Origin of the sequence: Corynebacterium sp. HMSC072A04 (genome assembly GCF_001809235.1) — a bacterium.
GTDB lineage: Bacteria > Actinomycetota > Actinomycetes > Mycobacteriales > Mycobacteriaceae > Corynebacterium > Corynebacterium hiratae.
The window spans coordinates 1-43,437 of record NZ_KV796812.1; the positions used below are offsets into that span (position 1 = coordinate 1).

Consider the following 43,437-nt stretch of genomic DNA (forward strand, 5'->3'; position numbering starts at 1 on the left):
TTACTCACCCACCCATGACCTAAGTCAGGTTTTAAGCGCCAGCGGGACCACGCAGCTGACGCGCGTCACTCAGCCAGGTCAGAACACACCCCGCCCTTCGCGCTCACCATAGACATCAAACAACCACCGCGGGCGCTGCCAGTGAGCGCGAAGGGAGATTGAGGCGGAGGTCGATGCAGATGCCTTCGAGCGCCGACAAGACCACGCAACCTCAGAGCCACAATGAGCCAGGCCGGGACTCACCCCGCCCTTCGCACTCACCATAGACATCAAACAACCGTCGCGTGCACTGCCGGTGAGCGCGAAGGGAAGTTTTGGTAGCCGCGCGGCGTCAAGGCCGGACCGGGGATGTAGCCATGAAATGCTGAGGATGGACCGGGGATGCAGCCATGAAATGCTGAGGATGGACCGGGGATGCAGCCATGAAATGCTGAGGATGGGCCACAGCTGCAGCTTTGAAGCGTTTAGGCCAGAAATGCAACCAGCATGCGGCCGAGAATAAAGCCGCCTATTAAGCAGAGCGCAGACGGTCCAGACGAGCGTGCGCCGTCACGGTCAGGGTTTGCGGCAGAGAGGCCATACGCTCGGCCAGCTCTTCCGGGCTGATGTGGCGCGCAGAAGGGCTCATTCCCACCTGCGCAGCGATGGATGCCTTGTCGAGGACGATGGGGAAGGAAATATCGACCGGGTCGGCCGCCTGCTCAAGGAAACCTTCCGCCTGCGCGTAAAGGCGTTCCACCTTTCCTTCCTCGACGCCGAGGATGCCCAAAGGCTCCCGCAGCTCATCGAGGTGGCCAGCCTGCGGAGTCAGCACAATAACCTCCCCGCCGGGGGCGAGCACGCGCTGGAATTCCGCCGGGTTGCGCGGGGCGAAGACGACCGAGATGGCGTGAATCGAATCATCCTTCAGCGGCAGACGCTCCCACACATCCGCGACCACAGCACCGACGCGCTCGTGCGACTTGGCCAGGTGCTTGGCCGCATGCGTAGAGATATCCAGGCCCACGCCACGAGCGCCCTCAATCGAATCGAGAGTGTGGGCAAGGTAGTAACCCGTGCCCGCGCCCACCTCAAGGAGCGCGGGGGCGGTGTCCACATCCAGGCCAGCCGCGTGCTCAGCCGCATCCTGGGTTTCCAAAGAGTCCTGGACCGCGCCGGTCACTGCCTCCACGAAGGGCGCGAAGTGCCCCATGGCCAGGTAGGTCTCGCGGGCGGTAACCATCGCGGCATCGTCGCCCTGATGTTTCAGGCCCGCGCCGGCTGCCAGCGTGACGTAGCCCTGCTTGGCCACGTCATAAGAGTGGCCGGTCTCCGACACGAGGCGAGAAAAATCATCCGCGCCCTGCAGGGCGCTGCCATCGGCAGGATCGGCCAGAATATCGACGATATGTGAAAGCATGCTCCTAGACTAGCTAGAAACTGCTACGAGGAGTGAACCCAGCTCCGCTGCTTCTTCTTTACTGAGCTCAATGACAATGCGCCCACCCCCGTCAGAAGGAATGCGCATCACGATCTTGCGGGACTCCTCTACCGCTTCCATCTCTCCACCAGTGGTACGGGGCTTCATCGCTGCCATATTGAGTCTCCTTCGACTATTTTTAGAACGTCCTTCTAGTCTAGCTCTTTTTCGGCTGACAGCGGCAGGCTCGTTGCCGCACCCGCGGGGGATGGTTCCGCAGAATCATCTGCAGAACCATCAGAAGCCACCGGCGCAGCGCCCATGCGGCGCTCGACGGCAGCCAGCAGCGCATCGACTTGGTCCTGGCGGTAGCCGCGTGTCACGACGTCGAAACGCAGATCATCGAAGCGCCCCTCCTCAAGGGCGCGCAGATTCTCCTCGTTGGTATCCACGGCCGTATCGGGAGCCTCCATCACGGTCCCCCGACCCACGATGCTTCCCCACGCCCATGTGCCAATGATGACGAGGGCGATGAGGACAACGATAAGAAGAATCCAGGACATCATGCGCTAAATCTTACCCAGCAGCGGCGGACGTTGGGCAACGGGCCCAACCACATCCGCGCGGGACAGGATGGTGCGCGCGACGACATCGGCCATCGGGGACAGCTCCTCGAGCGGGCGGTTGCGGTGGGCGCGGGTGCCTAACTCCACCTCGGCGATAGCATGGGGCCCATAGCGCTTGGCGACGTCTATCAGTAGCCCCGCTTCCACCCCATAGCCCGCCACAAAAGGCAGATCCAGGGCTGCCTCGCGGCGAATCGCATACTCCCCTCCCAGTGGTTGATCGATGTGCGCGAGCTCGGGGAAGAACACCCGCAGCAGCGGCTTGGCGCTCAGCTCCGTGACCCGCCCGCCGCCCGTGGGCTGACCGTTCAGGCTGCGTGCATAGCGCGCCTTGACCATCTGCACGTGGGGATCCACGAAAGGCTCGGTCAGCGCGGTAACCATGCCGGGCGCAGCAGACTCTAAATCCGCGTCGATGAACACGACCACCTCACCACGGGCCGCGGCCACCCCGCGCCACAGGGACTCACCCTTTCCCGGACGCGGTTCCTCGTCCAGCACCTCGCGCCAGTTGCACACCCGGGCACCCGCCGCGGCGGCCCGGGCGGCGGTCTCATCGGTGGAGTCGGCGTCGATGACGATGACCTCTAAAGGCTCATCCGCCAGGCAGGCGCGCACGACGTGCGCGACGGTGCGCTCCTCATTGAGCGCAGGGATGACAACGGAAACGCTCGGAAACATGGCTTAGGCTAGCCCCCGGGTCGTCGCCAAGGGCGCCATCTGCCCCTGGATGGCGGCGGTCATACGGATGACATCCAACGTCGGGCCCACCTCATGTACCCGAAACGCCGCCACGCCGCGCGCTGCCGACCATGCCGTTGCCGCCAGCGTGCCCGCGACGCGCTGGTCCACGGCGCGGTCGAGGGTCTCACCCACAAAGTCCTTGTTCGACAAGGCCATGAGCACTGGCCACCCCGTCGCCACGATCTCATCGATGCGCCGCAACAGTTCCAGGCCGTGAAAGGTGTTCTTGCCAAAATCGTGCGTGGGGTCGATGAACGTCAGCTCCTCCGGACAGCCGAGGTCGGCGGCGCGCTCAGCTAGCCGCGTGGTTTCCGCGATGACGTTGGCAACCACATCGTCGAAGTGCACGCGGTGCGGGCGGGTGCGCGGTGTGACACCACCGGTGTGCGAACACACGTAGCCGACCTTGTGGTGGCCAGCCACCTCGATGAGCTCAGGATCCCACCCAGCCCACGTGTCATTGACCAAGCTGGCACCAGCGGCGATAGCTTCCTCTGCGACCTCGGCGCGCCACGTGTCCACGGAGATCAGCGCCTCCGGGCGGCGACGGTGCAGCTCCGCGATAGTCGGCACGACGCGCTCGATTTCCTCGGCCGCGTCGACGTGCTCACCCGGGCCGGCCTTGACGCCGCCGATATCGATGATGGAGGCGCCGTCGTCAAGCGACTGCTCAGCACGCTGGATTGCGGGGTCGAGCTCGAAGGTGGCGCCCTTGTCGTAGAAGGAGTCCGGCGTGCGGTTCACAATCGCCATGACCCGTGCGAGGTGAGGAGCGGAGGTCACTTGTCTTCTTGCTCCCGCAGGCGCTTGTCCGACATGACCTTGTGCGCGGCCAGGATGTGAGCGACGGCTTCATCGATATCGTCGGTGACGAGGAAGAGATCGAGGTCCTCGGGGTTGATGAACCCACCCTCGGCCAGGGTCTTCTTCATCCATTCCACCAGGCCTGCCCAGTACTCGGTACCCATGAGGACGATGGGATAGTTGGTCACCTTGCCGGTTTGGACCATGCACATGACCTCGAAGAACTCATCCATGGTGCCCATGCCGCCGGGCAGACAGATGAAGGCCTGGGAGTATTTGAGGAACATGGTCTTGCGGGCGAAGAAGTAGCGGAAGTTCAAGCCCAGATCCACGTAGGGGTTCAGGCCCTGTTCGTGGGGCAGCTCGATGCCGAGGCCCACAGACAGCCCGCCGGCCTCGTGCGCGCCGCGGTTGGCAGCCTCCATGATGCCGGGGCCGCCGCCGGTGATGACGGCATATTTGGCTTCTACGAGGCGGCGGCCCAAGGCCACGCCCAGCTGGTAATTCGGGTCATCCTCCGGGGTGCGGGCAGAGCCGAAGACGGTCACGGCCTTGGGCAGCTTGGCCAGGGCGTCGAAGCCGTCCACGAACTCGCCCTGGATGCGCAAGACGCGCCAGGGATCGGCGTGCTGCCACTCGTGATCCGCACCAGACTGCAGCAGGCGCTGATCAAAGGTGGAGGACTGCTCTCCGGCGGTGCGCACGAGAAGAGGTCCGCGCAGGGTGCGCAGTTGCTCAGGAGTCATGGTGGTGTTATCCCTTCAGGTAATTCAAGAGTGCGGTCGAGACTTCGGTGATCTGGGCGATGGGCACCTGCTCGTCCTTCTTGTGAGCAAAGCCCGGATCGCCGGGGCCGAAGTTAACGGCTGGGGTACCCATCTCGGAGAAACGGGCCACGTCGGTCCACCCGTACTTGGCGCGGACGTTGCCGCCGACGGCGTCGACAAGCGCGCGCGCCGCTGGCTGCCCCAAACCGGGCAGGGCGGCCCCAGCGATGTCATCGACCTCCACGGTGATGTTCTCATGCTCGCCGAGGACCTCCAACAGGTGCGCCAGCGCCTCTTCGGAATGGCGGTCGGGAGCGAAGCGGAAGTTGACGAACATCCAGGCCTCATCCGGAATGGTGTTGGTGGCCACGCCGGATTCGAGGTGAACGATGTTGAGGCCTTCCTTGTAGGTGCAGCCGTCAATCTCGACGTCGCGCGGCTGGTAGTTGGCCACGTTGAGCATCACCGGCGCCAAGGTGTGCGCTGCGTTGGAGCCCAGCCAGGCGCGGGCCGAGTGCGCGCGAGTGCCGTGGGCGGTAACGCGCACGCGGATGGTGCCTTGGCAACCGGCCTCGATCATGGCGCCGGAGGGCTCGCCCAGCAGCGCCAGATCCCCCTGCAGCCACTCCGGGTGATCCTTCTGCAAGTGGCCCAGGCCGTTGAATTCGGTAGCGACCTCCTCGCCCTCATAGGCGATGACCGTGAGATCGTGCTTGAGCTCATCGGAGTTATACAGCTGCGCAAAGGCGTTGAGGTAAACGGCCATGCCGGATTTCATGTCCACGGTGCCGCAGCCATACATGGTGGCGCCGTCCTCCGACATGGTGTGGGGGACGTTATCGGCCAAGGGCACGGTATCGATGTGGCCGGCGAGGACCACGCGGCTTTCGAAGCCCCGATTCGTCCGGGCGCAGACGGTGTTGCCGTAGCGTTCCACCTCTACTGTGCTCTGGTCCAGACCGCGCAGGGCTTCCTCGACGGCATCAGCGATCGCTTGCTCGTGGTGCGAAGGGCTAGGGATATCCACCAGCGCCTTGGTCAGCTCGATGGGATCGGAGAAGAGATTTAAAGTCACAACCCGCCATGCTAGCGCCCCCGGTTGCTTAGTGCATTGCGTAAAGTACTTGCCGTTGCAAACAATCAACAGCGTTGAAGGTGATTTCCCTATGGCTGCGGCCACTCAACTCAAAACCCGCCACCTCACCATGATGGGTCTCGGCTCCGCGGTGGGCGCGGGCCTCTTCCTGGGCGTCGGCCTGGGCATCCAGGTCTCCGGCACCTCCGTCCTTATTTCCTATGCGGTGGCTGGTGCGCTCATCGCCTTGGTGATGTGGATGCTCGGCGAGATGGCCGCCGCGCGTCCTTCGTTGGGCGCTTTCTCTACCTATGCGGGCCAGGCCTTCGGGCCCTGGGCCAGGTTTACCTTGGGCTGGATTTACTGGTTCATGCTGGTCATGGTGATGGGCGCGGAGATTACCGGTGCCGCGGGGATTGTCTCCAACTGGTTCGGGGTGGACCCCTGGATTCCGGCATTGGTGGCCGTGGTCTTCTTCGCCATCGTTAACTTTGCCGCCGTGGGTGGCTTCGGCGAATTCGAGTTCTGGTTCGCCATCATCAAGGTGGCCACGATCGTGGCCTTCCTGGGCGTCGGTGTGCTCATGGCACTGGGTATCCTGCCGGGTATGGACCTGTCCATGGCGGGACATAACTTCACGGAGAACTTCCTCCCCAACGGCGGCCCCGGTTTTGCCGCCGGCTTGCTCGCCGTGGCTTTCGCTTTCGGTGGCATCGAACTGGTCACCATTGCCGCGGCGGAATCTGAGGACCCGGCCCACAACGTCGCTACTGCCGTGCGCGCCATCATCGTGCGCATCATGGTCTTCTACATCGGCTCCATCCTGGTCATCACCATGGCCTTGCCTTTCAGCTCCATCCAGGACGCCGACGTTGCCGCGGACTCGCCCTTCACGCTGGTCCTCGCCGCCGCGAAAATCCCCTTCGCGGCCGGATTCATGGAGGCGATCATTGCCCTGGCGCTGCTGTCCGCCTTCAACGCGCAGATCTACGCCACCTCCCGCTTGGTCTACGACATGGCCAAGGACCACAGCGCGCACCACGTCTTCCTTCGGACGAACACCTCCGGTTCGCCCATTTTTGCGGTGGTGCTCTCCATCATCTTCGCCTTCGCGTCGGTGGTTCTGCAGTACTGGAACCCGCCGGGGCTTCTGGCCTTCCTCTTCAACGCGGTGGGCGGATGCCTGCTGGTCATCTGGTGTTTCATCGTCGCTTCCTACATCAAGCTGCACCCTGTCCTCAAGACCAATGGCGAGCTCACGACGCTGCGCGTGCCGGGCTTCCCCTGGCTGCCGTGGCTGACTGCCCTAGCACTGGTGGGTCTTACGATTCTCATGCTTTTCGACGCCTCCGCCCGCAACCAAGTCCTCGCCGTCCTCATCCTGACCGTTTCCCTGGTTGTGATCTTCCACCTACTCCCGGGTAACAAAAGGCGCGGAGCGGACGCGTAGCTGCTAGGGTGTGAGCCTATGACTTCAGCATCCGCACGCGGCCTGGCAACCATTACCCATGACGGCACCGTCCTGGACGTCTGGTTCCCCGCAGTTCACACCGATATCTCTGTAGAAGCCAGCGGCACCGAGCGCCTGGAGGAGGTTCCGCAGCAGTTCGCTGACCTGGTGGGCCCCGACGAGGAGCGCGGCGTTGCCCGCATCGCGGTGGAGACCTCCATCAAGGATCTGGACGAGGCTCCCGCCGACACCTACGACGCTTACCTGCGCCTGCACCTGCTCTCCCACCGCGCAGTCAAGCCTCACGGCCTGAACGTAGACGGGATCTTCGGCAAGCTGGCCAACGTGGTGTGGACTAACTACGGCCCCTGCGCGGTTGCCGATTTCCAAATGGTCCGCGGCCGCCTCGCCTCCCGCGGCCCGGTCGTGGTCTACTCCGTCGATAAGTTCCCGCGCATGGTGGACTACGTTGTCCCGTCCGGCGTGCGCATCGGTGACGCCGACCGCGTTCGCCTGGGCGCCCACCTCGCTGAGGGCACGACCGTGATGCACGAGGGCTTCGTTAACTTCAACGCCGGCACCCTGGGCGCCTCCATGGTCGAGGGCCGTATTTCCGCGGGTGTTGTCGTGGGCGATGGCTCCGATATCGGCGGCGGCGCCTCCATCATGGGCACCCTCTCCGGCGGCGGCAAGGAGGTCATCTCCATCGGTGAGCGCTGCCTGCTCGGCGCGAACTCCGGCGTGGGCATTTCGCTTGGCGACGACTCCGTCGTCGAAGCCGGCCTCTACGTCACCGCCGGCACCAAGATTGCCGTCTTTGGCAAGATCGCGGAGGCCCTGGGCCTGTCTGAGGGCGACACCATCAAGGGCTCCAAGCTCTCTGGTGTTTCCGGCGTGCTGCTGCGCCGCAACTCCGTGACCGGCGCCGTCGAGGCCGTGGAGTGGAAGTCTGAGGCCGTGGCCCTCAACGAGGACCTGCACAAGAACTAAACGCTGTTGCTTGAGGCCCCCGTTCTTGCGGGGGCTTTTCTTGATCCCGGGCCCTTTATGCCCACTTACCGCGAGCGGCTGCCTAGAATGCTAAAGATGACTGCTCAAAACGATTCCTCTCCTCGCTCACTCGGCAGCGGCTTGAAGGTCCGCCACCTGACCATGATGGGGCTGGGTTCCACCATTGGCGCTGGCCTTTTCTTAGGCACCGGCGTTGGCATTTCTGCTGCCGGCCCCGCGGTCCTCTTGGCTTACCTCATCGCTGGATTCCTTGCCATCCTGGTCATGCAGATGCTCGGTGAGATGGGCACGGTTATCCCTGCTTCAGGCTCTTTTTCCGAATACGCGGAGCACGGTATCGGCCGCTGGGCAGGATTTACACAGGGCTGGATTTATTGGCTCGCCACCGTCGCGGTTCTGGGCGCGGAAATCACCGGCGCGGCCGGATTCATCGGCGCGTGGTTTAACTGCCCGCCCTGGATCCCCGCAGCCATCTGCGTGGCTCTCTTCGGCACCATCAACCTGCTGCGAGTGCGCTTGTTTGGTGAGTTTGAGTACTGGTTCGCCTTCATCAAGGTCGCCGTCATTATTGCTTTCCTCGTTATCGGCGCGCTGCTCATCTTCGGCCTTCTCCCCGGCCACACCTTCATCGGCACGTCTGTCTTCCTCGAAGACGGCTTCATGCCCAACGGCCTCGGAGGCGTCGCCGCCGGCTTGCTTGCCGTGGCCTTCGCCTTCGGCGGCATCGAGGTCGTCGCCATCGCCGCGGCGGAATCCGAGGACCCCGAGAAGTCCCTCGTCAACGCAGTGCGCACCACCATTACGCGCATTTCGGTGTTCTACCTGGGTTCTGTCCTCGTCATCACCTTCCTCCTGCCCTATTCCTCGCTCGGCTCCGCGAAGTCTGCTGCCGAGTCGCCCTTCACCATGGTCTTGGACCGCGCGGGAATTCCAGGTGCTGCTGCCATCATGGAAGTGGTCATCGTTCTCGCACTGCTCTCTGCTTTTAACGCGCAGATCTACGCTTCCTCCCGCATGATGCACTCGCTGGCTAGCCGCGGTGAAGCCCCCAAGCTCTTCGCCGACACCGACCATCGCGGCGTCCCGACGGCGGCCATCGCGCTGTCTGTCATTCTTTCCGCGGTGATGGTTGTTCTCAACTATGCAGATAACGGGTGGCTGCTGTCCTTCATGCTCAACGCCGCTGGCGCCTCGCTGCTCATCGTGTGGGTCTTCATCGCGGTGAGCCAGTTGCGACTGCGCCCACAGCTCGAGGCCATCCACCCGCTGCCGGTGCGCATGTGGACCTACCCCTACCTCACGTGGTTAGCCCTGGCGCTCTTTGCAGCCATTGCGGTGCTCATGCTTACCGACGCCTCCGCCCGCATCCAACTCTTCTCCGCCGCCGCCATGTTCGCTGTGCTAGCCATCGCCGGCGTCATCAACGCGAAGGCCCGCGGCATCGCCCCGACCTCGCGCCTGCCCCTACCGACAGCTGACGAGCTCGAGGCCCGCTAGCCGCCCCTCGCCATCTCGCCGCCCAACCCCCTCGTTTCCATCGCCGCCCAACCCCCTCGTTTCCATCGCCGCCCCACCTTTCGCGCTCACCGGCCGACCAGCGTTGTACCGTTTGTCCGCTCTTGGTGGCCGCCAAGGGTCAGGCGCAGGAGCTTACCCACTCAATCACTCCCTTCGCGCTCACCATCGATGAGCTGAAGAGCACCAGGCACGTGCTCCGTGAGCGCAAAGGGGAAGGCGGAACCAAACGGGCCGCTTTCCCGCCACGCCTATCACTGACCACCCTTCGCGCTCACCGGCGACCGGGGTGTCGCCTTTTCAAGGCTGCCCGTGGGCGCGAAGGGAGTTTCGGGGCGGGCAAGAGGTGCAAAAATTGCGGACGCGACAGCTTTTTAGCGCAAAATCGACGCCGCAGGGCCAAGTTATCCACAGGCGGGGAATTGACCATCGACGCGTCGTGAAGCACTGCATACCTTGAGCTTCATGAAGGCATGGACGACCGCAGAGCTTCGCGAGCAAGGCTTGAGCAAGGAGGCAATCAGGCGGAAGCTTCGCGCGGGGACGCTCTTTCGCGTGCACCGCGGGATTTATAGCGACGAGTGGTCGCCGCTTGCCGTGGCGCGGGCTCTGGCACACGGGCTCAGTCGAATACATTTCACGGGCAAGACCGCGCAGGAGATTCACCTGGGGAGGAAGCTGACGTTTCCGCTGGAAGCCGAGGGCCCGCGCACGCTTAAGGGCAAAAATTTTCGCGTGACGCATTCACGCCTGTCGGCTACTGCCAAGGTGAACGGCCTGCCTGTTGTTCAGGTGCTGTGGGCAGCCCGTCGTATAGCCGCGGCGTGCGGGCAGCTGCTGGAAGAGTACTACCGCGGCAAAACAGGGCCCGCCCGCCTCGAAGATGACCGGCGAAGGATGCGTCGGGTTCCCCGGCGTTTGAAAGAGACTATCCGCCGCACACCGATTGGGGCCGATAGCGTACCGGAGCGCCAGCTCAGCCGAAGGCTTAGCGCGGACGGGATCTTTCCTGAGCACAACGCGCTCATTGCGGGGTACCGCTTTGACCTGAAGATTGGCAAGCTCATCATCGAGGTCGACGGCTGGGAGTACCACAAAAATGATCGGGCGTTTCAAGCGGACCGCTCGAAGCAGAACGCGGCCGTAGCCCATGGGTATACGGTTTTGCGCTTTACTGCCGACGATATCCGCTACCACCTCAACGACGCCTTCTTGCTTATCAAAGCGACTCTTGAGCTGCTCAAAGGGCGAAATCCCAAGCTCCCTTCTGCGGCGACCCAGCCTTATTGGACTTGGCACTTATGCATGCAAACATTGCCATCGTGACAAGTTTTCTTTACACTTAGTCATGTAAGAGTTACACACCGTAAAGGAGGCCAGATGGCCGAGCATCAGAACATGGTTCGCAAATGGCGACGCTGGCTCGAGATGTCTCAAGCCGACCTTGCTGAACGGGCCGGCGTTTCCCGCCAGACAATCGCCAATATCGAACGCGGCAACTACTCCCCCTCCGTCTACCTAGCGCTAGACATCTGCCGCGAACTAGGAAAAACCATCGAAGAAGTCTTTGGAGATGAACAACATGATTAACGCCCTGGCCAACTACACGCTCCGCGAGATCGACCGCGCCTCTCGCGACGAATTCGAGCGCGAGACTTTCTACAAGGCCAACACCATCAGCGCTACCCCGACCCGCTTCCTCGAGCTCGTCGCCGCAGCCATCCTCGCCTGGGTCCTTCCTGGTCAGATGAGCATGCTGTGCTTCCTCGCCATCGCACCGTCTATCATCGGCAATCTCTTCGGCACGGCGTGGCTGCGCAAGCGCGTCGCCACCCCGCCTGTTGGCCGCATTTGGCCTGCGATGACCGTCTACCTCATCCCGCTCATTGTGATGTTCGTTGGAATTGCCCACAACGCTTACGCACCGGACTCCACCTCCTACTTGCTTGGCGCTGGGGCTGGCGTGACCGCCGCCATCATCTTCACGCCATTCCTTCGCCGCCGCCAGCATCAACGCGACCAGGCCCGCCTCGACTCCGAGCTCGACGACTAGACCGCACTGCCCGGCCAATCCCCATCCATCCCGCCCTTCGCGCTCACCGCGGACGGCGGGTTCCTCTATTTTGCAGGCGCCGGTGAGCGCCAAGGGTAGTTCAAGCCGATACTGCCGGCCCCCGCAAAGAATGCAGCCTTGCCCTGCCCCGCTAAACCGCTGCCGCCGCCCCTTCCCGCTCACTGTAAACGGGAACTAGCGAATCTATTAGATGCCGGTGAGCGCAAAGGGCGGGTTTCCGATTTTCGTCCCTAAGCGCTCACCAGCACGATGGAGCGCTTCCACGCCGTGTCTCCAGTGAGCGCGAAGGAAGCGGTGCGTGCCGACGCCTCCCTTCCCGCTCACCGCCGCGACACAAAGGCCCCGCAGCCTTACGCTGGTGAGCGCGAAGGGTGCGGGGCGAGGCGGGGCGAGGCGGGGCAAAGGGCTGGTATTAAGCCGGTTCGGTCTCGTGAACCAAGATCGGCGTCTTTGGCTTCGAGCGGAACGTCCACAGCTTATTGAAGATGAAGTTAATCGGCATCGCCACCACGATGGAAATGGCGTTGGCCCAGTAATACATCGTGCGGAAACCGGTGGAGTCATCGAAGATATGGGGAGGCAGCTGCAGCGGCGAGGTCGGATTCATCAGCAGGTACTGCACCGCGAGGGTCACCAAGTATGCACCGATGCCCGTAATGAGGAATGGGAAAAAGCCGCGTAGCCAGGACACTTTGTTGACGGACTTGAACGTCCACATGCGGTTGAGCTGGTAGTTCCAGGTGTTAGCCACAAGGAAGGCAATGGTGGAAAAGAGCATGAACCAACGCACGTGGAACTGCGTGCCGAACAGGTTGAACATCGCGTCATGCGGCGTGGCACCAAACCACGCCAAACCGCACTTTGCAGCCACAATCGAAGTCGCAATGTTGACCAACGTGCCCGAACCACCGACCAAACCGAACTTAATGAACTGGCCAAGATTCGAGGCAAAGCGAGCAAAGCTCAGATCCGCCATGGACACGCCCTTCGTACAAAATGCTCAATTATGATGAATAAAACTTCGTTTGAGTTTAGTCCCTCATTCAGCGCAAACTAAAACGCGCGCCGCAAGAGCGCCGAATCTCACAGCTGAAACTCACGCTTCTCACCAGAAAGCGGATCCTTAAAGCTCAAAGCTACGTGAGTAAGCCGCAGGGGCGTGGAAAAATCGTAGAGGGACAACCCGCGATCCACCGGATAAGTATCGTCCCCCACAATCGGATGCCCCAGGTGGTTAAGCACCACGCGAATCTGGTGGGTATGGCCGGTCAGTGGCCAGACATCGGCCACCGCTCCCCGAGCGCGCACCCGAGTCACCGTAGGCGTGCCGATAGGATCCACGCGGACCTGGCGCTCACCCCGCACTCGCCGCATGCCCAGCCGCACCGTGCCGTCGAAGGAGAAGGGCGCGGCCACCCGAGCACGGTAGCGCTTCACCACCGCACGCTCCTGAAAAAGCTGCTGGTACGCAGCGCGCGTGCGCGGATTACGCGAGCACAGCACCAACCCCGACGTCAACCGGTCCAGCCGGTGCAGCGGCACAATAGAGTCCTCCCCGTAGTCCACGCGCAGGCGGGTTTGGAGGGTCTCGCGCACGATGCGCCCGTTCGACGTCGTGGGCAGAAAGTGCGGCTTGTCCGCGACTATCAGGTCCCCGTCCTCAAACACCACGCGGTAATCAAACGGAATAGGCTCTTCGGAAGGCACCGAAGGGTGATACCAGGCCAGCGTTGGGCCGGGAAGCACAGTGCCGGGCTCTAAGCGAGTACCGGGCGAAAACGCGGAATCGCCCGCCTCACCTGCCCAATAGGTAGGAGTGGCGGGCACGATGCCCGTGAGCATCACCTTACGCGGGCTAATCCCCTCCCGCGCTGGTGGGCGAAAGGCCATTTACGCAGCCAAGCGGGCCACGGCTGCGGCGATGCGCTCATCAGTGCCGTTGAGGCCAATGCGCACGAATTGCTCGCCCGCTGGGCCATAGAAGTCACCCGGTGCAACGAGGATGCCGCGCTCGGCCAGCCAGTCGACGGTCGCCCGGCAGTTCTCACCGCGCGTTGCCCACAGGTAGAGCCCAGCCTCGGAGTGCTCGATCCGAAAGCCCGCGCCGGTCAGTGCCCGCATGAGATCCACACGGCGCGCGGCGTAGCGTTGGCGCTGGAGGGCTTCGGAGGGGTCGTCGTCAAGCGCGGCGACCATGGCCGCCTGGATGGGGCCTGGAACGATGAGCCCTGCGTGCTTGCGCAGCTCCAGCAGCTCCGCGATGAGCTGGGCATCGCCCGCGAAGAAACCGGCACGGTAAGAAGCCATGTTCGCGCTCTTGGACAGCGAATGCATCGCAATGAGCCCGGTGTTGTCGCCATCGGTCACGCGCGGATCCAGGATGGACACCGGCGGGTTCTCATCATCCCAGCCCAGGCCCATGTAGCACTCGTCCGAGGCCACGATGGCGTTGTTCGCGCGCGCCCAGGCAACGATCTCACGCAGCTTCTCGACGCCCAACACCCGGCCCGTCGGATTCGACGGCGAGTTGATGAACACGAGCGACGCATCCTGGAAATCCTCATCGGCGCGCAGAGGCTTGGCACCGGCCAGAAGTGCACCGACTTCATAGGTGGGATAAGCCACCGTCGGGAAAGCCACGGTCTCGCCGCGCATGCCCAGCAAGGTAGGCAGCCAGGCGATAGCTTCCTTAGTGCCGATGACCGGCAGCACCGCGTCCACGTTCATGTTGTAGCGGCGCTGCAGCGCCTTCGCAATGGCCTCGCGCAGCTCCGGGGTGCCCTGTGTCTGCGGGTAGCCGGGGGCCTCGGCCGCTGCGGACAGCGCTAACTGCACGCCTGGGGCCACCGGATCGACGGGATTGCCCACCGATAGGTCAACGATCCCGTCCGGGTGCGCCTGTGCTTTCTTCTTGGCGTCAGCAAGCGAGTTCCACGGAAAATCCGGGAGCGTGTCTCCCAGCGGCGTGCGGCTCATCTATTACTCCTGGTTCTGAGGCGGGAGTGCAGCGATCATCGGGACATCAAAGTCCTGCGGGCCGAGCGCAGCTGCGCCGCCCGGGGAGCCGAGATCATCAAAGAAGGCGGCGTTAGCATCGTTGTAGTCCAGCCACTCATCCGGGACATCATCCTCGTAGAAGATGGCCTCCACCGGGCAAGCCGGCTCACAGGCGCCGCAGTCCACGCACTCGTCCGGGTGGATGTAGAGCATGCGCTTGCCCTCGTAGATGCAGTCGACCGGGCACTCTTCAACGCAGCCGCGGTCCATCACGTCGACGCAAGGCTGCGCGATGGTGTAAGTCATAAGGTGTTTAAACTCCTGTGTGTCACGGGTTTTCTACGACTAACAGTATGCTACTCCGAGGCGAAAAATGGCCAAACGCTACCCGCGATTCCCGCGGCGAACAGCAGCAGGCTGAGAATATTATTGGCTAGCAAGCTACCGTCCCCGATGGCGGCACCCAGCATGAACGCGAGGAAACCCGCCACCCAAGCTAAACCGGGCAAGCCCGCGATGTAGGGATTCTCACTCCACAGCCGCGCTGTGCGGGTCAGCACCCCGTTGAACCAGAAGGCGATGAGGATGGTGATCGGAAAGGCCACGCTGGCCCCGTCGAACCATGGCACGCGGGCGGTGAGATAGACCACCTCTAAGGTCAGCGAGCAGAGTGCGCCTAAGACGAGCCACACTAGGCCCCCTACTTGCTCGCCGCGGGAGAAGTCGGTGCGGATTGCGCGCTCGCTCATTTCTCCCCCAGCAATGAATCCTGCAGCTCACCTTGGCCCAGCTGGTAGAACTCGTGGCGCAGCAGCGGCATGGTGAGCAGGTTGGACAAGGCATAGGCAGCGGGAACCTCCGCGGGATCCTTCAAGCCCGCCTGGGCGGCGTGAGGGTTGACGGTGGTGAGGGAGCCGTCGGCAAGCCAGATCTGCGTGGCGTGGGCCAGCATCGCTGCGCGCTTGGCGCTGAGAGCCGCGTCAGTGAGCTCGTATGCCACATCGCAGCCAGCATTGGTGAAGTTATCCAGGTACTCCTTATCGGGCAGGCTCCAGCCCTCCGGAGGGGTAACAGCATCGAGGCCGCGGTAGTGCGCGGCGCGCTCAAAGACGGCCCACCAGATGCGCTGCTCAGGCGCGGCAGCCGCGTGCACGGCCTTGTGCACAGCGATATGGTCGGGGTGCCCGTAACCGCCGTCCGGGCCATAGGTCAGCACTGCATGTGGACGCAGCGCGACAAGGTGGCCCCGCATCAGGTCGGCGGCCTCTTCCACGCGGTTGACCAGGGCCCGCGGATTCTCGTGAGCGGGCGAGCCTTCCATGCCGGAATCGCGGAAGTGCCCGAAACCACCCAGCTGAATACCGTCGACGCCTAAAGCGTCGAGCGCGTGCTTAAGCTCCCAGGCGCGGAACCCTCCCAGCTGGTCGGTCTCCGCGAGGCCCTGGTAGGGCTCGCCGATGATCTCGCCTTCCTCACCCAGCGTCGCGGTAATCACGGTGACCTGCGCGCCGCGCGCGGACAGGTCCACCAACGTTCCGCCGGTAAAAAGCACCTCGTCATCTGGGTGGGCATGAACGGCCACGACACGGTAGCCGGTGAGCTCCTTAGTCATCATCTTTCCTCCACTGCGGTGCGCTGATGAGGCCGGAGTCCCAGTCCTCAATGCTTTGTCCGGGGCCAACAATACCCTTGCCCAAAGCATGGATACGCACCTCGTTGAGCAGCGGGACGAAGAGCGCTTCCTCCCTGTTGAGATGCTCTACGCGCTCCTGCGCGGTCGCGGAATCCACGTCGCCAGAGAGAATACCCAGGGCAGTGTCGGCGGAGTTTTCCGGGCAGTACCCGGACAACGTTGCCGCCGGGCGCGTGGGTGTCGCGCACACGAAATAGCTGGCCAGGCTGAGTGCGTCCTCGCCGTTCTCATCCCACGCCACCACAGCATCCACCTTGCCCGTTGGGAGCAGGTCGGAGGTAATCGTGGTCAAGCGTTCGGTGACGACCTCCGCGTCGATGGCTTTGGCTTGGAGCACGTCCACGATGGTGGTGGCCGCCGCCAAGGCGGTGGGGTACTGGGGATCCACGGCAATCCGCACCGGCTTGCGGCCCGCACGCTCGCGCAATGGGGCGAGCTCCGCGTGGCTATCGAAGGGATTGTTCCCAGACTTGAGCTCCGAGGCGCGGCCGGTGGCGAGGCGGGCTAGTTGGTCGGTGTCGAGAAGCGAGGCTAACGCACGGCGTTGCGCCTGTTCATCGAGCGCTCCCTCGACGGCCGACATGTTCAGCCGCAGCTGGCGTTGCCGGGTCACCACACCGGTATTGACGTTGCTGAGCAGGCTCAAATTCTCCAGGGTGGTCTGCTGCGGGGTGATATCAGCAAAACCGATCTGGTGCGAGCGCAACATGTTCACCGCCTGCGCGGTATCGCGCACAGCGCGCAGCTGAATGACGTCGATATTCGCGGGATCTTCTCCCCAGAACCGGTCGTTGCGGTTGAGGGTAATGATTCCCCGGCCGCGATCCATTCCGGCGACGAGGTAGCGCCCGGCCGAGGCGGGGATCCCGTCAGCCAGGGCCGAGGCGAAATCGCGGTCTTCCAGGAGGTGGGAGGGCACGAGGTTGGCAAAGAGCTTCTGCCAATCCTCCACGCGATGGGCAAAGTCAACGGTGACCACGCGCCCATTCCCGGAGGTCCGCACGGCTGTAATTGCCCGGTAGCCAGCCACGTCCTTCGCGCCCGGCGTGCGCGTTATCTGGGACCACAGGTAGTTAAAATCGGAGCCGCTGATCGGCGTGCCATCCGACCATTGCGCCGGCCCGGCGATGGTATAGCGCACCCGCATGGCAATGCTGCCGGGGGCTTCGATCTCCTCTGCAGATTCCAGGACATCCGTATCCATCTCAGAGCCGTGGAAAGCTGAAGGAAGGACCAGCTCCGCAATCTGGTTGACCAGCTCGGAGTTGTTCGCCACTAGGTGTGGGTTGAGCCCACCGCGCAGCGGGTCCACCCCAATCGCCACGGTGCTGCGCTCCGGCAGAAGGTCCTCTTCGGGTGCTGCCTCAGGTGGCGGGGCCGTGGTGGTTGAGTTCGTTGGCGTGGTACTGCGATCGTTCTCATCTACCACCGGCGGCGGACCGGGGTTGGCCTGGCAGGCGGTAAGCAGAGCGGCTGCGAGGATAACGCCAAGCCGAGGCAGGAAACGGTCCACTCCACACAACCTTTACATTCCGAAAACTTTCCCTACCACTGTAGTTGCCCGGGGCGGCGCTGAGCGAACTACTTGTTGAGCTGCTTGGCGCGGGCGGCCGCACGCTTGCGGTCGGTGGCGGACAGCTCGACCTTGCGCACGCGCAGAACGTTCGGGCCGACCTCGACGCACTCGTCGGTGCCACAGAACTCCAGCGCCTCTTCCAGGGACAGGGTCCGGGCCTTGGCGAGGGTGACGGTGGCATCCGCGGTGGCGGAGCGCATGTTGGTCAGCTTCTTTTCCTTGGTGATGTTGATATCCATATCCTCATCACGGTTATTGGCGCCGACAACCATGCCCTCGTAGGCCTCCATGCCCGGCTCCACGAAGAAGTCACCGCGGTCCGCCAGCTGCTGGAGGGCGTAGGCGGTGATCTGTCCGGAACGGTCGGCCACCAGCGAGCCGGTCGGACGGGCCTTGATGTCGCCGGCCCAGACGTCGAGGCCATCGGAGATGGAGTTGGCGATGCCAGCGCCGCGGGTCTCCGTCATGAACTGGGTGCGGAAACCGATGAGACCGCGGGCGGGAACGCGGAAGACCATGCGGACCCAGTCGCCCTCGCGCACGTCCATGGACTGCATCTGCCCCTTGCGGGTGGCCAGCAGCTGGGTAATAGCGCCCTGGTGCTCGGAGGGGGAATCGATGGTGAGCATCTCATAGGGCTCCATCGTCTTTCCGTCGATGACCTGGGTGACTACCTGCGGCTTACCGACGGTCAACTCGAAGCCCTCGCGGCGCATGTTCTCGATGAGTACGGAAAGCGCCATCTCGCCGCGGCCCTGGACTTCCCAAGCGTCGGGACGCTCGGTCGGCAGCACCTTGATGGAGACGTTACCGATGAGCTCCTGGTCCAGGCGGGCCTTGACCAAGCGGGCGGTGAGCTTATCGCCGCCGCCCTGGCCTGCCATCGGGGAGGTGTTCACGCCAATGGTCATGGAGATGGCCGGCTCGTCGACCTTGATGCGCGGCAGCGGCTGCGGGTTCTCCACGTCCGCGATGGTGTCACCGATCATGATGTCGGAGATACCGGAGATCGCCACGATGTCACCGGCGATGGCCTCGGTATCCGGCTGGCGCTGGAAACCGACGGTGCGCAGGAGCTCCGCCACCTTGACGGTCTTGGTGTGCATCTCCCCTTCCTCGTCGTAGTGCATCCAGGCCACCTGCTGGCCCTTCTTGAGGGTGCCCGAGTAGATACGAAGCAGGGCGATACGACCAAGGAAGTCATCGGAGTCCAGGTTGGTCACGTGTGCCTGCAGAGGGGCGTCGACCTTGGCGGAGGGCTCGGGGAGGACGTCATAAATAACGTCGAAAAGCGCCTGCAGATCATCGGCGTTCGGAACGTTGCCATTGCCTGGGTTCTCAGTGGAAGCCTTGCCCTCGCGGCCGGAGGTGTAGAGGACCGGCAGGCCCAGCAGCTCCTCGGCGGCAGCGGCTGCTTCCTCGTCCTCGAGGCCAGCGGCGATTTCCAGCAGCAGGTCCTGGGCCTCGGTGACGACCTCGTCGATGCGGGCGTCCGGGCGGTCGGTCTTATTCACGCAAATGATGACCGGCAGCTTCGCCTCCAGCGCCTTGGTGAGCACGAAGCGGGTCTGCGGGAGGGGACCTTCGGAGGCGTCGACAAGCAAGACGACGCCGTCCACCATGGAGATGCCGCGCTCGACCTCGCCGCCGAAGTCGGCGTGGCCTGGGGTATCGATGACGTTGATGATGAGATCCCCGCCGTCCTTGCCCAGGCCCTTGCGGTGGATGGCGGTGTTCTTCGCCAGAATGGTGATGCCGCGCTCGCGCTCCTGATCGTTGGAGTCCATGACGCGATCCGAGTGTTCGCCATGGTCGCCGAAAGCGCCGGACTGCTCCAGCATGCCGTTGACAAGGGTGGTTTTACCGTGGTCAACGTGCGCGACGATGGCTACGTTACGGAATTCAGTATTACTCACGTGTGGGGTGCTCCTTCAAAGCATGGTGCGTTAGCGATGTGAACGGCCCTTAAATATACTCTCTAGCCCTTTGATGTGCAGCATCGCGCGCATCATCCCGCAGAGCGCTGCGGGATGTAACAGATTGGTATCAAGCACCGACATACCGCACAGTAGGGCTCTAAAAAGAGTTGACTACGCCGAAAAAGTGAATATTGTGACAGCAGATACTATTGTGACTGATGTGATCACTGTGTAGTTTCTGTGACGTCACTTCCCCCACCCACACACAAGGATTCTCCATGGCCTTTTCTGAACAGCACTCCACCGGTTCCGCCCGTCGCGGCGTAGCCGGACTCACTGCTGCCCTGATGATGGGCCTGCTCAGCATCACGCCCGCGCATGCCGGCGCCCCTGATCTCTCCTCGCTGGTGAACGTCTCCCAGAGCAGCAACCCGCTGGACAGCCTCGGCCGTCCCACCCCGGAGACGCAGGAGCGCGTTCGTGCTTTCGCGGCACAGCCATGGATCCCGCAGGAGGCCCGCAGCGCCATCCTCACCGCACTCAACTTCACCGCTGGTGAAGGCGGCGAGGGCGGCGTCGCGATGCCGGAGGGAAATAACCCTGGCTTCCGCCAGTTCTACTGGCCCACGGTCTCCGCGCAGTGCATCGGCGGGCAGGGCGATTCGGTGGGTTCCGCCATCGCCGTACCTGGCCCGACCGATATGCCGGCCCCAGGCGCCGGTGAAGGCGAAGCCGTCTTCCTCTTCACCGCCCTGGGTACCCCGACCGCCGCTGAAGAACAGGGCGCCATGCGCGTCCAGTGGTTCAACCTGGACACCTTCCAGTTCGGCACCACTCCCCTCTTCAACAACGGCATCAACACCGACGGGCCAACCACGGTCTCGGGCCGCGCAACGACCGGCAAGGGCACCATCGTGGCGGTCCTCTCCGGTGCGGTCAACACTGCTGAATCCTCGTGTTCCTTCCCACCTACCGCGGCTTTCCTCGAGGTGAACTAATGAGCACAGATCTGCACCCAGTCAAGCAAGAGACTTTCAATACGGCCGACAACATCAATGTCGACCCGAAAGGTTTCCAGCGCGAGGTAGACACCTACCGGGTCACCGATTTTGGCCTGTACATGGCCCGCGGCGCCAACCACCCGCGCTTCGGCTACCTCGAGTCTTGGCTGCTGCCAGAGCTCGGCCTGCGCGCCAATATCTTCCACTTCCGTGAAGGTGTGGACGTGCACCAAGACTTCTACATCGACGTTGCCGATATCGACATTGACGGGGACGTGTGGACCACCCGCGATCTCTACGTCGACTTGGTCTCCACCTCCGGCGAGCCGGTTGACGTGCTCGACATCGACGAGCTAGCCGCCGCCACCTCCAACGGCCTTATCAGCGCGGAGGAAGCCGAGCGCGCCATGGAGCGCACGCTGGCCGCCGTCGAGGGCATCACGCGCTACGGCGATGACGCCATGAATTGGTTGCGCACGCTGGGAATGGACCTTACTTGGGCAGAAAATGTGGAGCTCGTTCCTGCCGAGTAACCTAGGGTGAGTACTTCTCCCCTACCTTAAAGGATGTGAGTCATGGCCGGTGGCCTCTTTGCCCTGCTTGACGACGTCGCCCTGATCGCCCGCTCCGCTGCCTCCAGCGTCGACGACGTGGCAGCGTTGGCCGGCAAAACCTCGGCGAAAGCAGCGGGAGTCGTCGTCGATGACGCCGCTGTCACGCCTCAATATGTCCAGGGCGTCAAGCCGCAGCGTGAGCTGCCCATGATTTGGCGCATCACCAAGGGCTCGCTCATCAACAAGCTGGTCATCATCCTTCCCATCGCGCTCATCCTGTCCTGGATCGCGCCGTGGGCGCTCACCCCTATCCTCATGTGCGGAGGTACGTACCTGTGCTTCGAGGGGGCGGAGAAGATCTTCCATGCTGTCCTTCACCGCGGTGAGAAGGACGAAAAGACCGTGGAAGAAAAGGGCCCCGATGCCGAGGACTCCCTGGTGAAATCCGCTATCACCACCGACCTCATCCTGTCGGCCGAAATCATGGTGATCTCCCTCAACGAGGTCATTGATCAGCCCTTCTGGCTGCGCCTCGGTGCCCTGGTCACCGTCGGCGTGCTTCTCACTTTGGGTGTCTATGGCGCCGTCGGGCTGCTAGTCAAGATGGATGACATCGGCGTCGCCCTGCTCAAGCGTCACGATGGTGACTCTGCCCTGGGTACCGCATTGGTCAAGGGAATGCCCATCGTGCTCAAGATCATCGGCATTATCGGCACCGCCGCCATGCTGTGGGTCGGCGGCCACATCGTGGTCAAGGGTCTGAGCGAGTTCGGCGCCGAGCAACCCTATGGCTTCATCCACCACGTCACCGAAAGCATCGGCAACGGCGCACTCGCCTGGACGGCAGATACTGCCTTGTCCATGCTGTGTGGTTTTATTCTGGGCGCAGTCATCGTCTCCATTGTCATGGCGGTCAAGGCCACCGCGGAGCGCGTGAAATAACCTCTAAATAAACAGCGCGAGTGAAACCGCCATCACCGCCATACCGGCTATCAGCCCGTAGATGGCGCAGTGGTGTTCGCCGGTCTCCTCTGCCGTGGGCAGAAGCTCATCCAAGGAGATGAACACCATGATGCCGGCGATGACGGCAAAGCTGATGCCGAACGTCATCGGGCCGATAAATGGCATCAGCAGCGCGAAGCCAATGAGAGCGCCGAGGGCTCGGCCAAGCCAGATAGCGTGGCCCACCAGAAGGCCCTCTTCCGCGAGCCCGTCGCGCTGCGCAGGGGCACTGCGACCGCAATGCCCTCGGGGATGTTGTGGATGGCGATAGCCACGGCGACGGGGATGGCGATCTCCGGGGCTTCGAGGCCTGAGAGAAACGTGGCAAGCCTTCCGGGAAGTTGTGGATAGCCAGCGCGAAGGCGGTGAACATGCCGGTCTTCATCAGCCGTTTGCGCCGCGCGTCCTCCTCGGTGGTGGCCGGCTCGTGCGGGTTAATCTCCTCGGGCACAAGGCGGTCAATGATGGCAATGATCGCAATACCCGCGAAGAATGCCGCCATCATCGTCCAGGTGGCGCGCGCTTCGTCCCCGAGGGTGCTTTCTAGCTTCTTCAGGGCCTCCGGCAGGATTTCCATGAAGGAGACGTAGAGCATCACACCTGCGGACAGGCCCAGGGCAGCGGCCATGAACTTCGGGCCAGGTTCTCTCTTGCCTACGGCGAGGGCGCCTCCGATGGACGTCGACAAGCCCGACAGCAGCACAAGGCTGAAAGCGAACGCGATGGTGGCTAAGTCCATAGTGGGAAACTATAGCGTGTCTAACCCGGCCTCTGCGTAAGCTTGGAAGGAGTCCATCGTATCCCATCTGACTCTTGAGGTGACTGTCGCAACCATGGTGCTGTATCCGCTGGCTCCGTCTTATTTTGGTGTCGAGCACGTCGCGATTCTTGAGCACGTCAACTTTTCCACCGCACTGAGCATCCCGGGGTTGGCGCAGCAGCCTGCGCTCGTCGACGTGTCCTTGCTCCCCGACCCCACCACGGGAGGCTGGCGTGTGCGCTCGGATTTCGGTTTTCTGGGCGCGCTCGATGGCGAGGAGTCCTCCGGGTATCAGGCGCTCAATCGTCTGCGCACTGCGGCGATGACTCCAACGACGCAAGCCACCGTCGAGATTGTTGATGGCGAGGTGGAGGTCGCCGTTGCCCTGGGACTCGACCCGTGGATGATTCCCGCAAACAATCAGCCGGCGGGTACTGCCCTGCTCAGCGGTGGGGACGGCGTCCTCGTTCGTGTCGCGGAAGGTGAGCTCACCGCGCACCAGGTGCGCGAGATGGGAACCGAGCAGCTTATCGTGACGCTTGCGCTTCTCGACGACACCATCCTCGCCACCCACGACAACCTCGTCCTCGGACCGTGCGCGGAGCTCTCCGATTCCCCGGCGCTGGCCGCCGCATTCGCGGCCGCCACCCAGTCCGGTGCTTCCCTGGCCGCCCGCGCCTATGCCGCCGGGGGCCGCATCGCAGTGGACCTTCCCCTCGCCCCCGCAGACCCCACTGACCCTGCCGAGCTCTTCGCCCCCGCGGTCCCACCGCTGCCGCTCGACCCGGACAAGCCCGCCATCCCGCCAGCGCTCGACCCCGACGCCGACTGGGAGTTCACCACACCTGCGGATCCCCTCGCTTCGCCGCTGCCTCGTGGCTCCCGCGCCTTCACGTCCCCCAAAGGCACCTTTTAACTGGCACCTTATGCACTTACGCTAATTCATTGGCCTGGGGTTTCTCCGAAATCCGGCCGCAAATGGTGCCTTTACTTTGGTTCCTTTGCCCCCGGCCCAAATGCGAAGCGCTTACCGTCGACTAGGCGGGTCGCGCCGGTGGCATCGAGGTGCTCCAACAACGGGATGGCAACCCGGCGCGTCGTTCCCAGGGCTTGGCGCGCCTCCGAGAGGGTGAAAGGCTGTTCCAACGTAGAGACAACTTCGAGTGCCTCGCGAGGAGCGGAAGGCAAAAGCACAACGCCTTTGTCTAACCGGAGCACACGCCCGGCGCGCTCGGCAGCGGCGAGCTCTTTGGGGCCCAGTCCCAGTTCCTTGAGTTCTTCTGCCTCCGGGGCAGCGAAAGGCTCGGCATGCAGGCGTTGCTCGAGCTCAGCTACTCCCCTCTCCGCGGGGCCCAGGTCGACGGACTGACCGGGCACGCGCAGCACGCCATCGACCGATTCGAGCTTGGCTGCCGCTACTGCCAGGCCCAGCAGGGCCGGCTCCGACAGGTTCAGCGCGTCCATGGCCGCTGCTTTCGTCAGTCCTGGGGATAGCGGGTTGGCTGCCCTGTGTTCGTCGACCGCACGCAGAAGTGCGTCCTTCCACGCGGTCACCTGTCGTGCGGCAATCCACCACTGAGCGAACTCGATGACTCCGGCAGGCTTTTCCTCCACCGAGAAGCCATCGCGCACGAGCTCTTCGTGTGCAGCGTAGCCGCAGCGCTTGAGCCACTCGGACGGGTTGGTCGGCTCTAGAACTTCTAGCTCAGCTGCGCGCTTCTTCGCATCACCACGCCTGCTCAGCTCAGCCGGGTGCACGTCCACGACTTCGAAGCCCGCCGCTACGTGCCGCCCGCCGGGGCTGCGCACCACGAACCGATCGAGCAACGTGAGAGGTAGCGGGCTTTCCAGTGTCAACCGCGCGAACTCACCGCCTAAAGGCCGCAAACGCGCGCCCACCCCCACCGTGCCAATGTGCACCACGAGGTTCTGGGGAAGCTCAGCCATCTCAGTACCAAAGGTTCGGCGAATATCCACGGTATCGAGCACCCGCCAACGCCCTGGGCTCAGCAGTGCATCCCCACGATGAACCTGGTCGGCGGCCACCCCGCGGAGGTTAAGCGCCACGCGTGTCACCGGGCCAGCGCTGTCCACCGACGTGTTTTCACTGTGCACTCCGCGCACCGTCACGAGTTGCCCGCCAAGCTGCAGCTCATCCCCCACCGAGACAGTCCCCGCCGCCAGCGTTCCCGTCACCACGGTGCCAGCACCCTTCACGCTGAAGGCACGATCGACCCACAACCGCACGCGTGCTTGGCAATCCGGCGCGGGCATAGCGGCGAGCACCTGGTCTAACTCGGCGCGAAGCTTTTCGACGCCCTCGCCGGTCTTTGCGGAGACTTCGACTACGGGAGCGTCGGCAAGCGCTGTTCCCGCCAGCTCTGCCTTGACCTGCGCGGTGACCTCAGCGCGGCGGGCAGCGTCTGCCCTATCCGCACGGGTCAGCGCCACCACGCCGTGTTCGATTCCCAGAGCGCGCAATGCATCGCGGTGGTCAGCGGACTGCGCTTGCCAGCCTTCATCGGCCGCCACGACGAAGAGCACCACCGGCGCGGGCCCCACCCCGGCCAGCATGTTGCCCAGGAACTTCTCGTGTCCCGGCACATCGACAAAAGCCACGTCGGCGCCGGAGTCGAGCTTCGTCCACACGAACCCCAAGTCGATGGTCAAACCGCGCCGCTTCTCTTCCTCCCAGCGGTCCGGTTCCATTCCCGTCAGGGCTTTGACCAGGCTCGACTTGCCGTGGTCGACATGGCCGGCGGTCGCCACAACGTACACCTACATCACCGCCTGAATCGCAGCAATAAGCTCCGCATCCTGCGCCTCCGGCACGCAGCGCACATCCACCAGGCAGCGTCCCTGATTCACGCGCGCCACCACGGGAGGCTCGCCCAACCGCAACGGCCGTGCCAGCTCTTCTGGTAGTGCCACGGCCCACCCCGGAAGCGGCACCTCGGGAGCCCCGCCACCACCGACCCGTCCGGCGTGTTCGACGACCTCACCTCCCACCGCCGCGGCGACCTTCTCGGTACGCTCGCGATGACGTTTAGCGTCAGTGTGCAGCGCATCCTGCACGGCGTTGGAGGGAGTGGCAAGGGAGGCCTCGAGCGCGTTAAGCCGCAGCTTGTCGATGCGCACCGCCCTCGCCAGCGGATGTTTCTTACACGCGGCGATCGCTTCCTTCTTTCCCACAAGCACGCCGGCTTGCGGTCCGCCGAGGAGCTTATCCCCCGAGAAGAGCACTACGTCCGCGCCATCCCGAAGAGCCTCGCTGGCGGAGGGTTCCTGAGGCAGCACCTCATCGGGCGCGAGCAACCCTGAGCCGATATCCACGATGAGCGGCAGCTCTGTAAGTCTGCGCAGGGCTGCAACCGACACAGAAGACGTAAACCCACTGATCAAGAAGTTCGAAGGATGCACCTTGAGAATCGCCCCGGTGTTCTCCCCGAGCGCCCGCTCGTAGTCCGCCACGTGGGTGCGGTTCGTCGCGCCCACCTCCCGCAGCCGTGTGGCCGTGGACTCGATGAGCTCCGGCAGACGGAAGCCCGCACCAATCTCAATAAGTTCGCCGCGGGAAATGATGACCTCCTTGCCCGGGGCCAAGGCAGCGGTCGCCAGCAACAGCGCGGAGGCCCCGTTGTTAACCACCAGCGCATCCTCCGCGCCGGGGCAGGCAGCCAAGACAGCGTCGACTGCCGCGCGCCCTCTATCCCGTGAGCGCAGGCCGCTGTCTAAATCCATCTCAACGTCCGTATAGCCAGCTGCTGCCACGAGCGCATCCACCGCTGCCGGCGGCAAAGGGGCGCGGCCCAGGTTCGTGTGGATGATCACGCCCGTGGCGTTAATGACGCGGCGCAAGGAATAGGGCTGTGCTACTTCCAGCCTGTCGGCCAGCTCCTCTTGAATGCGGGTGGGGTCGAGGGAGCCGGAGCGGGCGTCGGCAAGCACGGCATCGATGGTCGCCCGGACCGAGTGCGGGGCCAAGCGCTGGTGGGCGTCCTGCACCGCTGGGTACTGGAGGATTTCATCCATCTTCGGGATGAAGCGGCGGGGGTCAGTCATCAAAGTTCCTCCTAGCTGCGCTAATGGCGGAGACGGACAGGAATCGAACCTGCCAGACCGAGATACTCGGCCTCACCGGTTTTGAAGACCGGGGCGCCCACCAGGACACGTACGCCTCCGTCTGCTCACCATACACGCGGCTAGAATGGCCCCCATGTCTGACATCACACTTACCTCCTTTGCCGCCGGTGGCGGCTGCGCCTGCAAGATTCCTCCGGGAGAGCTCGAATCGGCCGTCGCGGGCCTCGTGGGCACCGCGGACCCCAACGTGCTGGTCGGGCTTGACGACGGCGACGATGCCGCCGCCGTGCGCATCCCAAACGGCCTCGCGGTCATCTCCACCGCGGACTTCTTCACCCCGATGCTCAACGACCCCTATGACTGGGGCCGGGTGGCGGCAGCCAATGCGCTTTCCGACGTCTACGCCATGGGCGGCACTCCCATCACCGCCATCAACCTCGTGGGCTGGCCGCGCGAGAAGCTCGGTCTTGATGTATTGCGCGAGGTCCTGCGCGGTGGCATGGATGTGGCCAGCGAGGCAGGGATCTCCATTACTGGTGGACACTCCATCACTGCCCCGGAGCCCACGTATGGTTTGGCTGCCACGGGCATCGTCCACCCCGACAAGATTATGCGCAACGACGCCGCCGAGGCGGGCCTGCCCATCACGCTGACCAAACCAATCGGTGTGGGCATCCTCAATAACAAGCACAAGGCCACCGGTGAAGTCTCCCAGGCCGCGGTGGATTCCATGACCACGCTCAACCGCGACGCTGCCGCGGCCGCCGTAGCCGCGGGCGTGCGCGCGGCCACGGACGTCACCGGCTTCGGGCTTCTGGGCCACCTCTACAAGATGTGCCGCGCCTCCGGTATTGGTGCGGAGCTGGATTTTTCCGCTGTTCCTGCGGTGGACGGCGCCATGGAGGCCCTGGCGGAGGGCTTCATCCCGGGCGGCTCGCGCCGCAACCTGGATTGGGTCCGCCCCCACCTCGACTCAGACTTGAGCGAAGAGGACTTGATCTTCCTCGCCGATGCCCAAACCTCGGGTGGCCTGCTGGTCATCGGCGAGGTTCCTGGCTATCCGGTCATCGGCCGCACCGTGCCGGGCGAGGCGCGCATTACTATCCGCTAGTCACCGTCGAGTGCGTGAGGCCTTCTGCCTGGCGGCGGGCCTCAGCACGGCGCTTCTGCGGGCCGATGCTTGTCGACGGATCTTTCACCGCCTCCAACCCCGCATTGAGCACGCCGAAACGAGTGCAGGCAGAACCCGCCAGAAGCGCCAGGCCGGAGACCACCGACACCGCGCGCGACTTTGTGACCGACGCGATTGCGGTTCCCACCCCGCCCGCGGCGATGAGCGCCTCGGAGGCTCTCATGAGTTTCCCGGGCGTGCCTTCGTGCAGCGGGCGAAGAGGCTCAGGCTCCATGTTCGCTTCCATGACACGGGTCGCGGCCAGATCGGCCGCTGCGGCAGTAATACCGAGCGCTCGTGCCGCACCCGCGTTCTCCACCGGGGTAAAGACCATGGCAGCACCCGACGCCGCCGCCGAAGCCGAGGATACGAACACATAGGGCAGGTGCTTCTTCGCGTCATTCCACGTCGGGTTTGATGTGTTGGCCAACAGCACCGCGGTGTAACCCGCCAGCGGTCCGCCAAGCACGCCGGCGACAGCGCCTGCTGGGCCCGCGGCCTTATTGAGGAGGCGGCGAAGCGGCTTCGGCAGCGTACCACCGACCAGCTCGTCCGCTTCCACGACCGCGGGCAGGGCCGCGGCGGAAGCGAAGCTGCCCAGGATCCACGAGCCGATGGACATCGGCGAGGTCACCTTGAAGACGCGGAACATGTTGAGCAGGCGCTCTGGGCGGCCGAGGTCGAGCACCAAAAAGACCGAACCTACCGATGCCGCGGAGAAAGCCGTCATCCGCGTCGAGCGCTTCAGCGGTGCGTTCCCAGTGGCCTGGGCACCGGCGGCCAACATCGCAGAACCGCCGGCCACGCCGCCGAGGAAGAGATAGCCGCCGATGGGCCACTCCCACGGCGGGGCCTTGACTACGGGCTTGCCGTAATACGAGGAGAACTCGAAGTCCTCGGCCATGCGCTCTTCTTTGGAACCATCCTGTGCGCCGGCTCCGACTCGTCCACGCCGGCGCTTCTTGCCGCCGCCACGCCTGCGCCTAGGCTCCTGCGGCGGGCGGTACTCATCAAACTCGCTCACTTGCGGCCTCCCAACATGAATGCCCCGGCCACAGCCAGCGCCATTCCTCCGATAGCTTTCGCTGCGGTCTTGTACATCTGCGGCAAATCCGCCGTGGGCACGCGCGGATCCGGCGGCAGCCCGTAGACCTCTGGGGAATCGAGCAACAGGAAGATGGACCCGGTTCCGCCGACCCCATCCTGGGAATTAGCGCCATAGAGACGAGCCTCCGTCAGGCCCTGCTCGTGGAGGACGCGGACGCGCTCCTTCGCGGCAGCGAGCATCTCCTCGTAAGGGCCAAACTGGATGGAATCCGTCGGACACGTCTTGGCGCACGCGGGCTGCTCGCCGATCTTGAGGCGGTCATAACACATGGTGCACTTCTGAGCCACGCCCAAATTCTTGATCGGCATCGCCTGCCCCGGAATATGGTCAGGCCCTTGGGGTTTCAGCTGCTTCAGCTTTGCCAGCACGTTCACACCCGCGTGGTCAGGGACCTCATAATCCACGGTGGCGGTCTTGTCCGCCTTCAGCGTCACGCCGCCGTCATCGCGGCGCTCAATGACGCCGAAGGGGCAACCGGCCACGCACGTACCACAGCCATTGCACACGTCGTCCTGCACCACGACGGTGCCGAACTCGGAGCGAAAGAGCGCGCCCGTCGGGCACACGTCCAAGCATCCAGCATTGGTGCAGTGCTTGCACACGTCGGAGGACATGAGCCAGCGAAAATCATCGGTATCTGGGGTGACGCTCGGTGCGGACACCGTGGGCAGGCCCAGCGAGACAAGTTTGCGCCCGTCCTCGCGTGCCTGCTCAATACGCTCGTTGTTTTGCTCGATGAAAGCCACGTGGCGCCACGTATTCGCGCCCAGCCCGCCAGTGTTGTCATAGGAGTTTCCGGTAACCGCGTAGCCTTCCACTGGGTTGCGGTTCCATTCCTTGCACGCCACCTCGCAGGCTTTGCAGCCAATGCACACCGAGGTATCGGTAAAGAACGCCATTCGCTGATAGGACTCATAGCCGTGCCGGTCAGCCTTCTCGGTCAAAATATTAGCCACGCGTCCTCCTTAGCTTTCTTTACCTTCATAGTCTGCCTCGTTGCCCGCCGTTGAATCATCACCAGTGTTCTCTGCGGAGGCGGTGCTCTCAGTGGTGAAGGCGTCTGAAACATCCAGGATCCTGTTTCCGGATTCCACGGTGAGGTGCGCCCGCTCCTGGTACTCACGCAAGAGCTTGACGCGGGCCTCGCCCCGCGGGCGGCGGCCCGGCTGAATATCGCACGCACCCACCTTGGAGTTCTGGATGAACACGTTCGGCTCCAAGGTCAGACCCAACAGGTCGTTGGCGCCATCGCCGGCCACCTCGGTGGTCTCCGATTCTCCGTAGTGATACGGCAGGCCGATCTGGTGGAAGTCCTCACCATTGATGGTGAGCATCTCCATGCGGTCCGTCACCAAAACCTGAGCCTCGATGACGCCGCGCGGGGACACGATGGTGGCCCACTCGCCGTTGACCAATCCACGCTTGGCGGCCAGTTCCTTGTCCACCTCGCAGAAGAGTCCCGGCTGCAGCTCCGCCAAGTAAGGCAAGCGGCGCGACATCGCGCCCGAGGTGTACATCTCCGTCAGGCGGTAGGTGGAGAAGACAAACGGGAACACGTCCTCGCCACGCTCCCCCGGCTCGGGGCGGGAAAGGTTGTCCGCGCGTTTGATAGTCAGGCGCGTCGGCGACTGCTGCTGCTTGTACAGCGCGTTGTGCACCGGCGATTCTTGCGGCTCGTAGTGAGTCGGCAGCGGTCCGTCGGACAGCCCCTTCGGCGCGAACAGCCAACCCAAGCCATCCGGCTGCATAATGAAGGGATCATCACCGTCGAGGGCGTCGGGGCCGACGGCGTCGACAGGCGCGACGTAGTCCGGGCGCTTGGTCACCGGGAAGTCTGGGACATCATCGCCGACCCACTTGCCCTGGTCCTCGTCCCACCAGATGTACTTCTTGCGCTCCGACCACGGAATGCCATCCGGCTTAGCGGAGGCCCGGTTGTACAGGATGCGTCGGTTAGCCGGCCATACCCAGCCCCACTCGAGTGCTACCTCGTTCTGTTCCGACCCAGGAACCTTCTTCGCGGCGTGGTTGATGCCGTCCTTATACACGCCGGTGTAAATCCAGCAGCCGCCGGAGGTAGAACCATCGGCGCGCATCTCCGTAAAACTCGGCAGCAATTGGCCCTTCTTCGGCCCGTCGAGGTAGTAGCCGTTAATCTCGCGCAAGATCTCGTCCGAGCTGGGATCCCCGTGCTCATCCTCGGTGTAGTCCCACGTCACGGACTTAATCGGCAGATCGCGCGGGTCGGTCGAATCCGCCAGGCGCTCCCTAATCTTCTTGCCCAGGTGATAGAAGAACCACGCCTCGCTGCGGGCCTGGCCCGGCGGCGGGGTTGCCTGGAAGCGCCACTGCACCATGCGCTGAGTCTGGGTAAAGGTTCCGGACTTCTCCACGTGCGTTGCCGCCGGCATGAGGAAGACCTCGGTGGCAATCTCCTCGGTCTTGAGCTCGCCGTTCTTGACTTCCGGCGAGTCCTTCCAGAAGCTTGCCGTTTCAATCTCTTGGAAATCGCGGACAACCAACCACTTCAGCGAGGCCAGTCCGCGGCGCTGCATGCCGCCGTTGGACTGCGCCACCGCTGGGTTCTGGCCGAAGACAAAGTAGCCCTCCACTTCCTTGCGCAGCATGGCCAGCAAGGTCTCATAGGTCGAGTGCGCGCCGGACAGGCGCGGCATAAGGTCAAAGCCCCAATTGTTTTCCTCGGTGGCGGCGTCGCCCCAATAGGACTTCATGAGTGAGACCGCGTAGTTCTCACCCAACTGCCAGAAGCCCTTCTGGTCTTCCTGACGGAAGGAATCCAGATAGTCCGCCCAGGTCTCCTGTTCCGCGTGCGGCATGGGCAGGTAGCCCGGAAGCGAGTTGAAGAGAGTCGGAATATCAGTCGATCCCTGAATCGAGGCGTGCCCGCGCAAGGCCATGATTCCCGAGCCAGGTCGGCCCACATTACCCATGAGTAGCTGCAGGATTGCGGCGGTGCGGATGAACTGTGCGCCCAGGGTGTGCTGGGTAAAGCCCAGCGCGTAGGCGAAGCACGTGGTGCGCTCCGGGGTGGAGTTCTGCGCAATCGAATCCGCCAAGTAATAGAAGTCCTCCGGTGAAATGCCACAGGTCTCCTCCACCATCTCCGGGGTGTAGCGCGAGTAGTGGCGCTTGAGAATCTGGAAGACCGTATTCGGATCCTCCAGCGTCATGTCCTTCTCCACGTTCCACGAGGAGCCCTCAGGCTTTCGCACGTACTGCCACGAGTCCGTGACGTACTTGCCCTTCTCCGCGTCATACCCGGAGAACAAGCCCTCCAAATCCTCGGTGTCCTGGAAATCCGGCGAGATGATCGACGCCGCGTTCGTGTAATTCACCACGTAATCGTGGAAATACAGGTCATTATCCAACACGTACTTGATAATCGCGCCGAGCAGCACCACGTCGGTACCACCACGAATGCCGATGTGACGGTTCGCAAAGGCAGACGTGCGCGTGTAGCGCGGGTCCACGTGAATAATGCGTGCACCACGCTTCTTGGCTTCAACGACCCATTGGAATCCCACGGGGTGACATTCCGCCATGTTGGAGCCCTCGATGACAATGCAGTCCGCATTCGCCATATCCTGCAGCGGTTGGGTTGCGCCGCCGCGGCCAAACGAAGTTCCTAGACTAGGAACGGTGGCAGAGTGTCATATGCGCGCCTGGTTCTCCACCTGAATGGCACCGGTGGCTGTAAACAGTTTCTTAATGAGGTAGTTCTCCTCATTATCTAGCGTCGCGCCACCCAAACCGGCGATGCCCATGGTGCGGTTGAGACGACGCCCTTGCTTATCGCCGTCCTCCCAATGCCTCGCGCGTGCCTCCACAAAACGGTCCGCGATCATATCCATCGCGGTTTCTTCGTCGAGCTCCTGCCACTCGGTGGCATAGGGCGCACGGTATTTGATAGTGGTGATGCGGGTCGAGGAATTAATGAGTTGCTCAGACGCAGAACCCTTGGGGCACAGGCGGCCGCGGGAGATCGGGGAATCCGGATCGCCCTCGATTTGGATGACCTTGTCATCCTTGACATAAACGCGCTGAGAACAACCCACCGCGCAGTAGGGGCACACCGACTGGACAACGCGGTCCGCGTCAACGGTGCGTCCGCGCAAATCCTCACTCTTAGCCGACTGCGTGGACACGTCGCGGCCGAAGGCATCCTTGTTGCGGATTTGGCGCACAACGGGCCAATTCAGTGGGCTAAAACGTGACATGCCTTAAACCTACTGGCTTGGCCTTGCGTTTTCCACCCTGTTCAAGACCAAAAAATACTGAGCAAACCCAAAACGCGAAAAGCTGGAGCTTTGCAGCTCCAGCCTCTTAGCCCTTAACCGAGATTACTTGCGGGTCTCGGTGATGCCGTCGGTATCGATCTGCTCCTTGCGCAGATCCTCGGTGTGTGTCTCGGTGTCCTTGATGGTCTCCTTGGAGAGGTTGACCTTTTCTACCGGGACGGTCTTCTTCTCTACGTTCACGCGCTCCTCATGGAGGGTGACAGATGCTTCTTCAGTGTCGTTGTCACCGATGGTGCCTGTGTAGTTGGCAGCGTCGGCCTCGGAAATCGGGGTGCGCTCGACGCGGACCTCTTCGCGCTCTACCGGAACCTCGACGGTCTCGGTATCGGTCACTACGTACTTGCGCAGGCGCGCCTCGCCGGTGGCCACGCGCTCCTTGTTGACGTCCAGGCGCTCCTCGGAGCGGATAACCTCGCCATCGTTGTTGGTGAGGTCGTTGCTAGTAGCAGCGGTCTCATCCTTAGCGTGTGCACCTGCTCCAGCACCCGCAACACCAGCGCGCTCATCACGCTCGTCACGGTAGGTGGTCACGTCCTGCGCGTTCTCGAGGTTGTAGTGCTTGAAGATGTCCGCCTGCGCCTCAGGAGTCAGCGGCTTATCGGAGTCAAAGTCCGGCGCGTTCTCGATGCGGTCCTTGGAGAAGGCCAGCTTGAGCTCATCACCGGTGAAATCGTGACCGCGGAGCGGAACCAAGCTGGAGCTCATACCGAACAGACCATGGTTGACCTCAACGAAAGTTGGCTGACCGGACTGCTCGTCGACGAATACTTCCTTGACGGAGCCCAGCTTCTCGCCGGCCTTATCGTATGCGGTTGCGTTAAACAGATCCTTGATGTTCTTACCCATTGTTTCTCTAAACCTTTCTACATTTGGTCTATATTGAGATGGCAAACCATAGCTTTAACTTCTACCCCCATAAGTCAAAGGAAATTGGGGGACGATTTGCTATTTCGTTTGCGTCGCCACCCACCATACGGACGAAACAAGAATGCGCCACCGCAGCAACCCCTTCTTGTGCCAAAATCGCGCTTAGCCGCAGGTCATATTAGCTATAACGATTGGATTACAGACTAATTGAGCATTTCAAACGCCCGTTAGCCCGCCATCTCGCTCCCCGCCCCCACACCCGAGCCGAGACTCAAAGCCATTAACTTGCGCTCACAACATAGCACTCAACAACAGCCCTCTACGCAACCCTTTACTACCCCCACAGGCAAATCCAATAAATGTTAGCTACCCCCACCCCAGTTTTCAGATTCGTTAAATGGTCTACTTTCCCAATCATCACACCGCCATATCTGAGTACCCTGAACACCATGAACCAAACTAAACACTTCGAACTCAAAGTCCCCGGCGGCAAGCTACTCGTTGTCGATCTCGATATTGACGCCGACAGCACCGTTACCGCAGCCAAGGTCTCTGGCGATTTCTTCCTCGAACCGGAAGAGGCCTACGAGGCACTAGCCCCAGCGCTGGTCGGCATCACTACTGCCACAAGCACCGAGGACATCCAATCCCGCCTCGATGCCGCCCTGGCGCGAATCGATTCACCCGTAGCTCTCCACGGATTCGACACCCACCACCTAGCTGTCACGGTCAAGCGCGCGCTGTCAGGCGGCACCGATTTCACCGACCACAGCTGGGAGATCCTGCGTCCTGGGGTTCTACCTACCCCAGTAAACGTTGCCCTCGATGAAGTCCTCCTCAACGAAGTCGCGGAAGGAAAGCGCGGGCCCACGCTCCGCTTCTGGGAATGGGAGGACCGCGCCGTCGTCTTCGGTTCCTACCAGTCCTATGCCAACGAGTTGGACCAGGAGGGCGTCGACAAGCACGGCATCATTCCAGTACGCCGAATCTCCGGTGGCGGTGCGATGTTCATGGAGGGCGGCAACTGCGTGACCTATTCCCTGTACGCCCCGGACTCGCTCGTGGCCGGCTATTCCTACGAGGCCAGCTACGAGTACCTAGACCAATGGGTACTCGCGGCGCTGAGCAAGCTTGGCGTCAACGCCTGGTACGTGCCGATTAATGACATCACCTCGGACGGCGGAAAGATTGGCGGTGCCGCGCAAAAGCGCCGCAAAGGTGCGGTGCTCCACCACACCACGATGAGCTATGACATCGATGCGGACAAGATGATGGAAGTCTTGCGCATCGGCAAGGTCAAGGTCTCCTCCAAGGGCCTGGCCAGCGCAAAGAAACGTGTGGACCCGCTGCGCCGCCAGACCGGCGTGCCCCGCGAGGAAATCATCGACACCATGGCACGCGAGTTCGCCACCCGCTACGGCGCCGTCGACGCTGAGCTTTCCGACGACTCCCTAGCAGCCGCCCGGCGCCTCGTCGACACCAAATTCCTCAACGAAGAGTGGACCAAGCGCATCCCATAATTTGCAGGGGAATTTCTGGGCAGCGTACGGTGTTATAAGTTCTAGTGAACCGATCGGTATAAATCTACCGAACCATTTGGTCCATTTCTATACAACACTGTCTAGAAGGAAAATCTCGTGTCCGACACTTCCTCCCGCGCATCCTCGCGCACGCTGCCCTCTTGGGCCACCGGCTTTGGTGCCCAGGTCATCGCCGGCCTCATCATCGGCCTGATCCTCGGCTTCATCGCCTCCGGCATGGAGTCCGAGTGGCTCTCCGATACCCTGTCCGGCGTCGGCGGCGCGTACGTCCAATTGCTCAAGGTGATGGTCCCGCCACTCATCTTCGCGGCCGTCGTCACCTCGGTTGCCAACCTGCGCAAGGTGGCTAACGCCGCCTCGCTGGCGATCTCCACCCTTGTATGGTTCGCCATCACGGCCTTCTTCTCCGTCTTGGCTGGCATTCTCGTCGCCCTCGTGATGAAGCCAGGCGTAGGCACGACTGTCGACGCCTCCACCGCCGCCGATCCCTCCAACGTTGGCTCCTGGACCGCATTCCTCCAGCAACTCGTCCCCGCCAACTTCTTTGGACTCAAAGCTTCGCTTAGCGACGGCGAAGTCTCCCTCAGCTTCGGCGCCCTTCAGCTCCTTGTCATTTCCTTGGCCTTGGGCATCGCTGCGGTCAAGGCTGGCAAAGCAGCCGATCCCTTCCTGCGCTTTACCGAGTCCTTCCTCAAGGTTATCCAGGTGGTCCTCTGGTGGATCATTCGCCTCGCCCCGATTGGCACCGCCGCCCTCATCGGCAAAGCCGTGTCCACCTATGGCTGGGATGCGCTGAGCTCCTTAGGCAAGTTCGTCCTCGCGATGTATGTCGGACTCGCCCTTGTCATTGTTGTGGTCTACCCTGCCGTCCTTGCTTTCAACCGCATTCCAATCATCGGCTTCTACAAGCGCGTATGGCCAGTATTCTCCCTCGGCTTCGTCACCCGTTCCTCCATGGGAGTCATGCCGGTTACCCAGCGCTTTACGGAGAGGGCCATGGGTGTGCCTCGCGAATACGCCTCCTTCGCCATCCCGCTCGGCGCTACCACGAAGATGGACGGCTGCGCCTCCGTTTACCCGGCTATCGCCGCCATCTTCATCGCTCAGTTCTACGGAATTGACCTTTCTCCGACCCAATACCTTCTCATCATCTTCGTTTCCGTCATTGGCTCCGCAGCTACTGCCGGCACGACAGGCGCCACCGTCATGTTGACACTGACGCTCTCCACGCTGGGCCTCCCGCTGGCAGGCGTCGGCCTCTTGCTCGCCATCGAGCCCATCATTGATATGGGCCGCACCGCCGTCAATGTCACCGGTCAGGCACTGTGTGCCACGATCGTAGCCAAGCGCGCCGGCATCCAAGACCAAGCAACCTGGGATGCTGCCGAGGGTGGCGTCAATGACATCATGAACGCTGATGAGAACGAACGGGACAGCGTGAACGTTTAGGAACATAAGTGACGTGGAACACACATAGTTTCTGTACGGTGGAAGCTATGTCCACGTCAACCCAAGCACCACCAGACCCCGATTCCACACAACACCGCAGCGCCATCAAGGCCTCCTTCATAGGAACCTTCATCGAATGGTTCGACTATGCGGCCTACATTTATATGTCGGCCATTATCTCCCGAGTCTTCTTTCCGGAGATGGAAGGGCGCCGCGCGCTCATCATGACATTCGCACTCTTTGCGCTTTCCTTCCTCGTCCGCCCGCTCGGCGGAATTGTGTGGGGACACTTTGGTGACAAACACGGACGAATTCAAACCCTGACGGTATCGATCACGATGATGTCGCTGGCGACAGCCGTGATCGGCTTCCTCCCCAGCTACGAAACAATCGGATTCGCCGCCACCCTGCTACTTCTGCTTTCGCGCATGGTCCAAGGTTTCTCCGCGGCTGGCGAATATGCCGGGGCAGCCACGCACCTCGCAGAAATCGCTCCGACGCATAAGCGGGGTATCTACGCCGCAATCGTGCCTTCCGCCACAGCATCCGGCCTGCTACTGGGCTCCCTCATCGCAGCACTACTCACCGGCGTGCTTGACGACGATGCCCTCATCTCCTGGGGTTGGCGCGTCCCCTTCCTCATCGCACTACCTCTAGGCCTTTACGGCCTGTGGATTCGCCGCAACGCCGATGAGTCTTCCCGCTTTGAGAATCAAGATGACACGGAGGAATCCCCTCTTCGCGAGGTCATCAAATACCCCAAGGCCCTGGCAATCGCCTTCTCGGGCGCAGTTCTCAACGCCATCGGTTTCTATGTCATCCTGACTTACCTGCCGACCTATCTCTCCCAGGAGCTGGGCATGGCGGAAACACCTGCCTTCATTGCGTCATCGGTCGCTTCCGCTTTCTATGTCGGCTTCGCACTTCTCACCGGCCTGCTATCAGACCGCCTGGGTCGCCGCACGACCATGCTGTGTGCTGCACTTTTCATGGGACTCTTCATTGTTCCTGCCTTCATGCTCCTGGACGGCGCTGGGATCCTCCTGGTCATCATCATCCAGGTGTGCCTCGGCGGCGTACTTGCGCTTAACGACGGCGTCCTCCCCTCCTTCCTCTCCGAACAGTTCCCCACCCATGTTCGCCTTTCCGGCTTTGCTCTCACCTTCAACACGGCAAACGCTGTCTTCGGCGGCACAGCGCCCATGATCGCCACTTGGCTCATTGACAAAACCGACAACCAACTCGCCCCGGCGTATTACCTTGTTGCCGCCGCAATCATCACCGGCGGAGGCGTTCTCTTCGCCTCCAAGCGGAATCGCCTAAAAGAGATCTAGCCCACCGCCTCACTCTCCCCCTCCTGGTAGTAACTTCCATCAACGACCCACACTTGAGCTTCAGCGGCAGCGTCAATCGCCCGACCGCTGGCGATCCGAATTGTCGTTTCAGACGACGAGCAGGGCCGCACGAATTGACTTCCGGCCTGATGCCGCTGTACCAACCTGTCCTGATAGGCGGGCGCCTCGTTTGCCAGAAGATGGGCAAGGTTCCCTCTCCCCCTTGCTTTTTGGGAGTCCTCGGCCAGCCACGGGATCGTGCCTGGCCGGTCCTCGGTCGAGTTGTTGTCCGGAGTTGGTGTGCAGCAGTCGGGTTCCCCGCTTTGCCCGGGGCCCTCGCCTGTGGGCGGCGTTCCCTGTCTGATGCGCAGTCTCCTGCGCCGGTTGAGGGCGGCCAATGCCGATGCGAGCACCACGGCTGCGGCGAGGGCTGCGATCAGGGTGCTGTTGTCGCTGATCCAGGCGCTGGCGGCGGCTGACCATACGGCGAGGCTGTTGGCCTGTGCGGTTCCGCCGGTGGCGGCGGGATACCAATACCAGCTGAGGTAGGCGCCGGTTATGGTGAGGATGAAGGCGGCGATGCGGTTGCTGTGCTTGGCCAGGCCGGTGATTCTTCGCCCGAGGGCGGCCCCGGCGATGGACGTGCCTGCCGAAACGAGCACCAGGACAGTGGCCGAGCCTGCGGCGTAGGCGGCGAAGACCGCGAGCAGCCCGGCGTAGCTGGCGACGGCCTGGGCTTGGGCGATCACGGCCAGGAGCACCCCGAGGGTGCAGCCGAGGGATGCTGCGGCGTATCCGACCCCGAAGGCCACCATGCGCCCGGTTTTGTGCCCTGCCCCTGCGGCTTCTTGTGTGCGGGGTTTCGTGGCCCAGGCCGGCAGACGGAGCCGTGGTGTGAGTCCGGTGAGCATGGCCAGGCCCAGCAGGAGAAGGATCACCCCGGTGGCCATTCCCAGCCAGGGCGCTGCGCTGATCAGGGTCCTGGCGCCCGCGCTGACGATCAGCCCGAAGGCTGCCAGGGTCCCGGCGAAGCCGAGGCTGAGCGCGAGCCCGGCCCGGAGCCCGTGGGCCAGACGCAGCGCGAGCGGGCGCGTCCGGGCGTCCCCGATGGTCTGGGCTATCCAGGCGGGCAGGAGGGCGAAACCGCAGGGATTGACCGGGGCAATCATTCCAGCGGCGAAGGCCAGGGCAAGCAGGGCTGTCATTGGGCACCGGCCTTGGTGAGTTCTTCTTGGATCTTTTCCGCAGACGGGTCGGTGGCCCGGAAGGTAACGTCACCCTTCGCGTCGACCACCACCAGGGTGCTCATGGAGGTGACCTTGTACCGGGTGGTCAGTGTGGCCCCGGTGTCGATGACGGCAGGGAGCTCAGGGGCCTTGATGTAATCGCGGAATCCGTTGATGGTCTCCTTCGGTTCTCGGGGGTCCACGTCCACCAGGAGGTAGTCGGCCGAGCTTCCCAGGGCCGTGGAGGCCTTGTTCAGGGAATCGGCCCCTTCCACACACTCACCGCATCCGACAGAGAAGAAGAACAGTGCTGCGGGCTTACCGTCCGGGATGGTCCGGGTAGTGCCGTCAATGTCGGAGACCGTAACAGCAACGGCACCGGCCGCGTCGGGCGACGAACCGCCTGGCGCGGCCGACGGGCCGCTCGGTGAGCTGGCGCAGGCGGTTGTCAGTGCCATGACCGCTGCCAGAAACAGGGCGGAGGCGAGGTGCCTGGGCCGGGGAATGGACAGAGAACGGCGGGATCTCGGGTATGTCATGGTGTCTGGTGGTTCCTTCCAGGAATGGGGATGGAGACTCAGGCGGTGCCGTGGTCGGTGCGGTGGTGCTCGGGGGACAACAGATAGGTGAGGGCCTGGTCGGTGGCGGTCATGGCATTCCTTTGCTTCGGTAGTGGGGGCTGCAGCTCAGGCGCAGCAGGAGAGCTTGGAGACGTCGGTGGTGAAGGCCTTGGCGGCGCTCCTGATGCCCTCGGCCATCGTCAGGTAGGGGCTCCAGGCGGCGGCGACCTGCGCGGTGGTCATGCCCGCTTCGAGGATGTAGACGCCGGCGGCGGCGATTTCCCCGGCGTCCTTGGCCACCGCGGAGAGGCCCAGGATCCGTCCGGTGTCGCGGTCCGCGACAACCTTGATGAAGCCGCGGGTGTCGCGGTTGACCACGGCTCGCGGCACGTACTCCAGGGGGAGGACCCGGCACTCGCAGCTGATCCCGGCGGCGACAGCTTCCTTTTCCGTCATCCCGACCGCCCCGATGGCGGGACTGGTGAAGGTGACCCGGGGCAGGTGCCGGTAGTCGACCTCGGTCAGGGCATCGGTGAACGCATTGTCCACGGCCAGGGCGCCGTGGGCCGCTGCGACGTAAACGAACTCCCGATGACCGGTCGCGTCCCCGGCGGCCCAAACCCGCGGGTTGGACGTGGCCAGGCGGGAATCGACCACGATCTCGCCGGATGCGCCGGTCTTCACCCCGACGGCGTCAAGGTCCAGTCCCTCGGTCACCGGGCGGCGGCCCAGTGCCACGAGGATGCGGGAAGCGCGGAACACCTCCTCGCCCCCGGCCACGTTTGCCGTCACCGAGACCCCGTCCGGGCCGGAGGCCACGGAGTCGGCCATGGCCCGCCGGACCACCCGGATCCCCTCGTCGGCGAACACCCCCGCCAACGCCTTGGATGCCTCCGGTTCCTCCTGCGAGGCCAACCGGGAACGGACCAGCATGGTCACCCGGGAGCCCAGCCGGGAGAAAAGCTGTGCCATCTCCAGGGCAACATAGCCTCCGCCCAGGATCAGCATTGATTCGGGCACCTCGTCCAGTTCCATCGCCGTCGTCGAGGTCAGGTACCCGGCCTCGGCCAGTCCGGGAACGGGCGGCACGTAGGGTGCGGAGCCAGTGGCCACGAGGTAGTGCCCGGCCTCGATCGTTCTCACTGCACCATCCGGGGAGATCACCCGGAGCAGCGGTGCGTCCTGGGTTCCGGTGAACGACGCGTCCCCCGAGATCATCGTCCACCCGTAGTCCGCGGCCAGATCGACGTACTTCTCCGTGCGCATACTTTCAACCAGCGCGGCCTTGCCCTGAATCAGGGCCGGCATGTCCACCGGGCCCGCCGAGGCCGCCACCCCAGGGAAGCGGGCCGAATCCAACGCCACGTGGCGGGCCTCCGCGGCAGCCAGGAGCGCCTTCGACGGGACGCAGCCCGTGTTCACGCATGTCCCGCCCACGGTGCCGCGCTCCACCATCACGACGCGCTTGCCCAGTCCGGTGGCCCGGATCGCGGCCGCAAACGCTCCGCCGCCGGAACCAATAATCGCCAGATCGAACTTTTCGTTTGTCATTCCAGATGTCTCTTCCCTGTGGTTCAAAAGTTCCTATGGAACCATTGTGAACCTTCCAGTACAATGGAAGGTCAAGTGTGGTGGCCATTGGAAGGGGAATCGGCGAACATGAGGATCGGACAGCTTGCGGAAGCAACCGGAACCACGACCAAGACCCTGCGGTTCTACGAGGAGTCGGGGCTGCTCCCTCCGGCCGAGCGATTGGCCTCCGGCTATCGGGACTACGCCGAGGATGCCGTGGGTCGGGTCGGGTTCATCCACCGGGGCCAGGCCGCCGGGCTGACCCTCGCCCAGATCCGCCAGATCCTCGACATCCGCGACGGCGGCCAGGCGCCCTGCGAGCACGTGCGCGACCTGCTTGACGTGCGCCTCGCTGAGATCGAGCAGCAGATCGCGCAGCTCTCCGTGCTGCGCGACACTATCGCGGACCTCAGACAGGACGCCGCACACCCGGACCCTGAAACGTGCAGCACCGATCAAGTGTGTAGGTACTTGTAATCCAATTGGGCACACCTCCTTAGCAACCACGCTATGCGAGAGTTGCAGCTCGACGAGAGCCAGGATGACAGGATTAACCGCCAGGAGCTATCTATAAATAGGGACTATTTCTTACCTGGAAGTAACATTTTGGCGGTTGAGGATAATACCTTTGGTGCATTTTGAGCCAAAGTAAAAATAGTCCCCTACGGGAAGACGGAAATAAGACAGTTCCCGGTGGACAAGAACAGTCTTCGCGAGCAGGTAGTTGGTGGGCCCTTGCGTTCATAATTCTGTGCACCATCACCACCATGATCGACAGGCGAAAACCAGGTTCTTCGGGTGGGTTGGCCCGCCTTCGGCCCAGTTGTGTCGGTGATCCAACTGGCTGAGAAAAGCAGGCTCGCCACAGCCGCCGACCCGGCAGGTACCGTCGCGGCCTTCGACAAGTTTGCGCATGATGATTCCTGGCTGGTAGCCATCGGCCTCTTTTATCTCTTCGGTTAAATCCCGCATCTTGTCATGTGGCATGGGCTCAGCTCGCCAGCCGAAGCCTTCAATAAAGGTCGGTGCATCCTCAATATCGCAGGCCTGGTAGGTGTGGAGCACCACCTCAGCTGGTGGCTTTATCTCACCGGAAAGCAGTTTGATGACTGCCTCAGGGACAGTGATGTCTTCCTTGGCGGCGGTCTGGTGGATGAAGGCATCGAGTTTCATGCCGGTGTCTTCTTCAACCTGCAGTTCCAGCCAGGCAGAGGTGCCGTTAGAAGAAAACCGGTACGTA

Annotated in this window: 39 protein-coding genes, 1 tRNA gene and 2 pseudogenes; 15 read left to right on the forward strand and 27 right to left on the reverse strand. The window is 62.9% G+C overall.

The features are described from left to right. Window positions 1–511: 511 nt before the first annotated feature. From HMPREF2565_RS12550 to dapE, 7 genes are read right to left on the reverse strand one after another with little or no spacing between them, the layout of a single operon-like run. On the reverse strand, window positions 512–1,399 hold the full coding sequence (locus HMPREF2565_RS12550; RefSeq protein WP_046648297.1) for a methyltransferase domain-containing protein: 888 nt from the start codon (window positions 1,397–1,399) through the stop codon (window positions 512–514). A 9-nt stretch (window positions 1,400–1,408) separates the two neighbouring features. Continuing rightward, complete coding sequence (locus HMPREF2565_RS12555; protein WP_010187237.1) at window positions 1,409–1,576, reverse strand: DUF3117 domain-containing protein; 168 nt, start codon at window positions 1,574–1,576, stop codon at window positions 1,409–1,411. Window positions 1,577–1,611: 35 nt separating this feature from the next. Beyond that, window positions 1,612–1,965: a DivIVA domain-containing protein gene (locus HMPREF2565_RS12560; protein ID WP_070516820.1), complete on the reverse strand. Its 354-nt coding sequence runs from the start codon at window positions 1,963–1,965 to the stop codon at window positions 1,612–1,614. A 3-nt stretch (window positions 1,966–1,968) separates the two neighbouring features. Further along, window positions 1,969–2,706 (reverse strand): glucosyl-3-phosphoglycerate synthase, encoded by a 738-nt coding sequence (locus tag HMPREF2565_RS12565; RefSeq protein ID WP_071407502.1) that lies wholly within the window; start codon window positions 2,704–2,706, stop codon window positions 1,969–1,971. Window positions 2,707–2,709: 3 nt separating this feature from the next. Then, entirely contained in the window at window positions 2,710–3,522 is an 813-nt protein-coding gene (gene folP / locus HMPREF2565_RS12570) for a dihydropteroate synthase (protein WP_210385911.1), read from the reverse strand. Window positions 3,523–3,548: 26 nt separating this feature from the next. Beyond that, on the reverse strand, window positions 3,549–4,319 hold the full coding sequence (locus HMPREF2565_RS12575) for an LOG family protein (protein ID WP_046648293.1): 771 nt from the start codon (window positions 4,317–4,319) through the stop codon (window positions 3,549–3,551). 7 nt (window positions 4,320–4,326) lie between these two features. Then, complete coding sequence (gene dapE, locus HMPREF2565_RS12580) at window positions 4,327–5,415, reverse strand: succinyl-diaminopimelate desuccinylase (RefSeq protein WP_071407503.1); 1,089 nt, start codon at window positions 5,413–5,415, stop codon at window positions 4,327–4,329. 91 nt (window positions 5,416–5,506) lie between these two features. On the opposite strand from dapE, the gene HMPREF2565_RS12585 reads away from it, so the two are divergent. The 6 genes from HMPREF2565_RS12585 to HMPREF2565_RS12610 all read left to right on the forward strand — a co-directional run bounded on the left by HMPREF2565_RS12585 (window position 5,507) and on the right by HMPREF2565_RS12610 (window position 11,444). Beyond that, the gene (locus HMPREF2565_RS12585) at window positions 5,507–6,865 is read left to right on the forward strand and encodes an amino acid permease (RefSeq protein WP_071407504.1); all 1,359 of its coding nucleotides are present in this window, start codon (window positions 5,507–5,509) and stop codon (window positions 6,863–6,865) included. A gap of 18 nt (window positions 6,866–6,883) precedes the next feature. Then, window positions 6,884–7,855 carry a 2,3,4,5-tetrahydropyridine-2,6-dicarboxylate N-succinyltransferase gene (gene dapD / locus HMPREF2565_RS12590; RefSeq protein WP_070821612.1) on the forward strand — a complete coding sequence of 324 codons (972 nt, stop codon included), beginning with the start codon at window positions 6,884–6,886 and terminating at the stop codon, window positions 7,853–7,855. A 96-nt stretch (window positions 7,856–7,951) separates the two neighbouring features. Then, window positions 7,952–9,373, forward strand: coding sequence for an amino acid permease (locus HMPREF2565_RS12595; RefSeq protein WP_210385910.1), 1,422 nt, complete (start codon window positions 7,952–7,954; stop codon window positions 9,371–9,373). A 483-nt stretch (window positions 9,374–9,856) separates the two neighbouring features. Beyond that, the gene (locus HMPREF2565_RS12600; protein WP_070516808.1) at window positions 9,857–10,717 is read left to right on the forward strand and encodes a DUF559 domain-containing protein; all 861 of its coding nucleotides are present in this window, start codon (window positions 9,857–9,859) and stop codon (window positions 10,715–10,717) included. A 54-nt stretch (window positions 10,718–10,771) separates the two neighbouring features. Next, a complete protein-coding gene (locus HMPREF2565_RS14105; protein ID WP_046648286.1) occupies window positions 10,772–10,981 on the forward strand; it encodes a helix-turn-helix transcriptional regulator in 210 nt (69 codons plus the stop codon). Next, a complete protein-coding gene (locus HMPREF2565_RS12610; RefSeq protein WP_232745310.1) occupies window positions 10,965–11,444 on the forward strand; it encodes a SoxR reducing system RseC family protein in 480 nt (159 codons plus the stop codon). Before HMPREF2565_RS14105 ends, HMPREF2565_RS12610 begins: the two co-directional genes overlap by 17 nt. Window positions 11,445–11,877: 433 nt before the next feature. Here the strand turns inward: HMPREF2565_RS12610 and HMPREF2565_RS12615 are convergent, their stop codons facing one another. The 8 genes from HMPREF2565_RS12615 to typA form a co-directional block, all read right to left on the reverse strand. Further along, window positions 11,878–12,441, reverse strand: a complete 564-nt coding sequence (locus tag HMPREF2565_RS12615; protein ID WP_049154373.1) for a GtrA family protein — start codon at window positions 12,439–12,441, stop codon at window positions 11,878–11,880. Window positions 12,442–12,548: 107 nt separating this feature from the next. Then, on the reverse strand, window positions 12,549–13,355 hold the full coding sequence (locus tag HMPREF2565_RS12620; RefSeq protein ID WP_046648281.1) for a pseudouridine synthase: 807 nt from the start codon (window positions 13,353–13,355) through the stop codon (window positions 12,549–12,551). Beyond that, window positions 13,356–14,441: a succinyldiaminopimelate transaminase gene (gene dapC, locus HMPREF2565_RS12625; RefSeq protein ID WP_049154371.1), complete on the reverse strand. Its 1,086-nt coding sequence runs from the start codon at window positions 14,439–14,441 to the stop codon at window positions 13,356–13,358. 3 nt (window positions 14,442–14,444) lie between these two features. Further along, window positions 14,445–14,768: a ferredoxin gene (fdxA, locus tag HMPREF2565_RS12630; protein WP_005327491.1), complete on the reverse strand. Its 324-nt coding sequence runs from the start codon at window positions 14,766–14,768 to the stop codon at window positions 14,445–14,447. Window positions 14,769–14,818: 50 nt separating this feature from the next. Then, window positions 14,819–15,211, reverse strand: coding sequence for a hypothetical protein (locus HMPREF2565_RS12635; protein ID WP_049154368.1), 393 nt, complete (start codon window positions 15,209–15,211; stop codon window positions 14,819–14,821). Then, the gene (locus tag HMPREF2565_RS12640) at window positions 15,208–16,077 is read right to left on the reverse strand and encodes a PIG-L family deacetylase (RefSeq protein WP_071407505.1); all 870 of its coding nucleotides are present in this window, start codon (window positions 16,075–16,077) and stop codon (window positions 15,208–15,210) included. Before HMPREF2565_RS12640 ends, HMPREF2565_RS12635 begins: the two co-directional genes overlap by 4 nt. Then, window positions 16,067–17,668, reverse strand: coding sequence for an ABC transporter family substrate-binding protein (locus tag HMPREF2565_RS12645; RefSeq protein WP_071407506.1), 1,602 nt, complete (start codon window positions 17,666–17,668; stop codon window positions 16,067–16,069). The genes HMPREF2565_RS12640 and HMPREF2565_RS12645 overlap by 11 nt, the downstream gene beginning before the upstream one ends. A 68-nt stretch (window positions 17,669–17,736) precedes the next feature. Continuing rightward, window positions 17,737–19,647, reverse strand: a complete 1,911-nt coding sequence (gene typA, locus HMPREF2565_RS12650) for a translational GTPase TypA (RefSeq protein WP_046648270.1) — start codon at window positions 19,645–19,647, stop codon at window positions 17,737–17,739. 281 nt (window positions 19,648–19,928) lie between these two features. Here typA and HMPREF2565_RS12655 point away from each other — a divergent pair, with 281 nt between their 5' ends. From HMPREF2565_RS12655 to HMPREF2565_RS12665, 3 genes are read left to right on the forward strand one after another with little or no spacing between them, the layout of a single operon-like run. Next, entirely contained in the window at window positions 19,929–20,648 is a 720-nt protein-coding gene (locus tag HMPREF2565_RS12655; protein WP_071407507.1) for an Rv1157c family protein, read from the forward strand. Next, window positions 20,648–21,184 carry a ribonuclease FAU-1 family protein gene (locus HMPREF2565_RS12660; RefSeq protein ID WP_070516799.1) on the forward strand — a complete coding sequence of 179 codons (537 nt, stop codon included), beginning with the start codon at window positions 20,648–20,650 and terminating at the stop codon, window positions 21,182–21,184. The genes HMPREF2565_RS12655 and HMPREF2565_RS12660 overlap by 1 nt, the downstream gene beginning before the upstream one ends. Window positions 21,185–21,226: 42 nt before the next feature. Beyond that, window positions 21,227–22,147, forward strand: coding sequence for a DUF808 domain-containing protein (locus HMPREF2565_RS12665; protein ID WP_070516797.1), 921 nt, complete (start codon window positions 21,227–21,229; stop codon window positions 22,145–22,147). A 3-nt stretch (window positions 22,148–22,150) separates the two neighbouring features. On the opposite strand, the pseudogene zupT reads toward HMPREF2565_RS12665, so the two are convergent. Further along, window positions 22,151–22,946: pseudogene (zupT, locus tag HMPREF2565_RS12670) on the reverse strand (zinc transporter ZupT). A 79-nt stretch (window positions 22,947–23,025) separates the two neighbouring features. Between zupT and HMPREF2565_RS12675 the strand changes: the two are divergent. After that, entirely contained in the window at window positions 23,026–23,883 is an 858-nt protein-coding gene (locus HMPREF2565_RS12675; RefSeq protein ID WP_246819164.1) for a hypothetical protein, read from the forward strand. Window positions 23,884–23,954: 71 nt separating this feature from the next. Here the strand turns inward: HMPREF2565_RS12675 and selB are convergent, their stop codons facing one another. The 3 genes from selB to HMPREF2565_RS12690 form a co-directional block, all read right to left on the reverse strand. Continuing rightward, window positions 23,955–25,745 carry a selenocysteine-specific translation elongation factor gene (gene selB / locus HMPREF2565_RS12680; RefSeq protein WP_071407508.1) on the reverse strand — a complete coding sequence of 597 codons (1,791 nt, stop codon included), beginning with the start codon at window positions 25,743–25,745 and terminating at the stop codon, window positions 23,955–23,957. Continuing rightward, window positions 25,746–27,029 (reverse strand): L-seryl-tRNA(Sec) selenium transferase, encoded by a 1,284-nt coding sequence (gene selA / locus HMPREF2565_RS12685; protein ID WP_071407509.1) that lies wholly within the window; start codon window positions 27,027–27,029, stop codon window positions 25,746–25,748. It lies immediately after the preceding gene. Window positions 27,030–27,053: 24 nt separating this feature from the next. Continuing rightward, window positions 27,054–27,148, reverse strand: a tRNA-Sec gene (locus HMPREF2565_RS12690). A gap of 35 nt (window positions 27,149–27,183) precedes the next feature. On the opposite strand from HMPREF2565_RS12690, the gene selD reads away from it, so the two are divergent. After that, window positions 27,184–28,161 carry a selenide, water dikinase SelD gene (gene selD, locus HMPREF2565_RS12695; protein WP_070700768.1) on the forward strand — a complete coding sequence of 326 codons (978 nt, stop codon included), beginning with the start codon at window positions 27,184–27,186 and terminating at the stop codon, window positions 28,159–28,161. On the opposite strand, the gene nrfD is transcribed toward selD, so the two are convergent. The 4 genes from nrfD to HMPREF2565_RS12720 all read right to left on the reverse strand — a co-directional run bounded on the left by nrfD (window position 28,151) and on the right by HMPREF2565_RS12720 (window position 34,494). Beyond that, window positions 28,151–29,245: an NrfD/PsrC family molybdoenzyme membrane anchor subunit gene (gene nrfD / locus HMPREF2565_RS12700; RefSeq protein ID WP_071407510.1), complete on the reverse strand. Its 1,095-nt coding sequence runs from the start codon at window positions 29,243–29,245 to the stop codon at window positions 28,151–28,153. The two genes, selD and nrfD, sit on opposite strands and share 11 nt — an antisense overlap. Beyond that, window positions 29,242–30,285: a 4Fe-4S dicluster domain-containing protein gene (locus tag HMPREF2565_RS12705; protein WP_071407511.1), complete on the reverse strand. Its 1,044-nt coding sequence runs from the start codon at window positions 30,283–30,285 to the stop codon at window positions 29,242–29,244. Before HMPREF2565_RS12705 ends, nrfD begins: the two co-directional genes overlap by 4 nt. 9 nt (window positions 30,286–30,294) lie before the next feature. Next, window positions 30,295–33,567 carry a formate dehydrogenase-N subunit alpha gene (gene fdnG / locus HMPREF2565_RS12710; RefSeq protein ID WP_246819165.1) on the reverse strand — a complete coding sequence of 1,091 codons (3,273 nt, stop codon included), beginning with the start codon at window positions 33,565–33,567 and terminating at the stop codon, window positions 30,295–30,297. Between the two features lie 123 nt (window positions 33,568–33,690). After that, entirely contained in the window at window positions 33,691–34,494 is an 804-nt protein-coding gene (locus HMPREF2565_RS12720) for a PRC and DUF2382 domain-containing protein (RefSeq protein ID WP_071407514.1), read from the reverse strand. A 470-nt stretch (window positions 34,495–34,964) separates the two neighbouring features. Here HMPREF2565_RS12720 and HMPREF2565_RS12725 point away from each other — a divergent pair, with 470 nt between their 5' ends. From HMPREF2565_RS12725 to HMPREF2565_RS12735, 3 genes are all read left to right on the forward strand, one after another. Next, a complete protein-coding gene (locus tag HMPREF2565_RS12725; RefSeq protein WP_071407515.1) occupies window positions 34,965–36,035 on the forward strand; it encodes a lipoate--protein ligase family protein in 1,071 nt (356 codons plus the stop codon). 117 nt (window positions 36,036–36,152) lie between these two features. After that, complete coding sequence (locus HMPREF2565_RS12730; RefSeq protein WP_070546203.1) at window positions 36,153–37,505, forward strand: dicarboxylate/amino acid:cation symporter; 1,353 nt, start codon at window positions 36,153–36,155, stop codon at window positions 37,503–37,505. A 47-nt stretch (window positions 37,506–37,552) separates the two neighbouring features. Beyond that, window positions 37,553–38,839, forward strand: a complete 1,287-nt coding sequence (locus HMPREF2565_RS12735; RefSeq protein ID WP_070546201.1) for an MFS transporter — start codon at window positions 37,553–37,555, stop codon at window positions 38,837–38,839. Between the two features lie 251 nt (window positions 38,840–39,090). Here HMPREF2565_RS12735 and HMPREF2565_RS12740 read toward each other — a convergent pair. The 3 genes and pseudogenes from HMPREF2565_RS12740 to merA all read right to left on the reverse strand — a co-directional run. Beyond that, a pseudogene (locus tag HMPREF2565_RS12740) lies at window positions 39,091–40,044 on the reverse strand (cytochrome c biogenesis CcdA family protein); the annotation flags it as partial. Continuing rightward, a complete protein-coding gene (locus HMPREF2565_RS14340) occupies window positions 40,041–40,523 on the reverse strand; it encodes a TlpA family protein disulfide reductase (protein WP_141745922.1) in 483 nt (160 codons plus the stop codon). The gene HMPREF2565_RS14340 and the pseudogene HMPREF2565_RS12740, both read right to left, overlap by 4 nt. A gap of 228 nt (window positions 40,524–40,751) precedes the next feature. Then, window positions 40,752–42,176 carry a mercury(II) reductase gene (gene merA / locus HMPREF2565_RS12750; protein ID WP_071407516.1) on the reverse strand — a complete coding sequence of 475 codons (1,425 nt, stop codon included), beginning with the start codon at window positions 42,174–42,176 and terminating at the stop codon, window positions 40,752–40,754. Between the two features lie 108 nt (window positions 42,177–42,284). On the opposite strand from merA, the gene HMPREF2565_RS12755 reads away from it, so the two are divergent. Then, on the forward strand, window positions 42,285–42,674 hold the full coding sequence (locus HMPREF2565_RS12755; RefSeq protein ID WP_004601215.1) for a heavy metal-responsive transcriptional regulator: 390 nt from the start codon (window positions 42,285–42,287) through the stop codon (window positions 42,672–42,674). Between the two features lie 282 nt (window positions 42,675–42,956). On the opposite strand, the gene HMPREF2565_RS12760 is transcribed toward HMPREF2565_RS12755, so the two are convergent. Further along, window positions 42,957–43,437, reverse strand: a 481-nt coding sequence (locus tag HMPREF2565_RS12760) for an HNH endonuclease signature motif containing protein (protein WP_246819167.1), incomplete at its 5' end; no start/stop codon positions are given.

Coding starts and splice junctions, on each gene's coding strand:
- HMPREF2565_RS12640 (WP_071407505.1), bottom strand. CDS start 16,077: ATGATGACTAAGGAGCTCACCGGCTACCGTGTCGTGGCCGTTCATGCC.
- HMPREF2565_RS12655 (WP_071407507.1), top strand. CDS start 19,929: ATGGCCTTTTCTGAACAGCACTCCACCGGTTCCGCCCGTCGCGGCGTA.
- HMPREF2565_RS12615 (WP_049154373.1), bottom strand. CDS start 12,441: ATGGCGGATCTGAGCTTTGCTCGCTTTGCCTCGAATCTTGGCCAGTTC.
- HMPREF2565_RS12755 (WP_004601215.1), top strand. CDS start 42,285: ATGAGGATCGGACAGCTTGCGGAAGCAACCGGAACCACGACCAAGACC.
- HMPREF2565_RS12720 (WP_071407514.1), bottom strand. CDS start 34,494: ATGGGTAAGAACATCAAGGATCTGTTTAACGCAACCGCATACGATAAG.
- dapD (WP_070821612.1), top strand. CDS start 6,884: ATGACTTCAGCATCCGCACGCGGCCTGGCAACCATTACCCATGACGGC.
- HMPREF2565_RS12660 (WP_070516799.1), top strand. CDS start 20,648: ATGAGCACAGATCTGCACCCAGTCAAGCAAGAGACTTTCAATACGGCC.
- HMPREF2565_RS12610 (WP_232745310.1), top strand. CDS start 10,965: ATGAACAACATGATTAACGCCCTGGCCAACTACACGCTCCGCGAGATC.
- HMPREF2565_RS12550 (WP_046648297.1), bottom strand. CDS start 1,399: ATGCTTTCACATATCGTCGATATTCTGGCCGATCCTGCCGATGGCAGC.
- HMPREF2565_RS12735 (WP_070546201.1), top strand. CDS start 37,553: ATGTCCACGTCAACCCAAGCACCACCAGACCCCGATTCCACACAACAC.
- fdxA (WP_005327491.1), bottom strand. CDS start 14,768: ATGACTTACACCATCGCGCAGCCTTGCGTCGACGTGATGGACCGCGGC.
- HMPREF2565_RS14340 (WP_141745922.1), bottom strand. CDS start 40,523: ATGGCACTGACAACCGCCTGCGCCAGCTCACCGAGCGGCCCGTCGGCC.
- merA (WP_071407516.1), bottom strand. CDS start 42,176: ATGACAAACGAAAAGTTCGATCTGGCGATTATTGGTTCCGGCGGCGGA.
- HMPREF2565_RS12635 (WP_049154368.1), bottom strand. CDS start 15,211: ATGAGCGAGCGCGCAATCCGCACCGACTTCTCCCGCGGCGAGCAAGTA.
- HMPREF2565_RS12665 (WP_070516797.1), top strand. CDS start 21,227: ATGGCCGGTGGCCTCTTTGCCCTGCTTGACGACGTCGCCCTGATCGCC.
- dapC (WP_049154371.1), bottom strand. CDS start 14,441: ATGAGCCGCACGCCGCTGGGAGACACGCTCCCGGATTTTCCGTGGAAC.
- HMPREF2565_RS12620 (WP_046648281.1), bottom strand. CDS start 13,355: ATGGCCTTTCGCCCACCAGCGCGGGAGGGGATTAGCCCGCGTAAGGTG.
- HMPREF2565_RS12560 (WP_070516820.1), bottom strand. CDS start 1,965: ATGATGTCCTGGATTCTTCTTATCGTTGTCCTCATCGCCCTCGTCATC.
- HMPREF2565_RS12565 (WP_071407502.1), bottom strand. CDS start 2,706: ATGTTTCCGAGCGTTTCCGTTGTCATCCCTGCGCTCAATGAGGAGCGC.
- HMPREF2565_RS12555 (WP_010187237.1), bottom strand. CDS start 1,576: ATGGCAGCGATGAAGCCCCGTACCACTGGTGGAGAGATGGAAGCGGTA.
- HMPREF2565_RS14105 (WP_046648286.1), top strand. CDS start 10,772: ATGGCCGAGCATCAGAACATGGTTCGCAAATGGCGACGCTGGCTCGAG.
- folP (WP_210385911.1), bottom strand. CDS start 3,522: ATGGCGATTGTGAACCGCACGCCGGACTCCTTCTACGACAAGGGCGCC.
- HMPREF2565_RS12585 (WP_071407504.1), top strand. CDS start 5,507: ATGGCTGCGGCCACTCAACTCAAAACCCGCCACCTCACCATGATGGGT.
- selD (WP_070700768.1), top strand. CDS start 27,184: ATGTCTGACATCACACTTACCTCCTTTGCCGCCGGTGGCGGCTGCGCC.
- HMPREF2565_RS12725 (WP_071407515.1), top strand. CDS start 34,965: ATGAACCAAACTAAACACTTCGAACTCAAAGTCCCCGGCGGCAAGCTA.
- HMPREF2565_RS12600 (WP_070516808.1), top strand. CDS start 9,857: ATGAAGGCATGGACGACCGCAGAGCTTCGCGAGCAAGGCTTGAGCAAG.
- HMPREF2565_RS12595 (WP_210385910.1), top strand. CDS start 7,952: ATGACTGCTCAAAACGATTCCTCTCCTCGCTCACTCGGCAGCGGCTTG.
- HMPREF2565_RS12575 (WP_046648293.1), bottom strand. CDS start 4,319: ATGACTCCTGAGCAACTGCGCACCCTGCGCGGACCTCTTCTCGTGCGC.
- selA (WP_071407509.1), bottom strand. CDS start 27,029: ATGACTGACCCCCGCCGCTTCATCCCGAAGATGGATGAAATCCTCCAG.